Consider the following 55907-nt stretch of genomic DNA (forward strand, 5'->3'; position numbering starts at 1 on the left):
TTTATCAGCTGTTCCGTGTTCCCGCCAAACCCGGCGGTTCGTACGCAACACCCGAACGGGGGTGAAGCCCGATATGCTTCATGCTTTTCCGACTCGAAGTCGAATTCGTGTGAAGCGACTCCCCGACCCTACCGGACCCGAGCAGATGCTCAGACCATTACGGCCGGAAAAGGTATGTGATCGCCGCCCACCTTCCGAGCCGACTCTCTGGCTTCACACCTATGAGGAGGGCACGCCGGTGCCGCGGCGACTCAACGACTATAGGCGTTGGGCCCGGCGGCGTCAACTCGCCTGTTCGATGGGGGGTATCCCCCACCTCTTCAGACGATCCGCCTCGGCTGCCTCCAGCAGCTCTACCGCGGACGACGCCCCCGGGCGAGTCGATCTCCTCACGGAGACCGGCTGTCTGTGGTCCGACCCCAGGGCCGGGTAACCCTCATCGTCCCCCGGTTCCCCAGTGCTCAAACACCGGGGAACCGGATTCCTCGCAGAGGCCGGACAGGCCCCGAGCAGCCGTCCTCCCAGCCGCTCGGAAACCGGGTCACAGCATGTCGGCCAGCTCCCGGGCGAGAGCGCGGAACGCGATCCCCCGGTGGCTGATCGCGTTCTTCTCCTCCGAGGGCATCTCCGCCGTGGTCCGGGTTCCCCCCTCGGGAACGAACACCGGGTCGTAGCCGAACCCGTTCTCCCCGCGGCGCTCCCGCAGGATCCGTCCGCGCAGTACGCCCTCGGTCACCGCCTCGACGCCGTCGGGCAGCACCAGCGCCGCCGCGCACACGAACCTGGCGCCACGGCGCTCCGGCGGGGTGTCCGCGAGCTGGTCCAGGACCAGGTCCAGGTTGGCGCGGTCCCGGTCCGGCCCACCGAACCTGCCGGCCCACCGGGCCGACAGCACACCCGGCATCCCGTTGAGTTCGTCCACACTGAGGCCGGAGTCGTCCGCCACCGCGGGCAGACCGGTGTGCGACGCGATCGCCCGAGCCTTGAGCAGGGCGTTGCCCGTGAACGTGGGCTCGGTCTCGGGAACCTCCGGCGCGTCCGGAAAGGCGTCGAGCGCAAGTACACGTGCTTCGACGCCGGAGCCGGAGAGGATCTCCCGCAGTTCCGGGACCTTCTTCGCGTTCCGGGTGGCCAGGACGATCTGCACTGTTCCACCTCCTGTGGGCAGGCCGCCGATGCGCCTGCCGACACCGCTCTGCGTGGTCACTCCGCCAGGGCCTTCTTTTGCAGTGCGGTCAGCTCCTCGCATCCGCCGACCGCGAGATCGAGCAGCGAGTCGAGCAGTTTCCGGTCGAAGGGGGCACCCTCCGCGGTGCCCTGCACCTCCACGAACTCGCCGCCCCCGGTGACCACGACGTTCATGTCCGTCTGCGCGACCGAGTCCTCCAGGTAGTTCAGGTCCAGGCGGGGCTGGCCCTGGACCACGCCCACGCTGACCGCGGCCAGGGAGCCGGTCAGCGGGTTGTTCTTGAGCTTGCGGCGCTTGCGCAGCCACCTCATCGCGTCGGCCATCGCCACGTACGCCCCGGTGATCGCGGCGGTACGGGTACCGCCGTCGGCCTGGAGGACGTCGCAGTCGAGCGTGATGGTGTGCTCACCCATCGCCTTGAAGTCCACGACCGCGCGCAGGGAGCGGCCGATGAGGCGGGAGATCTCGTGCGTGCGCCCGCCGATCTTGCCGCGTACGGACTCCCGGGCGCCCCGAGTGTCGGTGGAGCGGGGAAGCATCGCGTACTCCGCGGTGACCCATCCCTCACCTGTGCCCCGGCGCCACCGGGGGACGCCGTCCTCCACTGTGGCCGCGCACAGCACACGGGTCTCCCCGAACTCGATGAGCACGGAGCCCTCCGCGTGGCGAAGCCAGTTTCGGTTGATGGTCACGGGTCGGAGTTGGGTCGGAACGCGTCCGTCAGGTCGAGCCATGCAAAGAGCGTATATCCGCGAGGTGCCCGTCGGCGCGGGAGTCGCCGAGTGTGCGTCCGCGGATCCGGGGGCCGGATGGGCTCCTCTGAGCGGCTTTCGCACGTGTCGTCCGGTTCCCCGGTCACTCCCCGAGCGTGTGGACCTGGCCGCTGCGAGCGAGGCCGATGGGGCCGCTGTAGGTGGAGCGCGCCTCCGCCAGGGTCACCTCGTCGTCGTTCCACGGCACCAGGTGGGTGAGGATCAGGCTCCGCGCCCCGGCCCGGCTGGCGTGCTCCCCGGCCTCGCTGCCGGTGAGGTGCATGTCCTTGGGGTGCTCGCGGTGGTCCTGGAAGGCGGCTTCGCACAGGAACAGGTCGGTGCCGGCTGCCAGCGCCACAAGGGAGTCGCAGGTGCCCGTGTCCCCGGAGTAGGCCAGGCTCCGTCCCTGGTGCTCCAGCCGGATACCGAACGCCGTCACCGGGTGGTTGACCCGGTCCACGCGAGCGGTGAACGGGCCGATCGCGAACTCACCGGGGGCGAGTTCGTGGAAGTCGAAGGCCCCCGTCATACCGGGGTCGGCGTCGAGCCCGTACGCCTCGGCCATTCGCAGGGCGACGCCTTCCGGACCGTAGACCGGGATGCGGTGTTTGGGACCCTCCGGGTGGTACGTCCTGGCGACCCAGTAGGAGCAGAGGTCGAAGCAGTGGTCGGCGTGCAGATGGCTCAGGTAGACGGCGTCCACGGAGTAGATGTCGATGTGGCGCTGCAGCGTACCGAGCGACCCGTTCCCCATGTCGAGGAGCAGGCGGAAGCCGTCCGCCTCGACCAGGTAGCAGGAGGCCGAACTGTCCGGTCCGGGGAAGCTCCCGGAGGACCCGATAATCGTGAGTCGCACGTCGTCGCCTTTTCGATGGGCCGCGCGGCGTCCTTGGCACCCCGTCGTCTGTCGACACTGAGCGCGGATGGCGGCTGGTTCTGCGGATGTACCCGTTGTTACGGGTCTACCCCAACGACCAGCCCGGTGGCACAAAATGTGGCGCGCATCTCAAGCGGGGCCCGTCACGTGTACCCTCTCGCCCTGTCCGCCCGGCTCCACCCGGTTCACTCAACGCATTCCGGACCACCCCGCGAACACGGCGAAGGCCGGTGCCCGTCGGCACCGGCCCCCGTGGAGGTCTCCCGCACGCGTGGAGGTCAGGCCCAGAGCTGCCCCTCCAGGCGCTCCTCGGCCTCTTCGAGCGTCCCCTCGTAGGCCCCCGTGGACAGGTACTTCCACCCGGCGTCGGCGATGACGAACACGATGTCGGCGCGCTCGCCCGCCTTCTCGGCCTTCTTCGCCATCCCCATGGCCGCGTGCAGGGCACCACCCGTGGAGATACCCGCGAAGATGCCCTCCTGGTCCAGGAGCTGGCGGGTCCGCTTGAGAGCGGCGTCCGAGGGCACGGAGAAGCGGGTGGTGAGCACGCTCTCGTCGTAGAGCTCGGGGACGAACCCCTCGTCCAGGTTGCGCAGGCCGTAGACGAGCTCGCCGTAGCGCGGCTCGGCGGCGACGATCCGGACGTCCGGCCGGTGCTCGCTCAGGTAGCGCCCCACACCCATGAGGGTCCCGGTGGTCCCGAGACCGGCCACGAAGTGGGTGATCTCCGGCAGGTCGGCGAGGATCTCCGGACCCGTCGTCTCATAGTGGGCGCGGGCGTTGGCCGGGTTGCCGTACTGGTACAGCATCACCCAGTCGGGGTGCTCCTTGGCCATCTCCTTCGCGACGCGCACGGCCTCGTTGGAACCGCCGGCCGCGTCGGAGAAGTGGACCTCGGCGCCCCACATCGAGAGCAGTTGCTTGCGCTCGGCGGAGGTGTTCTCCGGCATCACGCACACCATGCGGTAGCCGCGCAGCTTCGCGACCATGGCCAGGGAGATCCCGGTGTTCCCCGACGTCGGCTCCAGGATCGTGCAGCCCGGGGAGAGCAACCCGTCCTTCTCGGCCTGCTCGATCATGAAGAACGCCGCGCGGTCCTTGATCGAGCCGGTGGGGTTGCGGTCCTCCAGCTTCGCCCACAACCGGACCTCCGGGGAGGGCGAGAGCCGGGGGAGCCCGACCAGGGGCGTACCGCCGAGGGAGTCGAGCAGCGAGTCGTAGCGCATGTCCCCGAACCCGGCCCTAGCGGCTTCCGCCGGCTACCGCCGGCAGGATGGTCACGCTGTCGCCGTCGGAGAGCTTGGCCTCCAGTCCGCCGACGAAACGGACGTCCTCGTCGTTCAGGTACACGTTGATGAACCGGCGCAGCTTCCCTCCGTCCACCAGGCGCTCACCGATGCCGGGGTAGCGGCTGTCCAGGTCGGTGAAGAGCCCTCCGAGGGTGTCACCGGACCCCTCGACGACCTTGGCGTCCCCGGTCAGGTTGCGGAGGATGGTGGGAATGCGGACCTCGATGGCCATGAAGATGTCTCCGTTAGCGGTGATGGTTGTGCGTTCATTCCCAACGGGCGCCGCGCCGGTCCCATTCCGGGCGGCGGCCCGCCGGTGCGAACCGGGCGGTCCGCGAAAGGACGGGCTACTCTCCGTCCCCGGCGACCTCGACCGGTTCCTCGGTGACCCGGCCGTCGACGATCCGGTAGGAGCGGAACTCGACGGTCTCGGGGTCGCGTGTGGACACCAGGACGTAGTGGGCACCGGGTTCGGACGCATAGGAGATGTCGGTACGCGAAGGGTAGGCCTCGGTGGCGGTGTGCGAGTGGTAGATGACGACGGGTTCCTCGTCGTTGTCGTCCATCTCACGCCAGACCTTCAACTGTTCGAGAGAGTCGAACCGGTAGAAGGTGGGCGATCTCTCGGCGTTGATCATCTCGACGAACCGCTCGGGACGGTCGGAGCCCTCGGGCCCGGCCACGACGCCGCACGCCTCGTCCGGGTGGTCGCGGCGGGCGTGGGCGACGATCTTGTCGTAGATCGAGCGATCAATCCTCAGCATGGTTCCAGGGTACCCACATCCCGTTCCCTACCAACCAGGTGGGTATTGATACGGCCCCCGTCGGACGCGCCGCCGGTGGGGCGCCCCCGCTCCACCGTGCCACACCGGACTAGGCTTTCGGACATGAACCAGGACAGCAGCGGGCTGCTCACCGACCACTACGAGCTGACGATGCTCCAGGGGGCCCTGTCCAGCGGCGCCGCCGGACGGCGGTCGGTCTTCGAGATGTTCGGGCGCCGGCTGCCCGAGGGCCGCCGGTACGGCGTCGTCTCCGGGACCGGACGCTTCCTGGACCTGCTGGAGCGGTTCCGGTTCTCCTCGGCCGAACTCGACTTCCTCTCCGACCACGGCGTGGTGGACGAGGCGACCCTAGAGTGGCTGTCCGCCTACAGGTTCACCGGAGACATCTGGGGCTACGGCGAGGGCGAGGCCTACTTCCCCGGCTCGCCGATCATGGTCGTGGAGGCCTCCTTCGCCGAGGCCGTCATCCTGGAGACCCTCGCGCTCTCGGTGTTCAACCACGACAGCGCGATCGCCTCCGCCGCCTCTCGCATGGTGGTCGCGGCGGGCGAGAGGCCCATCATCGAGATGGGGTCGCGCCGCACCCACGAGCGGTCGGCGACGGCCGCCGCGCGCGCCGCCTACCTGGCCGGGTTCGCGAGCACCTCCAACCTGGAGGCGGGGCGCTCGTTCGGGGTGCCGACCGGGGGCACGGCCGCCCACGCCTTCACCCTGCTGCACGACAACGAGCGGCACGCCTTCGAGACGCAACTGGCGACGATGGGCCGGCAGACCACCCTTCTGGTCGACACCTTCGACGTCCACCGCGCCGTGGGGACCGCCGTGGAGCTGGCCGGGCCCGAGCTGGGTGCGGTGCGTATCGACTCCGGCGACCTGGGTACGACCGCCGCCAAGGTGCGTGAGCAGCTCGACGGCCTGGGCGCGCGCGAGACGCGCATCGTGGTCACCGGGGACCTGGACGAGTACGCGATCCAGGCGCTGGCGGTGGCGCCCGTGAACGGCTACGGCGTGGGCACGGCCCTGGTCACCGGTTCGGGCGCGCCGACGGTGTCGCTGGTCTACAAGTTGGTGGCACGGGCGCGCGGCACCGCGCCGGACGCGCCTCTGGAGCCCGTCGCCAAGCGTTCGATCGGCAAGCCGAGCCGGGGCGGGCGCAAGTGGGCCCTGCGGCGTCTGGACGGCCGGGGAACGGCAGTGAGCGAGGAGGTCTACCCGCACGAGCCGCCGGAGGCGAAGGGGACGCGGCCGCTGCTGCGTCCGCTGGTGGCCGGCGGCGAGGTGGTCGGGCGCGAGAGCGTGCACCAGGCGCGCCAGCGCCACCGGGAGACCCTGGCCGAACTGCCCGAGGAGGCGCTGCGGATGTCGCGCGGCGACGCCGCACTGCCCACCGTCTTCCATTGATTCGCGAAGAGACGAGGAGGACGCCATGAAGGCACTGATCGTGGTGGACGTGCAGAACGACTTCTGTGAAGGGGGCAGCCTAGCGGTGAAGGGCGGAGCCGAGACCGCCGCCGCCGTCACGGAGTACCTGCGCGCGAACGCCGACGACTACAACCACGTGGTGGCCACACGCGACCACCACATCGACCCGGGGGACCACTTCTCCGACGACCCCGACTTCGTCAGGAGCTGGCCCCGGCACTGCGTGGCCGGGACCGAGGGCGCGCGGTTCCACCCCGCCTTCGACGCCGCGGCCGCCGACGAGGTGTTCAGCAAGGGGCAGTACTCCGACGGGTACAGCGGGTTCGAGGGCACCGGTGACGACGGCTCCTCGCTGGCCGCATGGCTGCGCGCCCACGACGTGGACGAGGTGGACGTCGTGGGGATCGCCACCGACCACTGTGTGCGCGCCACGGCGCTGGACGCGGCGGGCGAGGGGCTGCGTACCCGTGTCCTGCTCGGGCTCACCGCCGGGGTGGCGCGCCCGACGGTGGACGCGGCGCTGGAGGAGTTGCGCGCGGCCGGGGTCGCGCTTGAGGGCGAGCCCCGGATCGGCTGAGGCGCGGGACCCGCCCGCGGACGCCGACCGGGGCCCGGTCGGCGTCCATGGGCGGGCTCAGGCGACGCCGATGGCGGCGCGCACCCTGTCGACGGTGGCCCGGGCGCGCTCGCGGGCGCACTCGGAGCCCTCCAGCAGGATCGCGTCGATGCGCTCGGGCTCGGCCATGAGCTCCTCGTAGCGCTCGCGCTTGGGGGCGATCTCGGCGTTGACCGCCTCGAACAGTTCGTTCTTGAGTTCGCCCCAGCCCATCCCGCCCTTCTCCAGGCGCACGCGCACCTCGGCGACCTGGTCGGCGTCGGCGAAGTGCCGCAGGAGCTGGAAGGGGACGGAGCTCTCGGGGTCCTTGGGGTCCTCGACCGGGGTGGAGTCGGTCGGGATCCTACGGATCGCCTTCTTGAGCTTGTTCTCCGGCAGGAACAGCGGGATGTGGTTGTCGTAGGACTTGCTCATCTTGCGGCCGTCCACGCCAGGGAGGATGCTCGCCTCCCCCTCGTCGATGACGCCCTTGGGGAGCGGGAAGGTGTAGCCCTCCCCGAAGCGGTGGTTGAAGTACCCGGCGATGTCGACGGTGTACTCCAGGTGCTGTGTCTGGTCGCGGCCGACGGGCACGTGTGTGCTCTCCATGACCAGGATGTCGGCGGCCATGAGGATGGGGTAGTTGAACAGCCCCATGTTGATCCCGGCGTCCAGGTCGGTGATCCCGGCCTCGACGTTGCGGTCGCGGGCGGCCTTGTAGGCGTGCGCCCGGTTCATGAGGCCCTTGGGGGTGAGGGTGCTCAGGATGGTGGTGAGCTCGAAGGTCTCGGGCACCCGCGACTGCTGGTAGACGACGGTCCGCCGCGGGTCGAGCCCGCACGCGATCCAGGTGGCAGCTCCGGACCGGATGCTGTGCCGGAGCTCCCCGGCGTCCTTGACGGTGTTGAGTGCGTGGTAGTCGGCGATGAAGTAGTACGTGTCGTACTGTTCGGCCGCCGCGAGGGCGGGCTTGATCGCACCGACGTAGTTGCCCAGGTGGAAGTCGCCGGTGGGCTTGATCCCGGTCAGGTAGGTGTTCGCTGCCATGGCAACAGACTATCGGCGCGCGGAGGCCTTCCCCGCGCGGAAGGCCGTCCAGTGCTGGACCATCCGGTCCGCCTGGCCCTGGGTGAAGTGGGTCATGCAGCCGTCGTGCGAGTAGTTCATGAAGTTGGTGACGGGGTCGGTCCCGCGCCGCTCGCGGCAACTGTCGCGCCCGCGCGGGCAGCCCGCGGCGGCCTCCCGCTCGTAGGGGGTGTCGTCGACGTAGTCCCCCGGCCGGGCGCAGCCGTTCTGGAAGGTGTGGAACAGGCCCAGCCAGTGCCCGATCTCGTGTGTGGCGGTGTGGCCCAGGTCGAAGCCCCGGCGGGACCCGCCCGGCAGCGACCTGTAGGAGATCACCACCCCGTCCTGCTCGGGCCGGTCCCTCTGGTCCTGGGGGAAGGTCGAGTATCCGAGGAGGTCGCCCGCCAGGTCGGTCGTGTAGAGGTTGAGCGTCTCGGCGCCGCCCCGGTGCAGGTCCGCGCGGATCTCGTCGCGGTGGGCGGTGAAGTCGTCGAACCAGGTGTCGTCCACCGTGCGGGTGATCTCGCGCAGTCTGAAGCGGAATCCGGTGTCGGCGCCCTGGCCGGCGAACCCGCCGCCATAGGCCTGGTTGAGCACGTGGATCTGCTCTCGGATCCGGTGGTCGCTCACCCGCCCGCGCCCGTCCGAGGCTGAGACGACGTGCACCACGACCGGGACCTCGCGCGAGTCCGCGACCGCGGACCTCTGCCCGTGCATCGACGACAGGGCGTCCTGGAGCCGGCGTTCGTACTCGGCGGCCTGGTGCGGGGTGAGTTCGGAGCCGACGGGGAGCCGGGAGGCCGCGGCGGGGTCGGCCACACGCGCCGCCGTGGCGGGGTCGCACTCCTCGTACCGCTCGCCCGGGTCGGCGGTGCCGCTCCCCTCCCCGGGGGCCATCGCCACCGTTCCCGCCAGGGCGACGCCGCACAGCACCAGTCCCGACCACAGCGCGGCTGATCCGCCGCCAGAGCATCGTGCCATCACGCCACGGAATGTATAGTAACAATTACTCTGGGTCGATACACCGTGCTCGGACTTGCGAACTGTTTGCTAACTACGGCCCACGGCCCAGTCGCGGATCTTCGCGATCCTCTCCCGGATCTGCGACGAGGAGGCCTGCGCCACCGGCGGGCCGCCACAGGCCCGGCGCAGCTCGTTGTGGATGACGCCGTGCGGCTTGCCGGTCCGGTGGTGCCAGGCGCCCACGAGCCCGCTGAGCTCCTTGCGCAGCCCCGCCAGGACCTCGTGCGCGGCCCCCTCCCGTTCGGGTTCGGGCTCACCGGTCTTCCTGGCCCGGATCTCCCCGGCCTTGAGGTCGGCCTTGCGCTTGCGCAGCAACTGGGAGACCTGTTCGGGTTCGAGCAGCCCCGGGAGGCCGAGAAAGTCCTCCTCCTCGGAGGAGCCGGGCATCCCGCCGTACTCGGCCCCGTCGTAGAGCGCACGGTCGAACTCCGCTGCGGACTCCATGGTCTCGAACGGCAGCTCCTCCCCGGCGTCGGGGGTGTCGCGCTTCTTGTTCGCCTCCTTGAGCAGGTCCTCCTCGGGGAAGCCGTCCTCCGCGGGTGTCCTGTCCAGGACGTGGTCGCGCTCGCGCTCCATCTCCCCCGCGTACTCCAGCAGGGTGGGCACCGAGGGCAGGAACACCGACGCGACCTCGCCGCGCTGGCGCACACGCACGAAGCGGCCGACCGCCTGGGCGAAGAACAGGGCGGTGCTGGTGGAGGTCGCGTACACGCCCACCATCAGGCGGGGCACGTCCACCCCCTCCGAGACCATGCGCACCGCCACCATCCACCGGTCGTCGCCGTCGGCGAACCGGGAGATCTTCTTGGAGGCCGCGGGGTCGTCGGACAGGACCACGGTCGCGCCCTTGCCGGTGATCTGGCGCAGGATGCGCGCGTAGGCGCGGGCGTTCTCGTGGTCGCTGGCGATGACCAGGCCGCCCGCATCCGGGTGGGTCTTGCGGACCTCGGTCAGGCGGCGGTCGGCGGCGTGGAGCACCTTCTTGATCCAGTCGCCCTTGGGGTCGAGCGCGGCGCGCCATGCCTGGGAGAGGGCGTCCTGGGTAAGTGGCTCGCCCAGGCGGGCGGCGAGCTCGTCGCCCGCACGGGTGCGCCAGCGCATCTCACCGGAGTAGGCCATGAAGATGACCGGGCGCACCACCCCGTCCTCCAGGGCGGGAGCGTACCCGTAGCTGTAGTCCCAGGAGCACCGGCGCACCCCGGCCACGTCCTGGACGTAGTCCACGAAGGGGATCGGGTTGACGTCGGAGCGGAAGGGGGTCCCGGTCAGGCTCAGCCGCCGCGCCGCCGGATCGAAGGCCTCCCGGACCGCCTCGCCCCAGGACAGGGCGTCGCCCGCGTGGTGGACCTCGTCGAAGATGACGAGGGTCTTGCGCGCCTCCGTGCGGTTGCGGTGCAGCATGGGGTGCGCCGCGACCTGGGCGTAGGTGACCGCCACCCCGACGTACTGGCGGCCCGGGGCGCCCTGGCCGTTCTTGAAGTCGGGGTCGATCGCCAGACCGAAGCGGGCCGCGGCCTGGGCCCACTGCTTCTTCAGGTGTTCGGTGGGGCACACGATCGTGATCGCGCGCACCGCGTACCGTTGGAGGAGTTCGCTCGCCAGGGTGAGGGCGAACGTGGTCTTGCCCGCGCCGGGTGTCGCCACCGCGAGGAAGTCGCGCGGCTCCCGGCGGAAGTACTCCTCGAACGCCTCCAGTTGCCATGCGCGGAGCCCGCGCAGGCGTTCCTCCATCGTGGCCTGCGTCACCGTCATTCGATCGATCCCCCATCGCTCACCCGCTAGAGGTTAGCGTCCCCGACGGACCGAACCGAGGGGCGTGTCCGTGGCGCCCGCCACGTCAGCCCTCGGCGGCCTCCCCCGCGCCGGAGCCCCCGGTTCCGGCGCCCTCGACCTCCACGGCGCCGTCGTTGAACGGCATGTGCGGCGAGATCTCGGGGAAGGCGAAGAACCACAGGAGGGCGAGCACCCCGAACAGCAGGCCGAGCGCCATGATCAGCTTGGACGGCCAGGGGCCGGGAAGCACACGCCAGATGAGACCGTACATCGCCCTACTCCTCCTCGGCTTCCGGTGCCATGTGCGCGATCTCCTCCGGCATGCCGTCGGACTTGGGGGTGGTCTCGGCGAGCTCGGCCCAGACGATCAGACGGTGCGTGTTGTTCAGCTTGGGGGCACAGGTGGTGAGCGTGATGAGGCTGCGCTCGGGGGCCTCGTCGGTGGCGTCGTCGAACGGGTCGGGCTCGATGACCCAGACGTCTCCGGGAAGGACCGTCTGCTCCTCGAACACCCTGTAGGTGTAGAAGTTCTCGGCGTCCTCCAGGACCATCACGTCGCCGTCCTCAAGCTGGTCGATGTCCCAGAACAGGCCGGGGGTGCGGTGCGCGGCGACGGCGTAGTTGCCGACCGCGCCGGGCTCGCTGCCGTAGTCGGTGTAGTGCCCCGGGCTGTTGAGGATGTCGCTGGGCGTGGTCCCGTTGACCACAACCCAGTCCAGGTCGAGGGAGGGCAGGTACAGGCGGCTGTCGGCGCTTCCGGGCAGGGGCTCGGACTCCGGCCCGGGCTCCGTGTCCTCCTCTGCCGCGGCCTCGGCGGCCCAGGCCTCCTCCAGCCCCTGCGCCAGTTCCTGCTGCTCGCGCTCGGTCTCCCACTGGCCGCCGTACACCTCGTAGGAGGCGTAGAACAGCATCAGCAGACCGACGGTCAGCAGGACCTCGCCGATGGTGCGGACGATACCGCGCACCACGTCACCGGTGGTGTGCCGGGACGCGGGCGGTCTGCGGCGCCTGCCCGCCGAGCCCCGGCGCCCCCGCCGGGATCCGGAAGCGCCGTGCCTGTGCCGTTCGGTTGTGGAGACCAATGAGGACCTACTCCTGTGGATACTCGCGCGGCCAGCCGTGGGCGTCCACCCGTGTGGGACCGCCCACAGAACGGTACCTGCACAGGGCGGACTTAGGTGGCCGCATGCCCCAAATCGCGCGCGACCACGATAACCGTCCAGAGGGCGGGAGGGGGACGGGAAACGCCAACGGGCAGGGCCCCGGCGCGGAGCCCGCCGCCGGGGCCCTGCCCGCATGGGCGGGCGCCCGCGTCACGTCACGCGTTCTTCATGAGGTCCTCGTAGGCCTTCTTGCAGTCCGGGCACACCGGGAACTTCTTCGGGTCCCGGTTGGGCACCCACACCTTGCCGCACAGGGCGATCACCGGGTTGCCGGTCACGGCGCTCTCGGTGATCTTGTCCTTCTGCACGTAGTGGGCGAAGCGCTCGCGGTCACCGTCATCGTGGGAGATGTCCGGTTTGGTCTCGCTGTCCGGCAGAACCTTGTTCAGGACGTCCATCGACATGGTTCCTCACACCTTTCGAAGTCTGTGTCCCACGGTATAGGGTGCCACCCGCCCAGCGGCGGCTCAGTTCAGTTCGGGGTCGTCTGGATAGGTCGACAGCAGCGCCAGGGTGCCGCCCTGGCGGCGCAGCACCCGGCCCCACAGCCCCTCCGGGGCGGCCGTGAACACGTCGTCGGCGGTGGCGGACACGACGAACCAGGCGCCCTCCTCGATCTCACCGGCCAACTGCCCGGAACTCCACCCCGCGTAGCCGTCGAAGACGCGCAGCGCCGTCAGCGAGGCGTCCGCCGTGTCCGGCGTGCGCCCCAGGTCCACCATCCCCACCGACTCCAGGCCCGAACGGGGACCGAGCCCCTCCAGCGGGGACCATCCCTCCGGCCTGCCGTCGAGGGCCGCGGCGCCCAGGGCGATCCCGGAACCGGTGCCGACGGGTCCTCCGGAGAACACGACCGCGGGCTCACTGGCGCGGCCGCCCCACTCGGCGACGACCGCACCGACGGCCGCGTCCGAGGGGCGATTGAGGATCACGCCCAGGGTTCCGTCGGCGGTGTCGTCCACGACGAACACCACCGACCTCCTGAAGGAGTCCTCCCTCAGCATCGGGGCGGCCACCAGCAGGCTCCCCGTCAGCGTCGTCCGGTCCATGCTCCACCTTCCGGGTTCGGGCGCGGGCGCGCGCCTCACACGTCCCGGCCGCGCTGGGCCGCTTCGCGCACGGCGGTGGCCACGTGGGCGGACAGGTCGGAGTGGAACACGCTCGGGATGATGTAGTTCGGTCCGAGTTCGTCCTCGGTCACCACGTCCGCCAGGGCCTCGGCCGCCGCCACCATCATGTCGGAGGTGACCTCGTGGCTCTGCGCGTCGAGCAGGCCACGGAAGACACCGGGGAAGACCAGCACGTTGTTGATCTGGTTGGGGTAGTCGCTGCGTCCGGTGGCCACCACGTCGGCGTGCAGGTGCGCGATCTCGGGGTCGACCTCGGGGTCGGGGTTGGCCAGGGCGAAGATGATCGAGCCCTCGTTCATCTCGGCGATGTCCTCACCGCCGAGCACGTTGGGTGCGGAGACCCCGATGAACACGTCCGCCCCGGCCACGGCCCCCCTGAGGTCGCCGGAGTAGCCCTCGGGGTTGGTGTGTTCAGCGATCCAGCCCAGGTTGTCGCCCAGCTCATCGCGGCCGGTGTGGACGGCGCCGTGCACGTCGCAGACGATGATGTCCTTGGCGCCGGCGTGCATGAGGAGTTTGAGGATGGCCGTGCCGGCCGCGCCCGCGCCGGACATGGCGATGCGGACCGCGCTGAGCTCCTTGCCGACCACGCGCAGGGCGTTGCGCAGGGCGGCGAGGACGACGATGGCGGTGCCGTGCTGGTCGTCGTGGAAGACCGGGACGTCGAGCAGCTTCCGCAGGCGGGCCTCGACCTCGAAGCAGCGTGGGGCGGAGATGTCCTCCAGGTTGATGCCGCCGAACCCCGGAGCGATCACCTGCACGGTGCGGACGATCTCGTCGACGTCCTGGGTGTCCAGGGCGATCGGCCAGGCGTCGATGTCGGCGAAGCGTTTGAACAGGGCGGCCTTGCCCTCCATGACCGGCATCGCGGCCTCGGGGCCGATGTTGCCCAGGCCGAGGACGGCGGAGCCGTCGGTGACCACGGCGACGCTGTTGCGCTTGATGGTGAGGCGGCGGGCGTCGTCCTTGTTCTTGGCGATGGCCTGGGAGACGCGGGCGACGCCGGGGGTGTAGGCCATGGACAGCTCGTCGCGGTTGCGCAGCGGCACCTTGGAGGACATCTCGATCTTGCCGCCCAGGTGCATGAGGAAGGTGCGGTCACTGACCTTGTGGACCGTGACACCCTCCACAGACCCCAGGGCGTCGATGATGGTCTGGGCGTGGTCGGTGTCACGCGCGGCGCAGGTGACGTCGATCCGGATGCGCTCGTGCCCGGCGGCCGCGACGTCCAGCGCGGTGACCAGTCCGCCCACCTGCTCGACTGCGCTGGTGAGGCTGCCGACGGCGCTGCCTCCCGCGTCCAGTTCGAGCCGGACGGTGATGGAGTAGGAAACGCTGGGAAGGCTGGCCACGTGTTGCTCCTCGGCTTCTCTCGGTGTCTCGCGCCGGTGGGGCGGCGCTTCCCGCCGCGGCTCGCGGCACACGTGTCCACGGGCGCGGAGGGTGGGACGGAGTCCGCTTCACGCGGTGGTGTTCGCGGGTGTGCCGCGGTCGGCTTCGCCGCGCGAGGGGCCGGGCGGGCACGGTGCGGGGCCGCGCGCCGCCGGTTGGCGCTCACGAACGGGTCGCCTCAGCCTACCCGAGCCGGGGTCGAACCCATAAGCACAAGGCGACATTTACCCGAAAAGTAAAAAACAGCATAATTTTCCGCGACGCCCATCTTGCCAGGGTGCGATCGGTTCGATTCAGACCTGCTCCAGGCTGCTGCGCCGCCGCCCAGCCGCCGCCACCCGGTCCCCGACAGCCCTGACCACGAGTTCGACGCAGGCGAACATCGACAGCACGGTTCCGTCCAGCACCATGTGGTACAGGCTCGGCGAGGCCGGATCGGTCCGGTAGAACCTGCGCACGTAGGCGGTGCGCGCACGGTCGTTGTCGTCGAGCGCCCTCGGTGTGGGCGGCTCGTCGCGCCACCCCTCGCCGTCCTCCCCGAAGCCGGAGTCCCACAGGAGGCGCGCGTGGCGCAGCCGGTCCCGCCGGTCCCCGTCGAGACGGACGTGCAGGGCGGCGGGGTGGTCGGCGAGCACCACCGCGGCGGCGCGGCCCAGGACCACGCCCCCGGTGCGAGCGAACCCGCCGATGACGCGCTCGGTCTCCTCGACGAACTCGTGATCGCAGAGGAGGCGGCCGTAGCGGTCGGCAGCGCCGCTCAGGTGTGCGTCCCAGCCGCCGAGGGTGGCCACGGGCACCCGGGCCGCCCCGACCAGGAGGCGTTCCAGCCGACCGGGACCACGGTCGTCGTGCCGGAGCGCCTCCTCCAGGGAGCAGCCGACACGGGACGCCACCGCGGTCGGGATGGCGCGGTCGAGGAAGGGGACGCCGAGCCGGTCGGCGACGGCCGGACCGACCACGGCGCCCCCTGCACCGAAGGCCGCCGAGACCGTGACCACGGGTACGTCGCCACGGGGTGCGTCGTCGCTGTCCATGGGTGCCTGCCGAATCGTTGGGGATATATACCGCCGATTCCATGTTCGCACCCGTTAATCCAATATTCACCTATGAGTTGCTTAAAAAGAAAGATGCGAAGAATGTCTACTTCGCATCCTCCTCACCGCGATCAGGTCAGAACAGCGCCGAGGTGAGCTTGCGACGCGCGGCCGCCACGCTCGGGTTCCCCGGCGGCAGCAGCTCGAACAGGGAGAGCAGGTGGCCGCGCGCGGCGTCGCGGTCCTCGTCGGCCGTCCGCTTCACCGTGGCGATGAGCCGGTCGAAGGCCTCCTCGAACCTGCCGACGGACATGTCGACGTCGGCCGCCGTGCACTGGGCGGCCACGTCCTCGGGCCGGTCGGCCGCCGCTTGGAGCGCCGCCTCCCCGTCCACGCCCTGGACCCGTCCGGCCAGGCGGACCCGCCCCAGGTTGAGCTTGGCCTCCACGTCCGAGGGGTCTGCCTCGACGGCCTTGGCGTAGGCCGCCTCGGCCGCGGACAGGTCACCGCGCTCCAGCGCCGCCTGCGCCTCGGCCTCCACCGGGTCCACGGCGGGGGCCTGCTCCTCCTCACCTTCGAGGGGCTCGCCCTCGACGGTGCCGGGGTGGCCCGGGGGCAGCATCCCCTGTTCGGCGAGGGCCGCGAACACCTGGCCCAGCCAGTCGCGCAACTGCTCCTCGGTAGCGGGCCCGGTCGGGCCGGGCATGATCTGGCCCTGGACGGCCACGATGATCATCGGTGCGGTGGGCACCCGCAGGGCCTGCACCAACTGCGGGCTCGCCTCGCTGTCGAGCTTGGCCAGGAACCAGTGGCCGCCCGAACGCGCGGACAGGCGGTCCAGGGCGCTTTCGACCTGCTTGGACTGCTCCGACCACCCGGCGAGCACGGCGAGCACGACCGGGGCGGACATCGACCGCTCCAGGACCTGCTCCTGGAAGGTGGCCTCGTCGACGTTGGCTGCGTACGGGTTGGATCGACCGGCCGACTCCTCGGCGCGCTGCTTGGCCTCACGCTCCAGGGCCGCCTTGCGCGCCCCGAGGTCCACGGCACTGTTCGGTGAAAAGTCCGAAGGCTGCATACCTCCATCCTGCCCCATGCGCGGGAGGACGGGTGACGCACTCCGGCAACCCGGTGGCGGGGGTCGAGGTTCGTCCCAAGACGAACCTCGGGCCTCAGGTTCTCCCTGGGGCGAACCTCGACGGCGGAACGGGCTCCTCGAAGAACTCCCGCACGGCTCAGAAGCGCGGGTCCTCCGTGTAGGTGCCGAACACCTCGCCCATCGCCGCGCAGATCTCCCCCAGGGTGGCCTCGGCGCGGGCGGCGTCCATGATGAGCGGCACCAGGTTGCCGCGCTCCGAACGGCTCGCCTCCGTCAGCCGGGCCAGGGCGCCCTCGACCGACGGCCCGTCGCGGCGCTCGCGCCGCAGCGCCAGCACACGCTTCTGCTCGTGCTCGACCTCGTGGCCGACCCGGAGTATGTCCAGGCTCCCTGAGACGGTGTCGGTGTTGGTGGTCACACCCACGATGTTCTTGTCGCCCTTCTCCAGTGCCTGCTGGTATTGGAAGGCCGACTCGGCGATCTCGGAGCCGAAGTAGCCGTTGCCGATACCGGCGAGGATGCCCGAGGTCATCGGCCCGATGGCGTGCTCGGCCCCCTCTCCCCCGCCCATGCGCAGGATGCGGGCGAAGATCCGCTCGGCCTCCTCCTCCAGTCGGTCGGTGAGCGCCTCCAGGTACCAGGAGCCGCCGAGCGGGTCGGCGACGTTGACCACGCCGGTCTCCTCCCGGAGGACCTGCTGTGTGCGCAGGGCGATCTCGGCGGACTGCTCTGTGGGCAGCGCGAGCGTCTCGTCCAGGGCGTTGGTGTGCAGGGAGTTGGTGCCGCCCAGGACGGCGGCGAGCGCCTCCACCGTGGTGCGCACCACGTTGTTGTGGGGCTGCTGCGCGGTGAGGGACACCCCCGCGGTCTGGGTGTGGAAGCGCAGCCACAGCGCCTTCTCCGTCTTCGCGCCGAAGGTGTCGCGCATCCAGCGGGCCCAGATGCGGCGGGCGGCGCGGAACTTGGCGATCTCCTCGAAGAAGTCGATGTGGGCGTCGAAGAAGAAGGACAGTCCCGGGGCGAACGTGTCCACGTCCAGCCCGCGCGACAGCCCCAGCTCCACGTAGCCGAACCCGTCGGCCAGCGTGTAGGCGAGTTCCTGCGCGGCCGTCGCCCCAGCCTCGCGGATGTGGTATCCGGACACCGACAGCGGTTTGAAGGCGGGCACGGACTCGGCGCAGTACTCCATGAGGTCGCCGATGAGGCGCAGGTGCGGCTCCGGGGGGTAGAGCCACTCCTTCTGCGCGATGTACTCCTTGAAGATGTCGGTCTGGAGCGTGCCGTTGAGGGTGCGGGTGTCGGCGCCCTGGCGCTCGGCGGCGACCAGGTACATGCAGAACACGGGCACGGCGGGCCCGCTGATCGTCATGGACGTGGTGGTCCCGTCCAGCGGGATGCCGTCGAAGAGCACCTCCATGTCGGCCACCGAGTCGACGGCCACGCCGCAGTGGCCGACCTCGCCGAGGGCCTGCGGCGCGTCGGAGTCGTAGCCCATGAGGGTGGGCATGTCGAAGGCGACGGAGAGTCCGCCCCCTCCCCCGGCGAGGATCATCTTGTAGCGCTCGTTGGTCTGGTGCGCGTTGCCGAACCCGGCGAACTGCCGGATGGTCCACGCACGGCCCCGGTACCCGGTCGGGTGGAGACCGCGCGTGTAGGGGTACTCGCCGGGCCAGCCGATCCGCTCGAACCCGGGGGCCTCCGCGCCCGGCGGCGGTCCGTAGACGGGTTCCAGGGTGCGACCCGACAGCGAGGTGAAGTCCGCGTCGCGCTTGCGGGCGGCGTCGTAGCGGCGCTGCCAGCGCTCGCGGCCCGCCGCGATCCCCTCAGGGGAGCTGTTCGTGGTGTTGGCCATACCGAGATAGTAGGACGTCCTACTAAACATGTACAGGACCGGCCCCCGCGGCGGTTCGGGGCCGGACGGGGGTCAGCGACGCTCGGCCACCTCCGCGACGGGCTCGGGGAAGTCCCCGAAGTCCACCCTGAGCCTGGTGAACATCTCGTGCATGCGCCAGAGCTCGTCCCCGGAGTAGCAGCCCAGCCCGAAGTCCATCTCCAGGAGGGCCCGGGTGGCCTCCTCGGTCACCTCCCGGCCGGCGTCGGTGATCTCTGCCAGGACCCCGCGGCCGTCGCTCGGGTTGGGGCGGCGCCGCACGAAGCCCTGGTTCTCCAGGCGGTCGATGGTGTTGGTGACGCTGGTCGGGTGCACCATCAGCCGCTCACCGATCTTGCCCAGCGGCAGTGCCCCGGTGGAGCTGAAGGTGAGCAGGACCAGTGCCTCGTAGCGGGCGAAGGTGAGACCGAACGGCTTGAGGGCGCCGTCCAGCTCCCCGATCAGGATCTGCTGGGCGCGCATGACGGAGGTGACGGCCGCCATGGCGGGGGCCGCACCCCATCTGCGCGTCCAGTTGTCGTGTGCGCGCTCGATCGGGTCGAACGGAAGATTCAACGGGTTTCCCACGCCGTCACTCTAGCCAGGTCCTGACCCTTAGCACGCAAACGGCGGCGGAACAAGAAGAACACGAGTCCGCCTTCGGCCACTCCGGGGATGCCGTACCGGTCTGGTCCCCCAGCTCGGAAAAACCGGTCGCACAGGGTCTTCCGGCCCCTCGTGGGGCACGGTCGGCCGCAGAACGCCCGCTCCTTCTCATTGACTCGCGAAGAAACTGTTAGTTAAGTTTCCTAAAAATTAGATCGCCCACGTCACCGGGAAACCGCATGGCCCGTGCACCGCCCTCCGCCCCGTTCCGGCTCAACTCGCACGACTCCGCAAGGACCCCCCTTGTCCGCCGACCGGAGCGACCCGCTCCCCTGCGGTCGGCGCCCGCATCGCAACGACCCTGGAGACCCCCACCGTGAGAGCACGCCACACCAGATCCCGACTCGCCGCCCTGGCCGCGGCGCTGTTGGCCGCCCCACTGGCCCTGAGTCCGGTCCCGGCCGCCGCCGCGCCCGGCGAGGTGACCGTCACCTACGTCGAGACCTCCCGCTGGAACACCGGTTACGGCGGACAGCTCACCATCGAGAACGAGACCGACACCGACCTCACCGGCTGGACCATCGAGTTCGACACCGCCGACGGTGTGGACATCACCAGCCTCTGGAACGCCGTCCACAGCTCGTCGGGGAACACCCACACGGTGACCCCGCCCTCCTGGAGCCCCACCGTTCCGGCCGGCGGCAGCTACCGGATCGGCTTCAACGGCGTCCACAACGGCTCCGACACCACCCCCGCCGACTGCACGATCGACGGCGCCCCCTGCTCCGGCGGCCCCGGCGAGGACGACACCGAACCGCCCTCCGTCCCCTCCGGCCTGACCGCCACCGGCACCACGTCGAGCACCGTGTCCCTGAGCTGGTCGCAGGCCACCGACGACACCGCCGTCGCCGGATACGAGGTCCTCTCCGACGGCGCCGTGGTGCGGTCGGTGGAGGGGACCGAGGCCACCGTCGGCGGCCTGACCGCCGAGACCGAGTACACCTTCACCGTCCGCGCGTTCGACACCTCCAACAACCGCGGCGACGAGAGCGCGCCCGTCACGGCCACCACCGACGCCGATGACGGCCCCAGTGACCCCGTGGACGAGCGCCGGGTCGCCTACTTCACCCAGTGGGGTATCTACTCCCGGGGCTACCTGGTCAACGACCTGGTCACCTCCGGCACCGCGGAGCACCTCACCCACATCAACTACGCCTTCGGCAACATCAACGCCAACGGCGAGTGCTTCATGGCCAACCAGCTCGGCCAGGGCGACGCCTGGGCCGACTACGGCCGCTCGTTCAACGACGCCGAGAGCGTGGACGGCGTGGGGGACGTCTGGTCCCAGGACCTGCGCGGCAACTTCAACCAGTTGCGCGAGCTCAAGGAGGTGTACCCCAACCTCAAGGTCAACCTCTCCCTGGGTGGCTGGACCTGGTCCGAGCACTTCTCCGACGCGGCCCTGACCCAGGAGTCCCGCGAGCGCATGGTCAGCTCCTGCATCGACCAGTTCCTGCTCGGCAACCTGCCGGTCATCGACGGCGCCGGCGGCCCGGGCGCCGCCTACGGGGTCTTCGACGGCATCGACCTCGACTGGGAGTGGCCCGGCAGCGCCGGACACGAGCACAACACGGTCCGCCCCGAGGACAAGGAGAACTTCACCGCCCTGGTCCAGGAGTTCCGCGACCAGCTCGACACCCTGGAAGCCGAGACCGGCCGAGCCTACGAGCTGACCGCGTTCCTGCCCGCCGACCCCGAGAAGGTCGAGCTCGGGTTCGAGATGGCCCAGCTCATGACCGACTTCGACTTCATCACCGTGCAGGGCTACGACTACCACGGCGGCTGGGAGTCGGTGACGGGCCACCAGTCCAACATCGTCTTGGACCCCGCCGACCCCGGCCCGGACCTGTTCTCCTCGGAGATCGCCGTCCAGGCCTACCTCGACCGGGGCGTGGACCCCGCCGACATCGTGCTCGGCGTGCCCTTCTACAGCCGCGGCTGGACCGGGGTCGCCCCCGGCCCGAACGGTGACGGCCTCTTCCAGAGCGCCACGGGACCCGCCCCCGGCACCTACGAGAACGGCATCGAGGACTGGAAGGTCATCCAGGGTCTCCAGGGCTTCGACCTGTACCGCGACGACGAACTGGGGACCGCCTGGCTCTACGACGGGAACACGTTCTGGACCTATGACGACGAGGTCTCCCTGACCCAGAAGACCGACTGGGCGCAGAGCAACGGCCTGGGCGGGATCATGATCTGGTCCGTCGACGGCGACGACGCCGACGGCACCCTGATCCACGCCATCGACGCGGCGCTGAACGACTAGGCCTGTCTGCTTTGCTCCTCCGCTCCGCTTCGGAGCGTGTTCGGGCGCCCTAGAGGCCCGATGTTCTACGGCGGAGACTCCGCCTGCAGAACACTGGCGGCGCCCGAACTCACAACCCCGCTCAGGGCCTCCGCCCGCCCGTCGCCCGCCACCGCCCCCAAACGACGCCTGCGGCGCGGTTCCTTCCCGGGCGCGCTTCGGCTCGGCCCTGAGCACCGGGGCGGGCGGGCACACGTGCCCGCCCGCCCCTCCTACGTTCCGGAAGGGCCGGCGCCCAGGTCCTTCAGCAGCAGATCCGCGGCGGTGTAGGGATCGCACCGGCCCTCGGAGACCTCCTGTGCCAGGGAGTCCAGGCCGCTGCTCTCACCCGCACCGCCCATACGGGCGCGCAGCAGGTCGAGAACGATCCCCTGCACCTCCTCACGGGCGCGGGCGCGGCGCCGCTCCTCCAGAGCGCCCGAGGACTCCAGATGGGCGGCGTGCCCGTCCAGCCGCTCCCACAGCTCCTCGATCCCCTCTCCCTCGGAGGCCACCGTCATGACGATCGGCGGCTTCCACTCGTGCTCGTCGCGGTCGACCATCGCCACCATCTGGCGCAGGTCGCGCAGGGCCGACCTGGCCCCCTCGTGGTCCGCCTTGTTCACCGCGAAGACGTCGGCGACCTCCAGCACACCCGCCTTGGCCGCCTGGACCGAGTCACCCATCCCCGGCGCGCACAGCACCACCGTGGTGTCCGCCAGCCCGGCGATCTCCACCTCGGCCTGGCCCACCCCGACCGTCTCGACCAGGACCAGGTCGAACCCGGCGGCGTCCAGGACGCGCAGGGCGTGCGGAGCGGCCCAGGACAGCCCGCCCAGGTGGCCCCGGTTGGCCATGGAGCGGATGAAGACACCGGAGTCGGTGGCGTGCTCGGCCATGCGCACCCGGTCACCCAGCAGGGCGCCCCCCGTGAACGGGGACGAGGGGTCCACCGCGAGCACCGCCACCGACAGGCCGCGCCCGCGGGCCGCGCGCACGACCGCGTTCGTGACGGTGGACTTGCCGACGCCGGGAGCACCGGTGAACCCGACCACGCGGGCCCGGCCGGTGCGGGGGGACAGGCCCGCCATGATGTCGCGCAGCACGGGCACGCCATTCTCCACCAGGGTCAGCGCACGCGCCAGAGACCTGCGGTCACCGCCCAGAACCCCCTCGACCAGCGGGGCGGCCTCCATCACGCGGAGGGGACCGAGAACAGCAGGGCGTCGCCCTGGCCACCGCCCCCGCAGAGCGCCGCGGCTCCGAACCCGCCGCCCCGGCGCCGCAGCTCGTGCACCAGGTGCAGGGCGATACGCGCCCCGGAGGCGCCGATCGGGTGGCCGAGCGCGATGGCGCCGCCGTTCACGTTGACCCGGTCCTCGGAGATACCGAGGTCCTTCACCGACTGGATGCCCACGGCGGCGAACGCCTCGTTGATCTCCACGAGGTCGAGGTCCCCGACGCTCCGGCCGGCCTTGCCCAGCGCGTGGACGATCGCGTTGGAGGGCTGGGAGTGGAGGGAGTTGTCGGGTCCGGCGACGTTGCCGTGCGCACCGATCTCGGCGAGGACGGGGGCACCCAGTTCCTCCGCCTTGGCGCGGCTCATCACGACGACGGCGGCGGCGCCGTCGGAGATCTGCGAGGAGGACCCGGCGGTGATGGTGCCCTCGGCGCCGAAGGCCGGGCGCAGCCGGGCCAGGCTCTCCACGGTGGTGTCGGGGCGGACTCCCTCGTCGGTGTCGAAGACGACCGGCTCGCCCTTGCGCTGTGGGATCTCCACCGGCACGATCTCGTCGGCGAAGCGGCCCTCCGCGGCGGCCGCGGCGGCGCGCTGGTGGGACCGGGCCGCGAAGGCGTCCTGCTCCCGGCGGCCGATGCCGAGCTTGGCGTTGAACCGCTCGGTCGAGGCGCCCATGGACTCGTTGTCGAAGGCGTCCGTGAGACCGTCGTGCGCGGTGGCGTCGATGACCTCGACGGAGCCGTACCTGTACCCCTTGCGGGCCCCGGGCAGCAGGTGCGGGGCGTTGGTCATCGACTCCATCCCGCCCGCGACCACGATGTCGAACTCCCCGGCCGTGATGAGCTGGTCGGCCAGGGCGATCGCGTCCAGGCCCGACAGGCACACCTTGTTGATGGTGACGGAGGGGACCCCCAGGGGGATGCCCGCCTTCACCGCGGCCTGGCGGGACGGGATCTGCCCGGCCCCCGCCTGGAGCACCTGTCCCATGACCACGTATCCGACCTGCGCGCCGTCGATACCGGCGCGCTCCAGCGCCGCCCTGATCGCCAGCCCCCCGAGGTCGGCGGCGGAGAATCCGGCGAGGGAGCCGAGGAGTCTGCCGGTGGGTGTCCTGGCCCCACCCGCGATGACGGAACCGGGCATCGTGTATGGCCTCCATGCGACGGGTAACGCTACTGATCTGTCACGATACCCGTACAGCGTTCACCGACGCCTCGAAGGGAAGCGCATGAGCGACGTACCCGGCCCGGCCGCGGGCCTCACCAGGCTGGACCACGTGGGGATCGCGTGCCGCGACCTCGACGCCTCGATCGCGTTCTACCGCCGCACCTACGGGTTCGAGGTCGAGCACGAGGAGGTGAACGAGGAGCAGGGCGTCCGCGAGGCCATGCTGCGGGTCAACGGCACCGACGACGGAGGGGCCACGTACCTGCAACTGCTCGAACCCACCCGCCCGGACTCCCCCGTGGCGAAGTTCCTCGACCGCAACGGCGAGGGCGTGCACCACATCGCGTTCGGCACCCACGGCGTGGCGGACAGCGCCGGAGCCGTCGGCGCGGCCGGTGTACGCGTCCTGGACGCCGAGCCCCGCCGGGGCACCCACGGTTCGCGCATCGTGTTCCTGCACCCGAAGGACTGTGGGGGCGTACTCACCGAACTGGTGGAGAGCTGCGGCCAAGCCGACTAAACTGTCCAGACCACGGCCTGGCCGGAGACGGACATCACAGGGGCGTTCCGGACACATCACGGATTGGGCCCCAAGGCGGGGACAGGACCCACCAGCCCGCCGGAAGTTACCCGAAACCCTCTTCCCACGGCTGGTCCGCTTGATAAAGTCACTTAGCCGCCGGAGCGCATTCCGGCGAGGTCCGTGTCTTGCGGTCCGACGGCCGCGCGCACCCCGAACCGCCCGCCCGCCGGGGGCGTCGCACCTCTCTCCTTACGCCCCGGACACTCGCAAGCCAACCGTCTCGCACCCGTTCAGGATCCCGCCACATGTCGTCAAACAACATTGACACCCAGCTCAACAACATCTTCAACGAGGACAACACCCCGCCCGAGTTCGACGTGGTGCTGCGTGGATACGACCGCGCCCAGGTGGACGACTACGCCGCCGGCCTGCGCAACGAGCTGGAGCAGTCCGCGAAACAGGCCGAGAAGTACAAGGCCGAGCTGAACGCGAAGAACCGCCAGCTCCAGGAGCGCGAGCGTCCCTCCTACTCCGGCCTGGGCTCGCGGATCGAGGAGCTGCTCCGCCTCGCCGAGGAGCAGGCCAACGAGCTCGTCCAGAGCGCGCAGATCGACGCCAACGACATCCGCTCCGCCGCCAAGATCGAGGCCGCGGAGATGCGGGCCGCCGCGGAGTCGGAGGCCACCGAGGTGCGGGCCCTCGCCCAGCGAGAGGCCGACGAGCAGCGCCAGTCCGCCGAGTCCGAGGCCGAGGAGATCTCCACCACGGCCCGCCGCGAGGCCGACGAGCTGACCTCCACCACCGAACGCGAGGTGCAGAAGAAGCGCTCCGCGGTTGACCACGAGATCGCGGAGAAGCGCGCCACCTTCGAGGGTGAGATCGCCAAGCTGCGCACCACCACCGAACGCGAGTGCGCCCAGGCCCGCGCCGCGGCCAAGCGCGAGCGGGACGAGACGCTCCAGTCGGCCAAGAGCCAGGCCGAGGAGACGATCAAGAACGCCGAGCGCGCCGCCGCCGAGTCCGAGGCCCGCCGGACCGAGGCCGAGGACCAGTTCGAGCTCCAGCTCGCCGACCGCCGTGCCGAGGCCGAGCGCCAGGACGCCGAGCGCCTGGCCGCCGCGCAGGCCGCCACCCAGAAGATGGTCAGCGAGGCCGAGGAGCGGGCCAACAGCGCCGAGCAGCGGGCCACCAAGGCCAGCCAGCAGGCCGAGCAGACCCGCCGCGACGCCGAGAACCACGCCAAGCAGTTGGTCGGCAACGCCAAGAAGAACGCGGCCCAGATCGACGCGGAGGCCAAGTCCAAGGCCGAGCACCGGGTCTCCGACGCCAAGGCGGAGGCCAACCGCATCATGACCGCCGCCAAGAAGGAGGTCGACGAGCTCAACGCGCAGCGCGACAGCATCCAGTCGCACCTCCAGCAACTGCGCCAGCTCCTCGGTGGCGGCGGTGCCCCGGTCCCGGCCGCCCCGCCGGCGCCCGCACCCGCGGCGATCCAGCAGGAGGCGCCCGCCGCCAAGCAGCCGGCCGCGGCCGGCAAGGGCGCCGAGGACGACGAGAACTGGTGGGAGGAGTAGGGAGCCGGCCGCGCAGCGGCCGACCCTCCCCGGTCACCTGACAAAGGGCCCGCACCGAGCGTTTGAACTGCTCCCCGGAAGTTGGACTGAGAAATCGGTTCCGCTTCCGGGGAGTATGTGCATGAACCCGCATAGTTCGCTCACCAGCGAGCAGCGCGCTGCCGCTGTAGACCTGTTCGAGGCCGGTCACGGCTTCAAGGCCACGGCCTCGCCGCTCGGTGTGGGCCCTCGCCGGTTCCGGGCCTTTGGTCAGGCCAGGGGCATGACGTCCCGCTCGTGGGGGCCGTCCCACTCGGTGGGCAACGGGTGGGCCGCGGGGTTGACGCACCGGACGATCTCGTCGAGCACACGCCGGACGTAGGGCTCGCCCACCCACAGGTGCTTGGCACCGTCGACCCCGACGACCTCCGCCTGGCCGAGCGGCGCGAACCGCTTTCGGGCCTCGTCGGGCCTGAGGTAGTCGTCGTGCTCGGGGACGAGCGCCACGACCGGCTTGCCGGACCCGTCCCACACCGCCATGTCCGACTCGTCGGCGCGGTGCAGCGGAGGCGACAGCAGGATCGCGCCCCGCACCTGGGGGTCGCACCCCCACTTGAGGGCCAGTTCGGTGCCGAAGGACCAGCCGAGGAGCCAGGGGTTCGGCAGTTCCTCGAACTCGGTGAACTCGATGGCCGCCAGCACGTCGTGCCGCTCGGTCTCCCCCTCGCCGAACTCGCCCTCGCTGGTGCCGTGGCGCGAGGACGTCCCGCGGGTGTTGAACCGCAGCACGGCGACGTTCGCCAGGGCCGGCAGGCGGAACGACGCCTTGCGCAGCACATGGCTGTCCATCATGCCCTCGGCGGTGGGCAGCGGGTGCAGGCACACCAGCGTGGCGACGGGCTCCCCGCCCTCGGGCAGGGCGAGTTCGCCGACCAGCTCCAGCCCGTCGGCGGTGTGCAGCGTGATGGGCCGGCGTACGGCGGGCAACACCGTGGTGGCTCGGATCTCCATGGTTCCTCGAATTTCCGGTGGTGGGCCGCGGTCAGTAGGGGGATCTGGGGGACCGGCTGGCGCGCCGGTCCCAGCATGAGGAGTGCCAGTGGCGCCGGTCCCCGCCGTCGCCGTAGGGACGCCAGGCGACGACGTGGGGCATACCGAGGGGGATCTCCTGGGCGCACCCGGGGCACCGGTAGACCTTGGTGGCCGACGCCCCGGGGATACGGCGCGTCACCCACTCGCCGTCGGGGCCGGTCTCCCGGCGCTGGCCCCCGGTGATACGCAGCATGAGGGCGTCCTCGTCGGGCGGGCCTCCGGAGGCGCGGCGACCACGGGAGGACTTGCGGCGGGAAGAGTTTCGGCGCGGGCTCACACGTTCCAGGGTAGGAGCTCGGCTGTGCCTACGGTCCCTCGCGGGCTCGGGACGCCGCTCGCGCTGCTCCCGCTCGTTGCCTGTCGACCGGACGAGGGATCGGGCGGTGCTCGGGCGCCCCGGGACCCGGCGGCCTCAGTGGTGGTCGTGCTCGGCGTCGGGCAGCCGGTCCATGAGCAGCGGCGCTGGGGCCGCGATCGTGGTCAGGCCGTACTCGCCCATGGCGACCAGGGTCGTGACGACGGACTCGGCGCCGCGCTCCTCCAGGAGTTCGGTCGGGCCCTTGGGGTAGCCGCAGCCGAACCGCATGGCGGTGTCGACGTCGGCGGCCGTGGCGTAGCCGTCGCCGATCATGCGCAGGGCGTCGTCGATCTGCGGGGCGAGGAGCATCTCGCCCAGGTCCAGGAGCTCCTCCTCGCGGACCATCTCCGCGAGACGGCTGGTGCGGTCCGGCTCTGCGGGATCGTCCTTGCCCTCGTAGAAGCCACGGCCGGTCTTGCGGCCGAGGCGGCCCGCGGCCACCATCCGGCGCAGCAGCGGGGCGGCGGCGTACCGGGGGTCGCGGAACTCCTCCCACAGCACGTCCATGACGGCCAGGCACACGTCCAGGCCGACCATGTCTGCGAGTGTGAGCGGCCCCATGGGCAGGTTCGCGGCCTTGCGGACGGAGGCGTCGATCTCCTCACGGGTGGCCACGCCCCGCTCATAGAGGCGGACGGCGTCGTTGATGTAGGGCACCAGGAGCGCGTTGGCGACGAACCCGGCGCGGTCCCCGACCGTGACGGGCGTCTTGCCGATGCGCTTGGCCACCTCGGTGGCGACGGCGGTCATCTCCGGCCCGGTGGCGACGGTGGTGACGACCTCGACCAGCTTCATGACCGGTGCCGGGTTGAAGAAGTGCAGGCCGACGACCTTGTCGGGGCGGCTGGTGAGCGCGGCGATCTCGGTGACCGACAGCGAGGAGGTGTTGGTGGCCAGGACCGTTCCCGGTGGGCAGATTCGGTCCAGGTCGCCGAAGACGTCGCGCTTGAGGTCCATGCGCTCGGGCACGGCCTCGACGACGAAGTCCGCGTCCGAGAGGTCCTCTCGGGAGGTGGTGAACGTGAGTCGGGCGTCGATCGCGGCGCGCTCGTCCCCGGTGATCCGTTCCTTGGCGACCGCTCGGGACAGGGAGGTGTCGACGTGGCCGCGGCCGCGTTCGAGGGCCGCCTGGTCGATCTCGACTCCAGTGACGTCGAACCCGGCGCGGGCGAACACCTCGGCGATGCCCGCTCCCATCGTGCCGAGCCCGACCACTCCGACCTTCGTGAATTCCTGCAACATGAGCCCCACCCTAGACCGAAGGCCCCACCCGGAGGGTGGTGCCGCCTCTTGGACGCCACCAAGGCTACTGGCCAGTAACACAGGGCGGACCCCGCACACGCCGTTCCGGGCCCACGAATCCGGGCCCGTCCGCTTCCGGGAGGCGGTAACGTGACCGCCGTGCGTCTCGTCATCGCCCGGTGCAGCGTCGACTACGTCGGCCGGCTCACCGCACACCTGCCCATGGCCCCCCGCCTGATCCTCGTCAAGGCGGACGGAAGCGTGTCCATCCACGCCGACGATCGGGCCTTCAAACCGCTGAACTGGATGAACCCGCCGTGCAAGCTCCGTGAGGAGACCGTGGCCGACGGACCCGACGTCTGGACGGTCACCCACGGCAAGTCGGGCGAGAAACTCGTGCTGACCGTCGAAGAGGTCATGCACGACAGTTCACACGAACTGGGCCGGGACCCCGGCCTCCAGAAGGACGGCGTCGAGGCGCACCTCCAGGAGCTGCTCGCCGAGCACATCACCACGCTCGGGGAGGGCTACACCCTGATCCGCCGCGAGTACCCGACCGCCATCGGGCCGGTCGACATCCTGTGCCGCGACGCGGAGGGGGCCACGGTCGCCGTGGAGCTGAAGCGGCGCGGCGAGATCGACGGCGTGGAGCAACTGACCCGCTACCTGGAACTGCTCAACCGGGACCCCACCCTGGCCCCGGTGCACGGGGTCTTCGCGGCCCAGGAGATCAAGCCGCAGGCCCGGGTTCTGGCCGAGGACCGGGGGATTTCCTGCGTGGTGCTGGACTACGACGAGCTGCGCGGGATCGAGCCGGACGTCCTCCGCCTGTTCTGACCTCGGGGCCGCCTCAGGGCCCGTCCCCGATGCGCGCGGGGCGCCGTGGGCGGGAGGATCGAACTATGGTTGGGAGCATGAGCGAGATCCCCCCTTCGGACCGCGGCCGGATGCGCGCCTCGGACGCCGACCGCGACTCGGTCGCCCACAGACTGCGGGAGGCCCTCGCCGAGGGCAGGCTCGACCCGGACGAACACAGCGAGCGCCTGGACGCCGTCTACCGGGCCAAGACCCTCGGTGAACTGGTCCCCCTGACCGAGGACCTGCCCGCACCGGACGAGGGGACCGGGTCCGTCGCGGTCCCGGCCGACTTCCACTCGCCCCGCCCCGCCGGGGGACGGATCACCTCCGCCGGTCCCACCAGCCGCCTGGCGATCGCGATCATGGGCGGGGCCGACCGGGCCGGAAGCTGGGTGGTGCCCAAGCAGTTCTTCGCCACCGCGCTCATGGGCGGGGTGGAGCTGGACCTGCGCGAGGCGTACTTCACCTCGCGCGAGACGAGCATCTGGGTGGGCGCCGTCATGGGCGGGGTCGAGATCCGGGTGCCCGACGACGTCCAGGTGCGCGTCCACGGGCTACCGATCATGGGCGGGTTCAGCGGGGGCCTGCGCCAGCCGAGCACGGTGCCCTCCGACGCCCCGATCGTGCACATCCGAGGTCTGGCCGTGATGGGCGGTGTGGAGGTCAGGTACAAGCGGCGCGCCTACCAGCGCGAGGAGGACGGGGACTGATCCTCTCTCGCATCCGCCCGGTGCTCCGCGGGTGTAAGGGCGAATCAGATCACAGCGGCGGCTGTTCTGTCAGCTTTGTGGCCGATTGCGGCAATCTCACGTAGAGGTACTTGTCGAACGCGCTCCGCCGGTGTCGGATGGCAACGGTCCCATCACCCACCGAGGTGTCCGTCCCCCCGCAAGGGCGTGACGGCCCCCGTACCGGAGGAGCACCGTTGCATCCGACCCACCCCCGCGCCCGACGACGCCGGAAGGACCTTCCCGCCGGACGGCGGACGGCGGCCGGGCTCACCGCCGTTCTGACAGCCGCCGCCTCCCTGGCCCTGGCGGCGCCGGCCCACGCGGACCCGCAGGACAACGCCCCCGAGCACACACACGACCGCGCCGGATGGCCTGACAGACACGACAGACACGACAGGTCGCTCCCGGACCGGGTGACCGCCTGGCGGATCGAGCGCCACATGGCCAACCTCGCCACCATCGCCCGCTACAACGGCGGCAACCGCGCCTCGGGCACCCCCGGCTACGACGTCGCCGCCCTGTACGTGGAGAACCAGTTGGAGCGGGCCGGGTACGAGCCCTACCGCGACACCTACGAGTACACGGCCTGGGAGGAGCTCTCCGACGCGGTCCTGAGCCGGACCGGCTCCGACCCGGTCGGCTACGAGGTCGGTACCGATTACATCAGCATGGCCTACTCGGCCGCCGGCGACGTGACCGCCCCGGCCGTGGCGGTGGACGCCGACAGCGGTGACAGCGGCTGTACGCCCGAGGACTTCGCGGGCTTCCCCGAGGGAGCCATCGCGATCACCGTGCGCGGTGCCTGCTCCTTCGCGTTGAAGACCCAGAACGCGGCCGACGCCGGGGCCGCCGCCGTCCTGGTCGTCAACAGCGCCGACGAGGTGTTCTCGGGAACCGTGTCCACCCCCTCCGAGATCCCGGTGCTCGGCGTCTCCGGCGCCGCGGGCGCACCGCTGCTCGCCGCGGGCGAGGGGCTGGAGCTGCGGGTGGCGGTGGACTCCCTCACCGAGACCCGCGAGTCCTTCAACGTCATCGCCGAGACCGAGGGCGGGAGCGGCGACAACGTCGTGGTGGCCGGCGGCCACCTCGACAGCGTCGAGGAGGGGGCGGGCGTCAACGACAACGGCAGCGGTGTCGCCTTCCTCCTGGAGAGCGCCATCCAGTTGGCCCGGCAGGACGATCCGAACAACAAGGTCCGCTTCGCCTTCTGGGGCACCGAGGAGAGCGGCCTGGTCGGCTCCACCGAGTACGTCGAGGGGCTGAGCGCCGAACAGGTCGACGACATCGCCCTGTACCTCAACTTCGACATGATCGGCTCCCACAACTACGCCCGGTTCGTCCTGGACGGCGGCATGGAGCTGCCCGGATCGGGACAGGCGCCCTCCGGTTCCGGGGCGATCGCCCAGGTCTTCGCGGAGTACTTCGAGGACCGGGGGCAGGTCAGCGAACCGGGCGTGCTGAGCGGCCGCAGCGACTACGCGCCCTTCGCCCAAGCGGGGATTCCGGTCGGCGGCCTGTTCAGCGGCGCCGACGGGGTCAAGACCGAGGAACAGGTGGAGTGGTACGGCGGGGTCGCGGGCGAGACCTTCGACCCGTATTACCACACCGCGGAGGACACCCTGGCCAACGTCAACCGCGACTCCCTGGACGAGCTGTCCGACGCCGGCGCCCACGGGATCGAGTTCTTCGCCGAGAGCACCCTCCCGGTGAACGGTGTGCTGCGCAGGGCCGCGGGGCCCGAGTTCGCGAGGCTGGGCCAGGAGTGGCTCCGCTAGGAACGGCGCGCAACGCCCCTTCGGACAGACGGGGCGGACGGCGTGAACCCCCCGGTTCCACGCCGTCCGCCCCGCGCGGCGCCTCCCCCTCCGCTGCACCCGGGCGACCCCCTCACCAACCGCCTCGGATGCGCGACCGACACCGCACGGAAACCACGTTGAGTAGCTCCCCGTGTGCAACACGCTATCAGTGACTCAGAGCACATGAACCCCATGAGATCAAACGGTTATCCTCGGTCACAACACGATCGGCCAAGCCCGGATACGGCCGCTGGACACCGTCCCGCGCGAAACGCGTTCTAGGCTGGTGGCATGAGCAAACGGGACACGGACGAACCGGTCGTACTGTCGAGGATCTACACCCGCACGGGGGACGACGGGACCACCGCTCTCGGCGACATGAGCCGGACCGGGAAGAACGACACACGGCTCGTGGCCTACGCCGACACCGAGGAGGCCAACGCCGCCATCGGACTCATGCTGGCCACGGGCGAGGTCCCCGACGACGTGCGCACACTCCTGCGGCGCGTGCAGAACGAACTGTTCGACCTCGGCGCGGACCTGTCCACACCGGTCGTGCCGGACCCGGAGTTCCCGCCCCTGCGCGTCCTGCCGGAGTACGTCACCCGGCTGGAGGAGGCCTGCGACACCTACAACGCCGGCCTGCCCACCCTGCGCAGCTTCATCCTGCCCGGCGGCTCCCCCACGGTCGCGCTGGCACACACCGCGCGCATCGTGGTGCGCAGGGCCGAGCGCAGCGTGTGGGCGGCGATCGGTGAACACGGCGAAACGGTCAACCCGCTCACCGCGCGCTACCTCAACCGCCTCTCCGACCTGCTGTTCATCCTCGGCCGCTACGTCGCCGGGGACGGGGACGAGGTGCTGTGGAAGCCGGGCGGAGAGCGTTAGCGCGGGCTATTCGGAGAGTTCGCGCTCCAGGTGCTCCACCTTCGAGGTGAGGCCGTCGGTCATCCCTTCGCGGATGTCCGCCTTCAGGGTGAGGCTGACCCGGTGGGCGCCCTCACCCGCGGCCTGCACGGCGCGCTTGACCACGTCCATCACCTCGTCCCACTCACCCTCGACGCTGGTGAACATGGCGGTGGTCTCGTTGGGCAGGCCGCTCTCGCGCACCACCCTCACCGCGCGGGCGACTGCGGGCGCGACGGACTCACTGGTACCGAGCGGGGACACAGAGAAAGCGACGATCATGGGTCCCACCCTAGGGACCGATGACCGCCGCTGTGAAGAGCGACACTCAGGCCTCCCAATGTGTCCCGGGCGGCATCGACTCCATCCAGGACAGGAAGCCGGTGAGGGCGCCGTCCCCCATCGCGATCTCGTACACGGTGCCCTCGGAGGACTCGCCGCCGTCCCCGTCGCTCCAGGCGAGGCGGACGACACTCACGTCACCCGGCAGGTGGGCGCGGTCGGACGCGTCGGGCGAACGCCTGCCGACAACGGCAAGGCCGCGGCGCGACAGCTTTGCCGTCGGCCGCGGCCTGAGGGAGAAGACCGGGAACCACGCGAGGCTCTGCGTGCCGTACCTGGCGAAACCGATCCGCCAGGCCCCCCGGGGCCCCCGCCTGCCCGGAGCCCGGAGGTAGCACTCCACCGCGCCGCCCCGCCGGATGAGCACCCAGCGGCGCAGCGCGATCCACGACAGCGCCGCCCCGAGGATCAGGAGCAGGCCGAGGGCCACCCACTGGGCGGTCCCCGTCCACGGGACCATCCCCGCCTGCGCGGAGTACAGCCGCTCCATATCCACCTCTCGGTCGGCCGCAGGATGTGTTAGGCGACGTCCTCGCCCACCGCGCGCAGACGGCTGCGTGCACGGCCCAGGGCGTCACTGTCGCCCTCCTCGACCGCCTCCGACAGCGCCCTGCGCGCACGGTCCACGTCGACGTCCTCGGCCAGCTCGGCGGTCTCGGCGAGGATCGACACGCGTCCCTCACCGCTGACCGAGACGAACCCGCTGTGCGCGGCCGCCTTCACCTCGCCAGTCTCCCGGGCCCCCAGGACACGGACGACGGCGTCCTCCGCGAGCAGGGCCAGCACCGGGACGTGACCGGGCTGGATACCGATCTCGCCCTCAACGGTCTTGGCGATGACCATGTCGCCCTCGCCGGCCCAAACCTCACGCTCGGGCGAGACGATCTCGACGAACAGCTTCTTCGACACTGCCACAAACTCCTCGGCTCGTGGGCGGAATCAGGCAGGTCGGCCCCGCCGGGGCGGGGCCGACCGTCCGTCTTACTCGCCCTGCAGCTTCTCGGCCTTCTCGACGGCCATCTGGATGTTGCCGACGTCGAGGAAGGCCTGCTCGGGCAGGTGGTCGTACTCACCGTCGCACAGCGCCTTGAAGGAGGCGATGGTCTCCTCCAGCGGCACGAAGACGCCCGGGTTGCCAGTGAACTTCTCCGCCACGAACATGTTCTGCGACAGGAAGCGCTCGATGCGGCGGGCGCGGTTGACGGTGATCTTGTCCTCTTCGGACAGCTCGTCCATACCGAGGATGGCGATCTGGTCCTGGAGGTCCTTGTTGCGCTGGAGGATCTCCTTGACCCGCTGGGCCACCTGGTAGTGCTCCTCGCCCACGTACTGCGGGTCGAGGATGCGGGAGGTGGAGGTCAGCGGGTCCACCGCCGGGTAGATGCCCTTCTGCGAGATCGGGCGGGAGAGCTCGGTCGTCGCGTCCAGGTGGGCGAACGTGGTCGCCGGCGCCGGGTCGGTGTAGTCGTCCGCGGGGACGTAGATCGCCTGCATCGAGGTGATCGAGTGGCCGCGGGTCGAGGTGATCCGCTCCTGGAGCTGACCCATCTCGTCGGCCAGGTTGGGCTGGTAGCCCACGGCGGAGGGCATGCGGCCCAACAGCGTGGAGACCTCCGAACCCGCCTGGGTGAAACGGAAGATGTTGTCGATGAACAGGAGCACGTCCTGCTTCTGGACGTCGCGGAAGTACTCCGCCATCGTCAGAGCGGACAGCGCCACGCGCAGACGGGTGCCCGGGGGCTCGTCCATCTGGCCGAAGACGAGCGCGGTGTCCTGGAGGACCTCCATCTCGTCCATCTCCAGGAAGAGGTCCGTCCCCTCACGGGTGCGCTCGCCGACACCGGCGAAGACGGACACACCACCGAAGTTGCGGGCGATACGGGTGATCATCTCCTGGATCAGCACGGTCTTGCCGACACCGGCGCCACCGAACAGACCGATCTTCCCACCGCGCACGTACGGGGTGAGCAGGTCGATGACCTTGATGCCCGTGACCATCATCTCGGTCTTGGACTCAAGCTGGTCGAAGGCCGGAGCCTCGCGGTGGATCGGCCAGCGCTCGGTGACGCCCAGCTCCGAGGTCGGCACGTCCATGGACTCGCCGAGGGTGTTGAACACGTGGCCCTTGACGACGTCGCCGACGGGCACGCTGATGGCCTCACCGGTGTCACGCACCTCGGCACCGCGGACGAGGCCGTCCTGCGGGGCCAGGGAGATGGCGCGGACCAGGTTGTCCCCCAGGTGCTGGGCGACCTCCATGGTGATGGTCTTGGTGGTGCCGCCGACGGTGACGTCGGTGTGCAGGGCGTTGTAGATGGCGGGCATCGAGCCGACGGGGAACTCCACGTCGACGACCGGGCCGGTGACCCGGGCGATACGGCCGGTGGCGGTGCCAGCCCCAGCCGTCTCTTCAACAGTCGCAGTCACTTTTGTTACTCACTTCCCGCGCTGGCAGCAGCGAGCGCGTCGGCACCGCCGACAATCTCACTGATCTCGTTGGTGATCTCGGCCTGACGCGCCTGGTTGGCCAGGCGGGTCAGGGTCTTGACGAGGTCCTCGGCGTTGTCGGTGGCGGCCTTCATGGCCGCGCGACGGGACGCCCACTGGGACGCGGCGGACTCCAGGAGAGCGAAGTAGATGCGGTTGGTCACGTACTGCGGCAGCAGCCGGTCCAACGCCTCCTCCGCCGAGGGTTCGAACTCGTACAGCGGCAGCGGCTCGTCGCCGTACTCGGCCGCGAGCTCCTCCGGCGGAACCGGCCACACCGACAGCGGGAGCGTCCGCGTGGCGGTCGCCCTCTGGGTCAGCATGGACACGAACTCGGTGGAGACCACGTGGATCTCGTCGACCCCGCCCTCGGAGGTGTCCTGGGCGAACCTCTCCATGAGGACCTCGGCGATGGCCTGGGCGTCGGCGTAGGTGGGACGCTCGGTGATGCCCTCCCACTGGTCCTCGATCGCGCGATCGCGGAACCGGTAGAAGGCCACGCCCTTGCGGCCCACGACGTAGGTGACGATCTCCTCGCGCCCGTCCTCGCGCAGGCGGGCCGCGAGGGACTCCGCCTCCTTGAGGACGTTGGGCGAGAAGGCCCCCGCCAGGCCCTTGTCACTGGTGATCACCAGGATGGCCGCACGCTTGGGCTGGTCGGCGTCGACCAGCAGGGGGTGGCTGTCCACCCGTCCCGCCAGCGCCGCGACGGCCCTCGTGATCTCCCGCGCGTAGGGCCCAGCAGCCTCAGACGCCCGCTGCGCCTTGGTGATGCGCGTCGTGGCGATGAGCTCCATCGCCCGGGTGATCTTCGCCATCGACTTCGTCGAGCGGATCCTCCGGCGATAGACGCGAAGCTGTGCACCCATGGGCTACTTCCCGCCTTCGGCGACCTTGATGGTCTCCTGGCCGACCTTGTCCTTGGCCAGCGCCTCGGCCTCGGCCTCGGTGCCGAGCAGGGTGCCGGCGGAGGTCTGGAAGCCCGACTTGAACTTGTCCAGAGCCGCGGAGAGGGACTCCTCGGTCTCCTTCTCGAACTTGCCGGTCTCGCGGATCGTCTTCAGCAGGCCCTCGTGCTCGCGGTCGAGGTGCTCCAGGAAGTCGCCCTCGAAGCGGCGTACGTCCTCGGTGGGCACGTCGTCGACACGGCCGGTCGTGCCCATCCAGATGGAGACGACCTGCCTCTCCATGGAGAAGGGCGAGTACTGGCCCTGCTTGAGCAGCTCCATGAGACGGGCACCGCGCTCCAGTTGCTGCTTGGAGACGGCGTCCAGGTCGGAGCCGAACGCGGAGAACGCCTCCAGCTCGCGGTACTGGGCCAGGCCGAGCCGGAGCGTACCGGAGACCTTCTTCATCGCCTTGGTCTGGGCCGCGCCACCGACACGGGAGACCGAGACACCGACGTCGATGGCCGGACGCTGTCCCTGGTTGAACAGGTCGGACTCCAGGAACACCTGGCCGTCGGTGATGGAGATGACGTTGGTGGGGATGTAGGCCGAGACGTCGCCCGCCTTGGTCTCGATGATCGGCAGAGCGGTCATCGAACCGGCGCCCAGCTCGTCGGAGAGCTTGGCGCAGCGCTCCAGGAGGCGGGAGTGCAGGTAGAAGACGTCACCCGGGTAGGCCTCGCGGCCCGGCGGGCGGCGCAGCAGCAGGGAGACGGCGCGGTAGGCCTCGGCCTGCTTGGTCAGGTCGTCGAAGACGACGAGCACGTGCTTGCCCTGGTACATCCAGTGCTGGCCCAGGGCCGAACCGGTGTAGGGGGCGAGGTACTTGAAGCCCGCCGAGTCGGAGGCGGGGGCGGCGACGATGGTGGTGTACTCCATCGCGCCGGCCTCTTCGAGGGCGCCCCGCACACTGGCGATGGTCGAACCCTTCTGGCCGATGGCGACGTAGATGCAGCGCACCTGCTTCTCGGGGTCGCCCGACTCCCAGTTCTCCTTCTGGTTGATGATCGCGTCGACGCAGACCGCGGTCTTGCCGGTCTGCCGGTCGCCGATGACCAACTGGCGCTGGCCGCGGCCGACCGGGGTCATCGAGTCGATCGCCTTGATACCGGTCTGCAGCGGCTCGTGGACGGGCTTGCGCTCCATCACGGTCGCGGCCTGCAGCTCCAGCTCGCGGCGCTCGGTCGACTCGATCTCGCCCTTGCCGTCGATGGGGGCGCCCAGGGGGTCCACCACACGGCCGAGGAAGTCGTCGCCCACCGGCACCGAGAGGAGCTGGCCGGTGCGGCGCACCTTCTGCCCCTCCTCGATGCCGGAGAAGTCGCCCAGCACCACGACACCGATCTCACCGATCTCGAGGTTCTGGGCCATGCCCAGCGTGCCGTCCTCGAACTTCAGCAGCTCGTTCGCCATCGCCGAGGGAAGGCCACCGACGCGGGCGATGCCGTCACCGGAGTAGGTGACGGTACCGACCTCTTCAGCGCGGGTGGCGTCAGGCTCGTACGACTGGACGAAGCGCTGCAGCGCGTCCCGGATCTCATCCGGCCGGATCGTCAGCTCCGCCATCTCTACGTATGTCCTTGCTCTCAAATGGCGCCGGGCCGGCGCCGTGCGTGCTTGCCTTGCGTTGTCGGCGTGTCTCAGCCGGCCAGGCGGCGCTTGACCTCAGCGATGCGCCCGGCGATCGTGTCGTCGATGACCTCGTCGCCCACCTGGACGGAGAGTCCGCCGATGAGCTCGGGGACCACTTCGATGTTCAGGTGGATGTCGCGGCCGTACTTGCGGCTGAGCGCCGCCCGCAGGCGGTCCTGTTGGGCCTCGCTCGGGAGGTGGGCGGCCCGGACCACGGCGACGAAGTGCTGGGCGCGCTCGGCGACCAATTGGCCGAAGTGGTCGAGCGCCTGTTCCAGAGTACGTCCCCGGGGACGGGTGACCGCCTCTCCGACCAGTACCGACGTGGCGGGGTCGACCTTGCCCGACAGCAGGTCGTCGACCAGCGAGCGCAGCGTGGCGGCCGGCACGCCCTCACGGGTGAGCGCGGCGCGAAGCTGCGGCTGGGCGGCGACGATCCGCTGGAAGCGGAACAGCTCGTCCTCGACCCCGTCCAGGCGGCCGCCCGCGACGGAGGCCAGGGTCGCGTAGACCCCCATGCGCTCCAGGGCGTCCACCATGTCGCGGGCGGAGGACCAGTCCTGCTGGAGGACGTCGCCCACCACGATCAGCGCGGACGGCGACACCCTCTGCTCCAGGAGCTGACCGGCCAGCGCGGTCTTGCTCTCGGCGGGGGTGGACTGGTCCGCCAGCCAGCGGCGGAGCGAGTGCTCGCCGCTGAGCAGGGCGACGACCTCGAAGAGCTCGCCGCCCAGCGCGAGGGCGCCGCGGGCGTCCACCGACGCCAGGACGTTGGAGTCCAGGCGCCGGGTGACCTCTGCCAGGGAGGTGCGGCTGATACCACGCATCAGCGCACCTCGGCCTGCGTCGAACCCTCGGACCGCTCCAGCTCCTCCAGGAACCGGTCGACCACACGGGTCTGCGCGGCGCCGTCGGTGAGGGTCTCACCGACGATGCGGGAGGCGAGCTCGGTGGACAGGGCACCGATCTCCGCCCGGAGCTGGACGACGGCCTGCTGCCGGTCGGCCTCGATCTGGGCGTGCGCGGAGTCGATGATCCGGCGCGCTTCGACCTGGGCCTCCTCGCGAGCTTCGGCGATGATGGCCGCCTTCTGCTCCTTGGCCTTCTCCAGCTCCTGGGCGTACTCGCGGTGCGCCTCCTCGAGCTTCTCCTTGTACTGCTGGCGGATCTCCGCCGCCTCCGCCTCGGCCTTCTCGGCGCGAGCGATGCCGCCCTCGATCTTGTCGGCACGCTCGTCGAGCGCCTTCGTCAGCCTCGGCCACATCTTGTAGACGACACCGAGGATGAGCAGGAAGGCGATGGAACCGAAAACGAACTCGTCCCAGTGGATGCTGAGGACGTTGTACTCTTCAGCTGCCAAAATCACGGTTGGCATCCCCTTCGCGTTGAGTTGCCGAGTCGCTTAAACCGCGAAGGCGAGGACGAAGCCCAGGATGGCGAGGGCCTCGATGACGGCGAAGCCGAAGATCATCTGGCCCTGGAGGACGCCGCGGGCCTCGGGCTGGCGGGCGATCGCCTGGACGCCCATACCGAAGACGAGACCGACGCCGATGCCGGGGCCGATCGCGGCGAGGCCGTAACCGATGGCGTTGAGGTTACCGGTGATGTCCATGCTGATTTTCCCTTTACTACACGCCGGCGATCATGGCTGACGCCGGACTGACGTATGCGAACCGGACGGGGTACGGGGTGCGCTATGGAGCGGGCACGGGGGCCGCGCTCCTAGTGCGCGCCCTCCAGGGCCTCACCGATGTAGATGGAGGACAGGAGGACGAAGACGTAGGCCTGCACCGCCATGATGAACAGCTCGAAGAGCGTGAACACCAGGAAGCCGAGCAGGGCGAGGCCGGAGTAGCCCACCGAGATGGCACCGAAGAGCGGACCCATCGGGGAGGTGGGGTTGAACATGTAGAACCCGGCGGCCGCGAACAGTGCGAGCAGCAGGTGCCCGGCGAACATGGTCGCGAACAGACGGATCATGTGCGTGGCCGGGCGGATGACGAAGTTCGACAGAGCCTCGATCGGTACGACGATCGGGAGGATCCACCCGGGGACGCCGCTGGGGACCAGGCGGGCCTTGAAGTGGCCGCCCACACCGTGGCGGCGGATACCGATGACGTTCCACAGCACGAAGACGAAGATCGCCAGCACCGCGGGGAAGGCCAGGTGGGAGGTGACCGGCAGTTGGAGACCCGGGATGAGTCCCATGACGTTCATGCAGAAGATGAACAGGAACAGGGCGACCATCAGGGGAAGGTACTTGTCCCCCTCCTTGCCGATGGCGTTCCGGGTAACCTGGCCGCGCAGGAACTCGACCAGCATCTCGGCCATGCTCTGGCCCCGGCTCGGGACGACCTTGGCCCCGCGCGTGGTGAAGAACCAGAAGCCCGCCGCGATGAGCAGGGCGACGGCCAGCAGCAGGATGTACTTGCTCAGGCCGTAGGTCCCGGCGAGTCCGAAATCGACCCACGGCTCGGGGAAGAACAGGCTCGGCCCCGGGGCCTCGAAACCGCACCCGAAGTCGTTGAAAATGTGGCAGCCTGGCTCGGACGCCGCGACGACGTTCACGTCAGCACTCACGGCGTTCCCTTTCGTCGTGACGCAACTCAATCCTCAGGGTTGTGATCGGTACGCTCCCGCGTTCAGCGCAGGCAGGCGCACCTCGATGTTCGGTCAGGACCGGACGTGCTGGGCGTAGATGAGGTACACGGCGCCGGCGAAACCGACGATCAGACCCACGGGCAGGAACAGGGCGGAGAACCCCAGTGCCCGGTCGGCGACCCAGCCGATGCCGCCCCAGAAGGCCATGCCTCCCAGCAGATACGAGACGAGCGTGGTCCCGTTGGCGTTCGACACTTGTGTGTCGCCGCCGCTGCGGTTCTCTCTCATCTCGCTCCGGAAGATAGCAGTAGGTCGACAGGGTCCGCACGCCGCCCCGTATCCGTGGGCTCACCGGTGTTCACCGGTGGCCGCGACGGCGGTCTCGCCGGCCTCGTCCTCGGGGACGATGGTCGGCTGCTTGCTCCGCTTGACGGCCACGGCCTGGGCCCCGAGCCACACGATGACGCAGGCGAGCGCCGTCCATCCGAAGACGTCCGTGTCCAGGGCCGTGGTGCCCTTGAACAGGAGGAGGATGGCCAGCAGAATGCCGAGCTTGGTCGTGTAGACCAGGAACGCCACGGGCAGCAGCAGCTCCGGGCGCCGACCGCCGGTCCAGGAGATGACGAACGCCGAGGCGGCGAACGCACCGATGACCAGTGTCAGCCCGAAGAGTGCGCCGAAGAGTCCCTGGGTTCCGGCCAGAGCGAAGCCGACGATCAACGCGACCACGCCGACGACGGCCGTCGGAAGCGCGGCGCCTCGGAGAATCCGGGCGTCGTGTTCCTGCATGACGAAGCTCCGTGGGGTTCGGTGGGATCCTGCTCGTGAAAGCTATCACAAGGTTTTCGGTGCTGGATGCCGGGGTTCCTTAACGGACCCTTAACGCGCCGCGAAGTGCCCCGTGGGGTCGGCTTCGCGGCGCTTTGTCGTCTCGACCACACCACCGCATGTCCGACCGGTACCGGCCTGCGGCCGGCTTTTCGGAACGCGGGCACCGTCGCGTGATGCCCGGTTCACTCATCGGATACCGAATGGTGATGTCCGGACCGCTTCGCGGCCCTTCCGTACCCCCAGGGGAGCAGCCCGCGGCGGCGCAGGCGGGGCAGGGCGATGAGACCCACCGCACACACCGCGACCAGGGCCGTGATGGACAACACCATCGCCGCCGAGCCGAAGATCGACAGCGACACCGAGGCGAACGCCACGATCCCGGCCCACAGGTACATGAGCAGGACCGCGCGGACGTGGCTGTGCCCCATGTCCAGCAGCCGGTGGTGCAGGTGACCGCGGTCAGGGGAGAAGGGCGAGCGGCCCGCCAGGGTGCGCCGCAGCACCGCCAGGACCAGGTCGGCCAGGGGCAGGGCGATCACCAGCAGCGGCAGCAGGATCGGCAGGAACACCACCAGGCCGGAGGAGTTGAACTCCTCGCGTGCGGTGTTGGCGTCGAACTGGCCGGTCACCGTGATGGTGATCGAGGTGAGCAGCAGGCCCAGCAGCATCGACCCGGTATCGCCCATGAACACCCGGGCCGGGTGGAAGTTGTGACAGAGGAAGCCCACGCACGTGCCCGCCAGGATGATCGCGATCATCGCCGGATAGGACTGGCGCACGAACCCCTCCTCCACCGCCACCACGTAGTAGTAGGCGAAGAAGGCCAGGGACGAGATGGCCACGATCCCCGCCGCCAGGCCGTCCAGCCCGTCGGCGAAGTTCACCGCGTTGATCGTGACGACGATGAGCAGGATGGAGATCATCGCCCCCAACCACGGCCCCAGCGAGAGCTGGGTGCCCGGCAGCGGCAGCCACAGGAGCTGCACGCCGTTGGAGACGAGGATGCCCGCGGCGGCCACCTGGCCCGCGAGCTTGCTGAGGGCGTCCATCCCCCAGCGGTCGTCGATCACGCCGATGAGCGTGATGAGCCCGCCCGCCAGGAGCAGCCCCTGCCAGGTGTCGGCGACGAACACGTTCTGCAGGTGGGGAAGCTGCGCGGAGATCAGCAGCGCCGCCGCGAACCCGCCGTAGATGGCCAGCCCGCCCAGGCGCGGGATGGGCTCGGTGTGCACGTCGCGGTCGCGGACGGGGGGCGTGGCCCCGAACCGGATCGCCGCGCGCCGCACCAGCGGCACGAGCAGATAGGTCACCGCCGCGGCGATGACGAAGGTGAGCGCGTACTCCCGCACGGCCGGACCCCTCTACTTGTCGGAGCGGTCGCCGTCCCGGGCCGGCTCCGCCTCCTCGGAGGGCCCCGCTTCCCACCGTTCCGCCTCCGGCGGCGCCGACCCCTCCCGCTCCTGTGCGGGCTCCGGAGCCGCGCCACCGGCCTGCGACACGGGACGACCCTTGCGCATCTCGCCGATGACCGTGCCGCACACACCGCGCAGTCGGTCCATCGAGACCGCGCCCAGCCGCAGGACGCGCGGCACCGTGTAGGTCAGGTCCACGATGGTGGAGGGGACCGGGTCCTCGCACTCACCGCCGTCGAGGTAGACGGCCACGGCCTCCTCGCCGAGCTGCTCGACCGCCTCGTCCACACGCGTGGCTGCGGGATGGTCGGTCCTGTTGGCACTGCTCACCGCCATCGGACCGACCTCCTTGAGCAGCTCCAGGGCGACCGGGTCCATCGGCATGCGCACCGCGACGGTGCCCTTGGTGTCGCCCAGGTCCCAGGAGAGGCTGGGGGCGGCGGTGCACACCAGGGTGAGCGGCCCCGGCCAGAACTCGTCCATGAGGTCCCGGCCGAAGTTGCCCATGTCCTCGATGAGCGCCATGGCGGCCCGCACCGATCCGACCAGGACCGGAGGGGGCTTCTCCCGGCCGCGGCCCTTGGCAGCGAGCAGGTCCGCGACAGCGGTGGGGCTGAAGGCGTCGGTACCGATCCCGTAGACGGTGTCCGTCGGGAGCACCACGAGATCGCCCCGGCGCACCGCCGACGCGGCGTCGGCGATCCCGTCCCTGCGGGCGGTCTCGTCCGCGCAGTCGTAGATGCGGCTCACCAGCGTTCACCTCTCATCGAACGTTCGGCAGTGGGAGCGGTTCAGTCGTCCGGTTCGGCGCGGCGCATGACGACGAAGCGGTCGCGCCGGGCCATGTCCTTGCGGTTGAGGACGTCGCGCCATCCGAGGTCCTCGGGGAACAGCCACGGGATGTCGATCCCCTGGCCGTCGTGGTGCTCGACCGCCATCGCGCCGCCCGGGCGCAGCAGGCGGCGGCCGACCGCCTCCAGCGAGCGGATCATGTCGAGGCCGTCGTCGCCGGACCACAGCGCGGGTGCCGGGTCGTAGTCGCGCACCTCGGGAGGGATCACCGCCGCCTCGCGGATGGGCACGTAGGGCGGGTTGCTGATCAGCAGGTCGACGCGGCCGTCGAGTTCGGGGAGCGCGGTGCGCATGTCGCCGGCGTGGGGGGTGACCCGGCCGGAGTGGCCGCTGGCCTCGATGTTGCGCCGGGCCCAGTCCAGGGCGACGGGGTCGAGTTCGACGGTGTGCACCCGGGAGCGCGGCACCTCCTGGGCGATGGAGATGGCGATCGCCCCCGATCCGGTGCCCAGGTCGACGACGAGCGGGTCGGCGACGTCCATCGCCCGCAGGGTCTGGATCGCCCAGTCGACCATGATCTCGGTCTCCGGGCGGGGGATGAACACCCCCGGGCCGACCTGGAGTTCCAGGTAGCGGAAGTAGGCGCGGCCTGTGATGTGCTGGAGCGGTTCGCGTGCCTCGCGCCGGGCGACGCACTCCCAGTAGCGGGCGTCGAAGTCGCCGTCGCGCACGGTGTGCAGCTCCCCCCGACGGACGCCGTGCACGGACGCGGCGAGCTCCTCCGCGTCCGCGCGGGGCGACGCCACACCCGCCTCAGCGAGCCTCAGCGTCGCGCGGGCCACCTCGTCGAGTAGGAAGTTCATCGTTTGTCGGGCGTCCTTTACGACGACTGCGCGGCTTCGAGCCTCTCCTCGGTGTCGGCGTCCACCAAGGCCTTGACGACCCCGTCCAGTTCGCCGTCCAGGACCTGGTCCAGGTTGTAGGCCTTGTAGCCGACCCGGTGGTCGGAGATGCGGTTCTCCGGGAAGTTGTAGGTGCGCACGCGCTCGGAGCGGTCCACGGTGCGGACTTGGCTCTTGCGCTCGGCTGCGGCCTCGGCGTCTGCGCTGGCCTGGGCCTCGGCGTAGATGCGGGCCCGCAGGATGCGCATGGCCTGCTCCTTGTTCTGGAGCTGGCTCTTCTCGTTCTGGCAGGAGGCCACGATGCCGGTCGGCAGGTGGGTGATGCGGACCGCTGAGTCGGTGGTGTTGACGCTCTGGCCGCCGGGCCCCGAGGAGCGGTAGACGTCGACCCGCAGGTCCTTTTCCTGGATGTCGACCTCGATCTCCTCGGCCTCGGGGACCACCAGGACGCCCGCGGCGGAGGTGTGGATCCGGCCCTGGGACTCGGTGACGGGCACCCGCTGGACCCGGTGCACACCGCCCTCGAACTTGAGCAGCGGCCACACGCCCGCACCGGGCTCGGGGGTGCCCTTGTTCTTGAAGGCGATGGTGATGTCCTTGTACCCGCCCAGGTCCGAGTGCGTGGAGCTGATGACCTCGGTCTTCCACCCCTGCCGCTCGGCGTAGCGCAGGTACATCCGGACGAGGTCGCCGGCGAACAGGGCCGACTCCTCGCCGCCCTCCCCCGCCTTGACCTCCATGATGAGGTTCTTGTCGTCGGCGGCGTCGCGGGGGATGAGCAGGACGCGCAGCCGCTCGGTGAGGGCCTCGGCGTCCAGTGCCAGGCGGTCGGCCTCCTCGGCGAAGGCGGGGTCCTCGGCGGCCAGCTCTCGGGCGGCGCCGATGTCGCTCTCGACCTCCTTGAGGGAGCGGTAGGCCTCGATGATCGGGGTGAGCTGCGAGTAGCGCTTGCCGAGCGTCCGCGCCCTGTTCTGGTCAGCGTGCACCTCGGGGTCGGCGAGCTGCTGTTCCAGCTCGTAGTACTCCCCCAGAAGGTCGTCCAGCTTCACTTGCGCCACGTCCCCGTCTCGATCGGTTGCCTCGCTCCTGCGGCCCTGGTCCGCGATGCGCCCCTGTGGTGCCGGCCCGCGCGGGCCGGCACCACAGGGCGACGGACGGCGCTACTTGCGCTTGCCGAAGCGCTTCTCGAAGCGGGCGACCCGGCCACCGGTGTCGAGGATCTTCTGCTTGCCGGTGTAGAACGGGTGGCACGCGGAGCACACGTCGGCGCGCAGCTTGCCCGAGGTGATGGTGCTCCGCGTCACGAACTGGGCGCCGCAGGTGCAGGTCACCTCGGTCGGCACGTACTCAGGGTGGATGTCGGCCTTCATGTGCTTCTCCTCGCGAAGGCGGCCGCCGGACGCAGACCCGCCCGCGGATGCGGAAGTGGGCCGTGCGCGAACCGGTGCCGCGTGGATCCAGGTGGTGGGGCGGCGGGCTCCGTCGCCTGACGGGCGGGCCGCTCCCCTACCAGTTTGCCAGACTCACAACGCTGCCGGGACCAGTCCTGTTCCGGGCCCCCACTCGGAGAGCACGCGTCCCCCCGCCCGGGCGGGCGGGGGGACGCGCTCACACGACAGGCTCCCGGTGTCAGGTGGTCTTCTGCACCTGGAGCAGGAACTCGGCGTTGCTCTTGGACTCCTTCATCTTGTCCAGGAGCAGTTCGATGGCCTGCTGGGTGTCGAGGGCGTGCAGCACCCGGCGGAGCTTCCAGACGATGTTCAGCTCCTCGGCCGACATCAGGATCTCCTCCTTACGGGTGCTGGAGGCGTCCACGTCGACCGCCGGGAAGATCCGCTTGTCCGCCAGGCCCCGGCTGAGCTTGAGCTCCATGTTGCCGGTGCCCTTGAACTCCTCGAAGATCACCTCGTCGGCGCGCGAACCGGTCTCCACGAGCGCGGTCGCCAGGATGGTGAGCGATCCGCCGCCCTCGATGTTGCGCGCGGCGCCGAAGAAGCGCTTGGGCGGGTACAGCGCGGTGGAGTCCACACCACCGGACATGATGCGCCCGCTGGCCGGGGCGGCCAGGTTGTAGGCGCGGCCCAGACGGGTGATCGAGTCGAGGAGGACGACGACGTCCATGCCCATCTCCACCAGGCGCTTGGCCCGTTCGATCGCCAGGTCGGCGACGACCGTGTGGTCCTCGGCCGGGCGGTCGAAGGTGGAGTGGATGACCTCGCCCTTGACCGTGCGCTGCATGTCGGTGACTTCCTCGGGCCGCTCGTCGACCAGGATCACCATCAGGTAGCACTCGGGGTTGTTCTCGGTGATCGCGTTGGCGATCGCCTGCATCACCATCGTCTTGCCCGCCTTGGGCGGGGAGACGATGAGCCCGCGCTGGCCCTTGCCGATGGGGGCGACGAGGTCGATGATGCGCGTGGTGAGCACGTTCGGCTCGGTCTCCAGGCGCAGCCGCTCCTGGGGGTAGAGCGGAACCAGCTTGGAGAACTCCTGACGGCCCTTGGCCTGGTCGGGGGACATCCCGTTGACCGAGTCCAGGCGCACCAGGGCGTTGAACTTCTCCCTGCGCTCGCCGTCCTTGGGCTGGCGGACCGCGCCGACGATGTGGTCGCCCTTGCGCAGCCCGTGCTTGCGCACCTGGGCGAGGGAGACGTACACGTCGCTCGAACCGGGCAGGTAGCCGGTGGTCCGCACGAAGGCGTAGTTGTCCAGGATGTCGAGGATGCCCGCGACCGGCAGCAGGACGTCGTCGTCGCCGATCACCGGCTCCTGCTCCTGGCCGCCGCCGCGGCCCCGGCGGTCCCTGCGGTCCCGGCGGCGGCCTCTGCGGCGGCCGCCGCCGAAGTCGTCGTCACCGCCACCGCCGCCACGGCCCTGGTTCTGGTTCTGGCCGCCACCGCCCTGCTGGGCGCTGCCACCCGTGTTCTGGTCGTCGCCGCCACCACCGCGGCTGCGGTTGCGACGGTTGCGCTGGCGCTCTCGACCCTGCCCGGACCTGTGATCACGGTCCTCAGAGTTATCGGAGCCGTTCTTCTGGGAGGTACTCGATGTCTTGGTCACGCTGCTCGCGGAGGTAGAAGGGTCGGCGCCGTCCACCGATCGGGGCTGGTCGCCGGAGTCGTCACCGCGCTTGCGGGACGAACGGCGGTTCTGGGCCGGCTGCTTGTCGCCCCGGCCACCCCGGGATTCGGCCACGGCCTGGTTCGACGGTCGCTCACCCGCGCCCGTCCGTGCGGAGTCACCGGCGTCCGAGCCCGCGGGGGTCGTGGTCTGGTCCGGACCGCCGGTGGACCCGACCTTACCTGTTGTCGGCTCCGCTTCGGCTTTCTTCGCCGTTTTGGCCCGCACCGGCCCCTCGACGGGGCCGCCCTGCTTCGCTTCGATCGCGGCGATCACGTCGCTCTTGCGCATGCGCCCCGTGCCGGTGATGCCCATGCTCGACGCGAGCTTTTGCAGCTCGGGCAGCTTCTGGGCGGCGAGCCCGGTCCCGCGCGCGGCCGCTCGGGACCGCGACGGCGCCGGTGCCTCCGAAGGCGGCGAGCCGTCGGCCTCCGTTCCGGAGGCGCCGGTGGTGGTTGCGCTTTCGACCGCCGCGTCCGTGTGGAGATCGGTGGTGTCGCTCACTAAGGGTCCTTCCCAAGGAGCGGGCTTCGGCCGTCAGCGGGTGCTGTGACGGCCGGCCCGGTGTTGCGAACCGGCAGGGCCGGGTAGGGCGTGCCCCACGTGGATGTTGGAAACCGACGGCTCGACGGTCCCCCACCCGATCGCGGCGGGCTGAGTACAGCCAGACGTCAGGACGGATGGCTTGGTGGTGATGCCCGTCAACCGCGGTACCCGCTCATCCGGGGAGGGGTTGGCTTCGGTGACGTAGGCACAGTCGCGGGATATCCGCGGAATCGACACACCGACCACCGCTTCCGGACGGTCGTGAGACCGACGGCCGGAACGAAAGTTCGCGGAGGCCGCTGTGGCGGATGAACACTCGCCCCGCGGGCGGGGCGCCTGGTGCTTCACCTAGCCTAACATCACCGGAGGCCACGGCTATTCCTCAACACAGGTGCTACGAATGGGGAGATGGGGTCCGCACCCCCGCCGGCTCGATCTGCAAGGGGCGTACGTCCCAATCATTACCCGCGCTACGGCGGATCAAATCAATGTGCCACATGATTTCCGGTGAATCGGTGTCCGCACGCCCCTCCTTCACCGTGCAGAACACGAGCACCGTGGGTCCGGCACCGGAGACGACGGCGGGCAGGCCCGCGTCACGCAGCCGTCCGACCAGGTCCAGGGTTCGGGGCATCGCGGGCTCCCGGTAGGGCTGGTGCAGCCGGTCCTCCGTCGCCGGGTACAGGGCCTCCGGACGTCCGCACACCGCCGCCGTCATGAGAGCGGCGCGTCCGGCGCCGAAGGCCGCGTCGGCATGGGGGACCGTGTCCGGGATCAGCCCCCGCGCGCGTTCGGTGGACAGGCGCCAGCCGGGAACGCACAGCACCGGGAGGATCCTCGGATCCGGTGCGAGGGAGAGGGCCCCCCACCCTTCGGAGTCCCGGTAGGCGACGGTGTAGCCGCCGTACACGCAGGGCGCCACGTTGTCCGGGTGGCCCTCGACGTCCGCGGCGATCCGGTAGATCCAGTCCCGGTCCGGCCCGCCGTCGGGCCCCGTCCGCCCCAGCAGGGCGGCCGCCGCGGCCACACCACCGACGATCGCCGAGGAGGACGATCCGAGGCCGCGGGCGTGCGGCACGCCGTTCTCACACGACAGGTCGAGGCCGGGCGGCCGCTCCCCGGCGCGCTCGAACGCCTCGCGCAGGGCGCGCACGACGAGGTGGCGCCCGTCGAGGGGCACCTCCCCCGCGCCCTGCCCGGTGACCTCGACACGGACCCGGTCGTCGTCGCGCACGGCGACGTCGAACCGGTTGTACAGCCCTACCGCGAGCCCGAGGGCGTCATAGCCCGGGCCGAGGTTGGCGCTGGTCGCGGGTGCCCGGACGGACACCCGCGAGGGGCGCTGTGGGGTCATGGCGGTCTTCCTAGTCCAGGGGGTCCCGTGCCCGGGGGTCAGGCCAGATCCAGGGCCTGGGCCGCGGCGCGGGCGTCGACCGGGACCGTGGTGGCCGCGGCGGCCCCGGCCAGGGCCCAGTCCGGGTCCTTGAGCCCGTTGCCGGTGACGGTGCAGACCACGCGGCTGCCGCGCTCCACGAGTCCGGCCTCGGCGGCCTGGAGGAGGCCGGCGACGCTGGCGGCGGAGGCGAGTTCGACGAACACGCCCTCCTCCGCGGCCAGGAGCCGGTAGGCGGCCATGATCTGGCGGTCGGTCACCTTGTCGATGAGGCCGCCGGAGTCGTCCCTGGCCTGCTCGGCGAACTTCCAGGAGGCCGGGTTCCCGATGCGGATGGCCGTGGCGATCGTGCTCGGCCCGGTGACGGGGGCACCGTCGACGATCGGCGCCGCGCCGCTGGCCTGGAAGCCGAACATGCGCGGGGAGCGGGTGGAGACCCCGTCCTTGGCGTACTCGGTGTAGCCCATCCAGTAGGCGGTGATGTTGCCCGCGTTGCCCACCGGGACGCAGTGGATGTCGGGGGCGTCGCCGAGGGCGTCCACGATCTCGAAGGCCGCGGTCTTCTGCCCCTGGAGGCGGTACGGGTTGACCGAGTTCACCAGGGCGACGGGGTAGTCGACGCTGAGCTTGCGGGCGAGTTCGAGGCAGTCGTCGAAGTTGCCGTCCACCTGGAGCAGCCGGGCGCCGTGCACCAGCGCCTGGGCGAGCTTGCCCATGGCGATCTTGCCCTGGGGCACCAGAACCGCGCAGGCCATACCCGCGCGGATGGCGTAGGCGGCGGCGCTGGCGCTGGTGTTTCCGGTGGAGGCGCAGATGACGGCCTTTGCGCCGTCCTCGGCCGCCTTGGTGATGGCCATGGTCATCCCCCGGTCCTTGAAGGATCCCGTGGGGTTGAGCCCCTCGACCTTGAGGAAGACCTCGCAGCCCGTCAACTCGGACACGCGCGTGGCCGGGAGCAGGGGGGTTCCCCCCTCCTGGAGGGTGACGACCGGGGTGTTCTCGTTGACGGGGAGGCGGTCGCGGTACTCCTCGACGACCCCTCGCCACGCCCGTGCCATGCTCACGAGTGTGTCCTTTTCGGGTGAATGCGATTTCGCTTGACGCGCGGATGGGCGGGCGGTCGACCGCCCCACCTGGTACGAGTCTATGGCCCCGGCCGGGGTCGGCCGTATCACGGGCCCGCACTCGGGGTGCGGCGGCCGTCCGCGGCGGGTCAGTCGGCGAAGGTCTCCACACGCATGACGCTGGCGACCTCGCGGACCAGCTCGTGCTCGCGCAGCCGTTCGACCGTGCTGCTCAGCGCGGCGTCCGGCGCCGGATGGCTGACCAGCACGAGCTGGGCGTCCTCGCCGCTGCCCTCCTGGCGCACGTTCTTGATGGATACCCCGTGGTCGGCGAAGACCTCGGCCACCTTCGAGAGCACGCCGGGCCGGTCGGCCACGTCCAGGGCGACGTGGTAGCTGGTGATGGTGTGACCCATGTCATGCACGGGCAGGCCGGTGTCGTGCGCCCCCTCGGCCACGAAGGTGCCCGCGAGGCGGTTGCGCGCCACGGCCACCACGTCGCCCAGGACCGCGCTCGCGGTGGGGGTGCCCCCCGCGCCGGCGCCGTAGAACATCAGCCGCCCGGCCGACTCGGCCTCCACGAAGACCGCGTTGTAGGCCTCCTTGACCCCGGCCAGCGGGTGCTCGACCGGCAGCATCACCGGGTGGACGCGCACCCCCACCGAGGCCCCGTCCTCCGAGCGCTGGCAGATCGCCAGGAGCTTGACCACACAGCCCATGTCGCGCGCGCTGGCGATGTCGGCCGCCGACACCGAGGTGATCCCCTCGCGGTGCACGTCGGCCGCGGTGACGCGCTGCGTGTGGAACGCCAGTCGGGCCAGGATCGCCGCCTTCGCGGCGGCGTCGAAGCCCTCCACGTCGGCGGTGGGGTCGGCCTCCGCGTACCCCAGCGCCTGGGCCTCCTCCAGGGACTCGGTGAACCCCGAGCCCAGGGAGTCCATGCGGTCCAGGACGTAGTTGGTCGTGCCGTTGACGATGCCCAGCACCCGGTTGACGCGGTCGCCCGCCAGCGAGTCGCGTAGCGGCCGCAGCAGCGGGATCGCCCCCGCCACGGAGGCCTCGTAGTACAGGTCCACCCCGGCCTCGCGGGCCGCGGCGTGCAGCGTCTGGCCGTCCTCCGCCAGCAGCGCCTTGTTCGCGGTCACCACGGACTTGCCGGCCTTGATCGCGGCGAGGATGAGCGAGCGGGCCGGTTCGATCCCGCCGATCACCTCCACCACGATGTCGATGTCGGGCCGGGTCACCAGGGACATGGCGTCGGTGGTCAGCAGCGCCGGATCGACACCGCGGTCCCGGTCCATCCGCCGCACGGCGATCCCGCCGACCTCGATCGGCGTGCCCAGCCGCGCGGCCAGCTCATCGGACTGCTCATCGATCAGGCGGACGGCCTCCGCACCCACCACGCCGCATCCGAGCAGCGCCACCTTCATCGCCATTGGGGCCCGACTCCAGTTCTCTCGTCTCCTACCACCACACGGTGCGCCTGTGCCCAGCGCCGGTTCAGCCTACGTCCAGACGCAGGAGGTCCTCCTCCGTCTCCCTGCGGACGATGGTCCTCGCCCGCCCCTCCCGGACCGCCACCATGGCGGGGCGGGGCAGGTGGTTGTAGTTGCTCGCCATGGAGTAGCAGTAGGCGCCGGTGGCGGCGACCGCCACCAGGTCGCCCGGCCTCAGGTCGGCCGGCAGGTAGAGGTCGTGCACGATGATGTCACCGCTCTCGCAGTGCTTGCCGACCAGGCGGGAGAGCATCGGCCCGGCGCTGCTCTCCCGGGAGACCATCTGGCTGGTGTACTCGGACCCGTAGAGCGCGGTGCGGATGTTGTCGCTCATGCCGCCGTCGACGCTCACGTAGGTGCGGATGCCCTCGACGTCCTTGACCGTGCCCACCTCGTAGAGGGTGATCCCAGCCGGCCCGGCGATGGCGCGCCCGGGTTCGACGGCGATGCGGGGCATGGGCAGGCCGCCCTCCTCGCACTCGCGGCGCACGATGGCGGTAAGGCTCTCGGCGATACTCTTGGTGTCCAGGGGGTCGTCCCCGGAGGTGTAGGCGATGCCCAGGCCTCCGCCGAGGTCGAGTTCGTCGAGGGTGACCCCCAGCTCCTGGTGGATCCCGGTGAGGAAGCGGGCCACCCGGCGGGCGGCGACCTCGAAGCCGGAGGTGTCGAAGATCTGCGAGCCGATGTGCGAGTGCAGGCCGACCAGCTCCAGATGGGGCGCGTCGAGCACCGCTCGGACGGCTCCGCCGGCGGCGCCCGTGCTCAGCGCGAAGCCGAACTTCTGGTCGTCGTGCGCGGTGGCGACGAACTCGTGGGTGTGGGCCTCCACCCCGGTGGTGACCCGGATGAGCACCTTGGGACGGCGGTCGAGCCCGGCCGCCACGGCCTCCAGCCGCTCGATCTCGTCGAAGGAGTCGATGATGATCCGCCCGACACCGGCCTCGACCGCGCGGTGCAGCTCCCGCTCGGACTTGTTGTTGCCGTGCATGCCGATGCGCTCCACCGGGACGCCCGCCGCCAGGGCGACCGCAAGCTCGCCACCGGAGCACACGTCGAGCTTGAGCCCCTCCTCGACCACCCAGCGGGCGACGGCCTTGTTCAGCAGTGCCTTGCCCGCGTAGTAGACGTCGGCGTCGGCGAAGGCCTGGCTGAAGTCGCGGGCGCGCCTGCGGAAGTCCTCCTCGTCCATGACGAAGAGCGGCGTCCCGTGGGCGGCGGCGAGCTCGCGCACACCGATACCGCCGACGCTGACCTCACCGCCGTCGCGGCGCGCGGTGGCGGGCCACACCCGCGGGTCGAGGGCGTTGAGGTCCTCGGGGGGCATCGGCGGGTTGTCCTCGGGCAGGATCTCCGCGTGGCGGGATCCGGCGGGGTGGGCGTAGCGGCTCATGGCGGACTTTCGACTGGGATACGGCTTGTACTGGGGCTGGCCTGCCCGTCACCGCTGTGGCGCGGGGGCCGGTGCCACCCGTGCGCGGGCGGTCCGGAGGTCTACAGCCTCGTGGGCGCCGACACGCCGAGCAGGAAGAGCCCGGTGCGGAGGACCCCGGCGACGGCGGCTGGCAGCGCCGGATCCGAGGCGGCCTCCGCCGCGTCGGTTCCGGCGGCGGGACAGGACCACCACTCATCGTAGGCACGGGCCAGCGCTTCCAGGTATCTGACCAGGATATGGGGTTCCTCTCGGCGCGCGGCGGCGTCCACCGCGCTGGTCCCGTCGAACAGCAGCCCCCGCACCGCGGCGGCGTGCCCGGCGCAGGCGCTGCGGGCGGGCGCCCCCTCCGCCCTCCAGCGGACCCGGCTCACCGCGTGCGCGTGGACCCTGCGCAGCAGGAAGGCGGGGTTGTCGTCGGTCAGCCGCACCCACGCGCCGGGGTGCTCGGCGGAGGGCAGCACGGGTAGGCCGCTGCCGGTGGTCTCGGCCTCCCGGGGGCGTTCGGGGACCGAGCGGCAGAACGCGATCCGGGCGGCGGCCTCCCCGATCGCCCCGAGCACGCGCGCGGCGGGGGTCGGCGGCTCCACGGCCGCGCCGTCGAGGTAGGGGTCGCTCCAGAGGACCTCGGCGTCCCCGGGGCCGGGCGGAGGGGCCGGTCCGCCCACGGCCGCGGCGAGCCGCAGCCGGGCGTCCGCCCTGGCCAGGCGGCGCGCCTGGGCCACCGGCCCGGCCTCGTGCAGGGGGGAGAGCGGCCACCGGCCCGCCCCGTCCCAGGGGCGGCCGGTGAGGAAGCGGGGACCGTCTGCGGCGGCGGCGAGCAGTGCGGCGCGCTGCTCGGCGGTGAAGACGGCGCTGACGAACCCGCGCGCGTCAGCCGCGGCCGACACCGAATCGGCCAGGCCCTCCTCGCGCATCGCGCCCAGACGGGCCGCGACCCGCTCCGCCACCCTCACATCGGGTTCGGGCCCGCGGCTGCGCTCCCCCGCCAGGCGGACCAGCCTCGGCGGCAGCGCGCTGGCCGCGTCGGCGCCGTCGGCGGCACCGGTGCCGCGCGGCCACACCAGGGGGATGTCGCCGGGGTCCAGGGAGAGCGCTTCTGCGGCGGCCCGGCGCACCACGGATTCGAGTACCCAGGGGGTCACGGCCCTTCCCCGGCGCCGTCGACGAAGCTGCGGATGAGGTCGACCAGGGCGTCGGGGTCGAAGGGCTTGGTGACGTAGGCGTCGACGCCGAGGTGCTCGCCCCGCAGCCGGTCGTCCTCCTGCGCCCGGGCCGTCACCAGGACGATCCGGCAGTCGCGCCGGGCCCGGTCCGCGCGCAGGCGCTCGGCCACGGTCCAGCCGTCGACGCGCGGCATCATGACGTCGAGGGTGACGATGTGGGGGTCGATGTACCCGACCCGGTCGAGGCAGTCCTGGCCGTCGACCGCGGTGAAGACCTCGAACCCCTCCAGTTCGAGGTTGAGGCGGATGAGTTCCCGGATCACCTCGTCGTCCTCGACGACGAGAACCCGTGCGGGTAGGGCGTTCACGGACGCGACACTATCCCCGCGGGGTGACGGTGCACCAGCGGGCGGGGGCGATCCGCGGCCCGGAGCGCCGTTTTCCCGTTGGACGAAGCGCGCGGGGCCCCTGCTAGAGTTGTTCTCGCGAACGGGCCCCCTTAGCTCAGGGGATAGAGCAACGGCCTCCGGAGCCGTGTGCGCAGGTTCGAATCCTGCAGGGGGCACTCCAACGCGGACCAGTACCACAGCAGTGCTGACCAGGCGATACGGCGTCCTTCGGGGCGCCTTTCGTGTGTCGGTTCGCGTTACCTTCCCCCGTGTTCCCCGAGCTTGCGTGGTCAGGCCGTGGTCAGGGCGCAGAAGACACAAAGGGTGGAAACCATATGGAACTGGTGCACTCCGGCAAGGTCCGGGACGTCTACGCCGACGACGACGACCTCATCCTGGTCGCCTCGGACCGGGTCAGCGTCTACGACGTCGTCCTGCCCACCCCCGTCCCGGACAAGGGCAAGGTCCTCACGCAGCTCTCCCT

The 55907-nt window shown here is 70.6% G+C and carries 57 protein-coding genes and 1 tRNA gene (1 of these 58 running past the window's edge); 11 read left to right on the forward strand and 47 right to left on the reverse strand.

The window, feature by feature from the left end:
- Nucleotides 1-541 precede the first annotated feature (541 nt).
- From rdgB to ACFHWE_RS06255, 6 genes are all read right to left on the reverse strand, one after another.
- Complete coding sequence (gene rdgB / locus ACFHWE_RS06230) at nt 542-1147, reverse strand: RdgB/HAM1 family non-canonical purine NTP pyrophosphatase (protein WP_416599791.1); 606 nt, start codon at nt 1145-1147, stop codon at nt 542-544.
- 56 nt (nt 1148-1203) lie between these two features.
- Nucleotides 1204-1923 (reverse strand): ribonuclease PH, encoded by a 720-nt coding sequence (rph, locus tag ACFHWE_RS06235; protein WP_416599648.1) that lies wholly within the window; start codon nt 1921-1923, stop codon nt 1204-1206.
- A 121-nt stretch (nt 1924-2044) separates the two neighbouring features.
- Nucleotides 2045-2797 (reverse strand): MBL fold metallo-hydrolase, encoded by a 753-nt coding sequence (locus tag ACFHWE_RS06240; protein WP_416599649.1) that lies wholly within the window; start codon nt 2795-2797, stop codon nt 2045-2047.
- Nucleotides 2798-3096: 299 nt separating this feature from the next.
- Complete coding sequence (locus tag ACFHWE_RS06245; protein WP_416599650.1) at nt 3097-4044, reverse strand: PLP-dependent cysteine synthase family protein; 948 nt, start codon at nt 4042-4044, stop codon at nt 3097-3099.
- A gap of 16 nt (nt 4045-4060) precedes the next feature.
- Nucleotides 4061-4339: a MoaD/ThiS family protein gene (locus ACFHWE_RS06250; protein ID WP_416599651.1), complete on the reverse strand. Its 279-nt coding sequence runs from the start codon at nt 4337-4339 to the stop codon at nt 4061-4063.
- Between the two features lie 115 nt (nt 4340-4454).
- On the reverse strand, nt 4455-4871 hold the full coding sequence (locus ACFHWE_RS06255; protein ID WP_416599652.1) for a Mov34/MPN/PAD-1 family protein: 417 nt from the start codon (nt 4869-4871) through the stop codon (nt 4455-4457).
- Nucleotides 4872-4994: 123 nt separating this feature from the next.
- Between ACFHWE_RS06255 and ACFHWE_RS06260 the strand changes: the two genes are divergently transcribed.
- Together ACFHWE_RS06260 and ACFHWE_RS06265 are read left to right on the forward strand one after the other, a co-directional pair.
- Nucleotides 4995-6293 carry a nicotinate phosphoribosyltransferase gene (locus ACFHWE_RS06260; protein WP_416599653.1) on the forward strand — a complete coding sequence of 433 codons (1299 nt, stop codon included), beginning with the start codon at nt 4995-4997 and terminating at the stop codon, nt 6291-6293.
- 25 nt (nt 6294-6318) lie between these two features.
- Nucleotides 6319-6891, forward strand: coding sequence for an isochorismatase family protein (locus ACFHWE_RS06265; RefSeq protein WP_416599654.1), 573 nt, complete (start codon nt 6319-6321; stop codon nt 6889-6891).
- A 57-nt stretch (nt 6892-6948) separates the two neighbouring features.
- On the opposite strand, the gene ACFHWE_RS06270 is transcribed toward ACFHWE_RS06265, so the two are convergent.
- From ACFHWE_RS06270 to ACFHWE_RS06325, 12 genes are all read right to left on the reverse strand, one after another.
- On the reverse strand, nt 6949-7956 hold the full coding sequence (locus ACFHWE_RS06270) for a tryptophan--tRNA ligase (RefSeq protein ID WP_416599655.1): 1008 nt from the start codon (nt 7954-7956) through the stop codon (nt 6949-6951).
- Between the two features lie 9 nt (nt 7957-7965).
- A complete protein-coding gene (locus ACFHWE_RS06275) occupies nt 7966-8955 on the reverse strand; it encodes a zinc metalloprotease (RefSeq protein WP_416599656.1) in 990 nt (329 codons plus the stop codon).
- A 69-nt stretch (nt 8956-9024) separates the two neighbouring features.
- Entirely contained in the window at nt 9025-10749 is a 1725-nt protein-coding gene (locus tag ACFHWE_RS06280; RefSeq protein WP_416599657.1) for a DEAD/DEAH box helicase, read from the reverse strand.
- A gap of 85 nt (nt 10750-10834) precedes the next feature.
- Nucleotides 10835-11041 (reverse strand): hypothetical protein, encoded by a 207-nt coding sequence (locus tag ACFHWE_RS06285; protein WP_416599658.1) that lies wholly within the window; start codon nt 11039-11041, stop codon nt 10835-10837.
- 4 nt (nt 11042-11045) lie between these two features.
- A complete protein-coding gene (locus ACFHWE_RS06290; protein WP_416599659.1) occupies nt 11046-11852 on the reverse strand; it encodes a class E sortase in 807 nt (268 codons plus the stop codon).
- A gap of 236 nt (nt 11853-12088) precedes the next feature.
- Complete coding sequence (locus tag ACFHWE_RS06295; protein ID WP_028646788.1) at nt 12089-12337, reverse strand: DUF3039 domain-containing protein; 249 nt, start codon at nt 12335-12337, stop codon at nt 12089-12091.
- Nucleotides 12338-12400: 63 nt separating this feature from the next.
- Nucleotides 12401-12982: a YqgE/AlgH family protein gene (locus ACFHWE_RS06300; RefSeq protein ID WP_416599660.1), complete on the reverse strand. Its 582-nt coding sequence runs from the start codon at nt 12980-12982 to the stop codon at nt 12401-12403.
- A gap of 35 nt (nt 12983-13017) precedes the next feature.
- The gene (locus tag ACFHWE_RS06305) at nt 13018-14415 is read right to left on the reverse strand and encodes an NAD-dependent malic enzyme (protein WP_416599661.1); all 1398 of its coding nucleotides are present in this window, start codon (nt 14413-14415) and stop codon (nt 13018-13020) included.
- Nucleotides 14416-14748: 333 nt separating this feature from the next.
- Nucleotides 14749-15489, reverse strand: coding sequence for an AAA family ATPase (locus ACFHWE_RS06310; protein WP_416599662.1), 741 nt, complete (start codon nt 15487-15489; stop codon nt 14749-14751).
- Nucleotides 15490-15625: 136 nt separating this feature from the next.
- The gene (locus tag ACFHWE_RS06315; protein ID WP_416599663.1) at nt 15626-16567 is read right to left on the reverse strand and encodes a co-chaperone YbbN; all 942 of its coding nucleotides are present in this window, start codon (nt 16565-16567) and stop codon (nt 15626-15628) included.
- Between the two features lie 157 nt (nt 16568-16724).
- Complete coding sequence (locus ACFHWE_RS06320; RefSeq protein ID WP_416599664.1) at nt 16725-18440, reverse strand: acyl-CoA mutase large subunit family protein; 1716 nt, start codon at nt 18438-18440, stop codon at nt 16725-16727.
- Between the two features lie 72 nt (nt 18441-18512).
- Nucleotides 18513-19034: a MarR family winged helix-turn-helix transcriptional regulator gene (locus ACFHWE_RS06325; protein ID WP_416599792.1), complete on the reverse strand. Its 522-nt coding sequence runs from the start codon at nt 19032-19034 to the stop codon at nt 18513-18515.
- A gap of 406 nt (nt 19035-19440) precedes the next feature.
- On the opposite strand from ACFHWE_RS06325, the gene ACFHWE_RS06330 reads away from it, so the two are divergent.
- Entirely contained in the window at nt 19441-21390 is a 1950-nt protein-coding gene (locus ACFHWE_RS06330) for a glycosyl hydrolase family 18 protein (protein WP_416599665.1), read from the forward strand.
- Nucleotides 21391-21641: 251 nt separating this feature from the next.
- Here the strand turns inward: ACFHWE_RS06330 and meaB are convergent, their stop codons facing one another.
- Together meaB and ACFHWE_RS06340 are read right to left on the reverse strand one after the other, a co-directional pair.
- Entirely contained in the window at nt 21642-22604 is a 963-nt protein-coding gene (meaB, locus tag ACFHWE_RS06335; RefSeq protein WP_416599666.1) for a methylmalonyl Co-A mutase-associated GTPase MeaB, read from the reverse strand.
- The gene (locus ACFHWE_RS06340; RefSeq protein ID WP_416599667.1) at nt 22604-23791 is read right to left on the reverse strand and encodes an acetyl-CoA C-acetyltransferase; all 1188 of its coding nucleotides are present in this window, start codon (nt 23789-23791) and stop codon (nt 22604-22606) included. The genes meaB and ACFHWE_RS06340 overlap by 1 nt, the downstream gene beginning before the upstream one ends.
- 85 nt (nt 23792-23876) lie before the next feature.
- Here ACFHWE_RS06340 and mce point away from each other — a divergent pair, with 85 nt between their 5' ends.
- Both mce and ACFHWE_RS06350 read left to right on the forward strand, forming a co-directional pair.
- Nucleotides 23877-24335 (forward strand): methylmalonyl-CoA epimerase, encoded by a 459-nt coding sequence (mce, locus tag ACFHWE_RS06345; RefSeq protein ID WP_416599668.1) that lies wholly within the window; start codon nt 23877-23879, stop codon nt 24333-24335.
- Between the two features lie 308 nt (nt 24336-24643).
- On the forward strand, nt 24644-25912 hold the full coding sequence (locus tag ACFHWE_RS06350) for a DivIVA domain-containing protein (RefSeq protein WP_416599669.1): 1269 nt from the start codon (nt 24644-24646) through the stop codon (nt 25910-25912).
- 249 nt (nt 25913-26161) lie between these two features.
- Here the strand turns inward: ACFHWE_RS06350 and ACFHWE_RS06355 are convergent, their stop codons facing one another.
- From ACFHWE_RS06355 to ACFHWE_RS06365, 3 genes are all read right to left on the reverse strand, one after another.
- A complete protein-coding gene (locus tag ACFHWE_RS06355; RefSeq protein ID WP_416599670.1) occupies nt 26162-26902 on the reverse strand; it encodes an alpha/beta hydrolase in 741 nt (246 codons plus the stop codon).
- Nucleotides 26903-26933: 31 nt separating this feature from the next.
- On the reverse strand, nt 26934-27260 hold the full coding sequence (locus ACFHWE_RS06360; protein WP_416599671.1) for an ATP/GTP-binding protein: 327 nt from the start codon (nt 27258-27260) through the stop codon (nt 26934-26936).
- A gap of 135 nt (nt 27261-27395) precedes the next feature.
- Nucleotides 27396-28583, reverse strand: coding sequence for a 3-hydroxybutyryl-CoA dehydrogenase (locus tag ACFHWE_RS06365; RefSeq protein WP_416599672.1), 1188 nt, complete (start codon nt 28581-28583; stop codon nt 27396-27398).
- 159 nt (nt 28584-28742) lie between these two features.
- Between ACFHWE_RS06365 and nucS the strand changes: the two genes are divergently transcribed.
- The 4 genes from nucS to ACFHWE_RS06385 all read left to right on the forward strand — a co-directional run bounded on the left by nucS (nt 28743) and on the right by ACFHWE_RS06385 (nt 32856).
- Nucleotides 28743-29420, forward strand: coding sequence for an endonuclease NucS (nucS, locus tag ACFHWE_RS06370; RefSeq protein WP_416599793.1), 678 nt, complete (start codon nt 28743-28745; stop codon nt 29418-29420).
- 65 nt (nt 29421-29485) lie between these two features.
- Nucleotides 29486-30151, forward strand: coding sequence for a DUF1707 SHOCT-like domain-containing protein (locus ACFHWE_RS06375; RefSeq protein WP_416599673.1), 666 nt, complete (start codon nt 29486-29488; stop codon nt 30149-30151).
- A gap of 215 nt (nt 30152-30366) precedes the next feature.
- Nucleotides 30367-31947, forward strand: coding sequence for a M20/M25/M40 family metallo-hydrolase (locus ACFHWE_RS06380; protein WP_416599674.1), 1581 nt, complete (start codon nt 30367-30369; stop codon nt 31945-31947).
- A 312-nt stretch (nt 31948-32259) separates the two neighbouring features.
- Nucleotides 32260-32856 carry a cob(I)yrinic acid a,c-diamide adenosyltransferase gene (locus tag ACFHWE_RS06385; protein ID WP_416599675.1) on the forward strand — a complete coding sequence of 199 codons (597 nt, stop codon included), beginning with the start codon at nt 32260-32262 and terminating at the stop codon, nt 32854-32856.
- Between the two features lie 6 nt (nt 32857-32862).
- On the opposite strand, the gene ACFHWE_RS06390 is transcribed toward ACFHWE_RS06385, so the two are convergent.
- From ACFHWE_RS06390 to ACFHWE_RS06505, 24 genes are all read right to left on the reverse strand, one after another.
- Nucleotides 32863-33156, reverse strand: a complete 294-nt coding sequence (locus ACFHWE_RS06390) for an MTH1187 family thiamine-binding protein (protein WP_416599676.1) — start codon at nt 33154-33156, stop codon at nt 32863-32865.
- 46 nt (nt 33157-33202) lie between these two features.
- Nucleotides 33203-33706 carry a DUF2550 domain-containing protein gene (locus tag ACFHWE_RS06395; RefSeq protein ID WP_416599677.1) on the reverse strand — a complete coding sequence of 168 codons (504 nt, stop codon included), beginning with the start codon at nt 33704-33706 and terminating at the stop codon, nt 33203-33205.
- A 29-nt stretch (nt 33707-33735) separates the two neighbouring features.
- The gene (locus tag ACFHWE_RS06400) at nt 33736-34125 is read right to left on the reverse strand and encodes a F0F1 ATP synthase subunit epsilon (protein WP_416599678.1); all 390 of its coding nucleotides are present in this window, start codon (nt 34123-34125) and stop codon (nt 33736-33738) included.
- Between the two features lie 72 nt (nt 34126-34197).
- A complete protein-coding gene (gene atpD / locus ACFHWE_RS06405; RefSeq protein ID WP_416599679.1) occupies nt 34198-35643 on the reverse strand; it encodes a F0F1 ATP synthase subunit beta in 1446 nt (481 codons plus the stop codon).
- 5 nt (nt 35644-35648) lie between these two features.
- Nucleotides 35649-36572, reverse strand: coding sequence for a F0F1 ATP synthase subunit gamma (locus ACFHWE_RS06410; RefSeq protein ID WP_416599680.1), 924 nt, complete (start codon nt 36570-36572; stop codon nt 35649-35651).
- A gap of 3 nt (nt 36573-36575) precedes the next feature.
- Complete coding sequence (gene atpA / locus ACFHWE_RS06415) at nt 36576-38216, reverse strand: F0F1 ATP synthase subunit alpha (RefSeq protein ID WP_416599681.1); 1641 nt, start codon at nt 38214-38216, stop codon at nt 36576-36578.
- Nucleotides 38217-38290: 74 nt separating this feature from the next.
- Complete coding sequence (locus ACFHWE_RS06420) at nt 38291-39109, reverse strand: F0F1 ATP synthase subunit delta (RefSeq protein ID WP_416599682.1); 819 nt, start codon at nt 39107-39109, stop codon at nt 38291-38293.
- On the reverse strand, nt 39109-39657 hold the full coding sequence (locus ACFHWE_RS06425) for a F0F1 ATP synthase subunit B (protein ID WP_036553669.1): 549 nt from the start codon (nt 39655-39657) through the stop codon (nt 39109-39111). Before ACFHWE_RS06425 ends, ACFHWE_RS06420 begins: the two co-directional genes overlap by 1 nt.
- A 27-nt stretch (nt 39658-39684) precedes the next feature.
- Nucleotides 39685-39894, reverse strand: a complete 210-nt coding sequence (gene atpE, locus ACFHWE_RS06430; protein WP_416599683.1) for an ATP synthase F0 subunit C — start codon at nt 39892-39894, stop codon at nt 39685-39687.
- 110 nt (nt 39895-40004) lie between these two features.
- Nucleotides 40005-40862 (reverse strand): F0F1 ATP synthase subunit A, encoded by an 858-nt coding sequence (gene atpB, locus ACFHWE_RS06435; protein WP_416599684.1) that lies wholly within the window; start codon nt 40860-40862, stop codon nt 40005-40007.
- A 93-nt stretch (nt 40863-40955) separates the two neighbouring features.
- Complete coding sequence (locus ACFHWE_RS06440; RefSeq protein WP_416599685.1) at nt 40956-41171, reverse strand: AtpZ/AtpI family protein; 216 nt, start codon at nt 41169-41171, stop codon at nt 40956-40958.
- Nucleotides 41172-41231: 60 nt separating this feature from the next.
- Nucleotides 41232-41672 (reverse strand): hypothetical protein, encoded by a 441-nt coding sequence (locus ACFHWE_RS06445; protein WP_416599686.1) that lies wholly within the window; start codon nt 41670-41672, stop codon nt 41232-41234.
- A gap of 224 nt (nt 41673-41896) precedes the next feature.
- Nucleotides 41897-43063, reverse strand: coding sequence for a glycosyltransferase family 4 protein (locus tag ACFHWE_RS06450; RefSeq protein ID WP_416599687.1), 1167 nt, complete (start codon nt 43061-43063; stop codon nt 41897-41899).
- 12 nt (nt 43064-43075) lie between these two features.
- Nucleotides 43076-43876 carry an L-threonylcarbamoyladenylate synthase gene (locus ACFHWE_RS06455; RefSeq protein WP_416599688.1) on the reverse strand — a complete coding sequence of 267 codons (801 nt, stop codon included), beginning with the start codon at nt 43874-43876 and terminating at the stop codon, nt 43076-43078.
- Between the two features lie 41 nt (nt 43877-43917).
- Nucleotides 43918-44781 carry a peptide chain release factor N(5)-glutamine methyltransferase gene (gene prmC, locus ACFHWE_RS06460; RefSeq protein ID WP_416599689.1) on the reverse strand — a complete coding sequence of 288 codons (864 nt, stop codon included), beginning with the start codon at nt 44779-44781 and terminating at the stop codon, nt 43918-43920.
- Between the two features lie 17 nt (nt 44782-44798).
- Nucleotides 44799-45869 (reverse strand): peptide chain release factor 1, encoded by a 1071-nt coding sequence (gene prfA, locus ACFHWE_RS06465; RefSeq protein WP_416599794.1) that lies wholly within the window; start codon nt 45867-45869, stop codon nt 44799-44801.
- Nucleotides 45870-45980: 111 nt separating this feature from the next.
- Nucleotides 45981-46190 carry a 50S ribosomal protein L31 gene (rpmE, locus tag ACFHWE_RS06470; protein ID WP_416599690.1) on the reverse strand — a complete coding sequence of 70 codons (210 nt, stop codon included), beginning with the start codon at nt 46188-46190 and terminating at the stop codon, nt 45981-45983.
- 259 nt (nt 46191-46449) lie between these two features.
- Nucleotides 46450-48444 carry a transcription termination factor Rho gene (rho, locus tag ACFHWE_RS06475; RefSeq protein WP_416599691.1) on the reverse strand — a complete coding sequence of 665 codons (1995 nt, stop codon included), beginning with the start codon at nt 48442-48444 and terminating at the stop codon, nt 46450-46452.
- Between the two features lie 436 nt (nt 48445-48880).
- The gene (thrB, locus tag ACFHWE_RS06480; RefSeq protein WP_416599692.1) at nt 48881-49840 is read right to left on the reverse strand and encodes a homoserine kinase; all 960 of its coding nucleotides are present in this window, start codon (nt 49838-49840) and stop codon (nt 48881-48883) included.
- 38 nt (nt 49841-49878) lie between these two features.
- Nucleotides 49879-50937 (reverse strand): threonine synthase, encoded by a 1059-nt coding sequence (gene thrC, locus ACFHWE_RS06485; protein ID WP_416599693.1) that lies wholly within the window; start codon nt 50935-50937, stop codon nt 49879-49881.
- A 155-nt stretch (nt 50938-51092) separates the two neighbouring features.
- Complete coding sequence (locus ACFHWE_RS06490) at nt 51093-52379, reverse strand: homoserine dehydrogenase (protein ID WP_416599694.1); 1287 nt, start codon at nt 52377-52379, stop codon at nt 51093-51095.
- 64 nt (nt 52380-52443) lie between these two features.
- Entirely contained in the window at nt 52444-53829 is a 1386-nt protein-coding gene (lysA, locus tag ACFHWE_RS06495) for a diaminopimelate decarboxylase (RefSeq protein ID WP_416599695.1), read from the reverse strand.
- A gap of 101 nt (nt 53830-53930) precedes the next feature.
- The gene (locus tag ACFHWE_RS06500) at nt 53931-55013 is read right to left on the reverse strand and encodes a DALR anticodon-binding domain-containing protein (protein WP_416599696.1); all 1083 of its coding nucleotides are present in this window, start codon (nt 55011-55013) and stop codon (nt 53931-53933) included.
- Nucleotides 55010-55402, reverse strand: coding sequence for a response regulator transcription factor (locus tag ACFHWE_RS06505; protein ID WP_416599697.1), 393 nt, complete (start codon nt 55400-55402; stop codon nt 55010-55012). Before ACFHWE_RS06505 ends, ACFHWE_RS06500 begins: the two co-directional genes overlap by 4 nt.
- 125 nt (nt 55403-55527) lie before the next feature.
- Here ACFHWE_RS06505 and ACFHWE_RS06510 point away from each other — a divergent pair.
- Both ACFHWE_RS06510 and ACFHWE_RS06515 read left to right on the forward strand, forming a co-directional pair.
- Nucleotides 55528-55599, forward strand: a tRNA-Arg gene (locus tag ACFHWE_RS06510).
- Between the two features lie 159 nt (nt 55600-55758).
- Nucleotides 55759-55907, forward strand: partial view of a phosphoribosylaminoimidazolesuccinocarboxamide synthase gene (locus ACFHWE_RS06515; RefSeq protein WP_416599698.1) — the start only. 688 nt of this gene lie beyond the right edge of the window; 149 of the gene's 837 nt are visible here — the first part of the coding sequence; it begins with the start codon at nt 55759-55761; its stop codon lies beyond the right edge, outside the window.

Origin of the sequence: Nocardiopsis sp. LOL_012, from assembly GCF_048060475.1 — a bacterium.
GTDB lineage: Bacteria > Actinomycetota > Actinomycetes > Streptosporangiales > Streptosporangiaceae > Nocardiopsis.

Bases quoted from the DNA above. Each gene is read 5' to 3' on its own strand.
- rph (WP_416599648.1), bottom strand. From the start codon at position 1,923: ATGGCTCGACCTGACGGACGCGTTCCGACCCAACTCCGACCCGTGACC.
- ACFHWE_RS06245 (WP_416599650.1), bottom strand. From the start codon at position 4,044: ATGCGCTACGACTCGCTGCTCGACTCCCTCGGCGGTACGCCCCTGGTC.
- ACFHWE_RS06250 (WP_416599651.1), bottom strand. From the start codon at position 4,339: ATGGCCATCGAGGTCCGCATTCCCACCATCCTCCGCAACCTGACCGGG.
- ACFHWE_RS06255 (WP_416599652.1), bottom strand. From the start codon at position 4,871: ATGCTGAGGATTGATCGCTCGATCTACGACAAGATCGTCGCCCACGCC.
- ACFHWE_RS06260 (WP_416599653.1), top strand. From the start codon at position 4,995: ATGAACCAGGACAGCAGCGGGCTGCTCACCGACCACTACGAGCTGACG.
- ACFHWE_RS06265 (WP_416599654.1), top strand. From the start codon at position 6,319: ATGAAGGCACTGATCGTGGTGGACGTGCAGAACGACTTCTGTGAAGGG.
- ACFHWE_RS06270 (WP_416599655.1), bottom strand. From the start codon at position 7,956: ATGGCAGCGAACACCTACCTGACCGGGATCAAGCCCACCGGCGACTTC.
- ACFHWE_RS06275 (WP_416599656.1), bottom strand. From the start codon at position 8,955: ATGGCACGATGCTCTGGCGGCGGATCAGCCGCGCTGTGGTCGGGACTG.
- ACFHWE_RS06280 (WP_416599657.1), bottom strand. From the start codon at position 10,749: ATGACGGTGACGCAGGCCACGATGGAGGAACGCCTGCGCGGGCTCCGC.
- ACFHWE_RS06285 (WP_416599658.1), bottom strand. From the start codon at position 11,041: ATGTACGGTCTCATCTGGCGTGTGCTTCCCGGCCCCTGGCCGTCCAAG.
- ACFHWE_RS06295 (WP_028646788.1), bottom strand. From the start codon at position 12,337: ATGTCGATGGACGTCCTGAACAAGGTTCTGCCGGACAGCGAGACCAAA.
- ACFHWE_RS06300 (WP_416599660.1), bottom strand. From the start codon at position 12,982: ATGGACCGGACGACGCTGACGGGGAGCCTGCTGGTGGCCGCCCCGATG.
- ACFHWE_RS06310 (WP_416599662.1), bottom strand. From the start codon at position 15,489: ATGGACAGCGACGACGCACCCCGTGGCGACGTACCCGTGGTCACGGTC.
- ACFHWE_RS06315 (WP_416599663.1), bottom strand. From the start codon at position 16,567: ATGCAGCCTTCGGACTTTTCACCGAACAGTGCCGTGGACCTCGGGGCG.
- ACFHWE_RS06320 (WP_416599664.1), bottom strand. From the start codon at position 18,440: ATGGCCAACACCACGAACAGCTCCCCTGAGGGGATCGCGGCGGGCCGC.
- meaB (WP_416599666.1), bottom strand. From the start codon at position 22,604: ATGGAGGCCGCCCCGCTGGTCGAGGGGGTTCTGGGCGGTGACCGCAGG.
- ACFHWE_RS06340 (WP_416599667.1), bottom strand. From the start codon at position 23,791: ATGCCCGGTTCCGTCATCGCGGGTGGGGCCAGGACACCCACCGGCAGA.
- mce (WP_416599668.1), top strand. From the start codon at position 23,877: ATGAGCGACGTACCCGGCCCGGCCGCGGGCCTCACCAGGCTGGACCAC.
- ACFHWE_RS06350 (WP_416599669.1), top strand. From the start codon at position 24,644: ATGTCGTCAAACAACATTGACACCCAGCTCAACAACATCTTCAACGAG.
- ACFHWE_RS06355 (WP_416599670.1), bottom strand. From the start codon at position 26,902: ATGGAGATCCGAGCCACCACGGTGTTGCCCGCCGTACGCCGGCCCATC.
- ACFHWE_RS06365 (WP_416599672.1), bottom strand. From the start codon at position 28,583: ATGTTGCAGGAATTCACGAAGGTCGGAGTGGTCGGGCTCGGCACGATG.
- ACFHWE_RS06375 (WP_416599673.1), top strand. From the start codon at position 29,486: ATGGTTGGGAGCATGAGCGAGATCCCCCCTTCGGACCGCGGCCGGATG.
- ACFHWE_RS06385 (WP_416599675.1), top strand. From the start codon at position 32,260: ATGAGCAAACGGGACACGGACGAACCGGTCGTACTGTCGAGGATCTAC.
- ACFHWE_RS06390 (WP_416599676.1), bottom strand. From the start codon at position 33,156: ATGATCGTCGCTTTCTCTGTGTCCCCGCTCGGTACCAGTGAGTCCGTC.
- ACFHWE_RS06395 (WP_416599677.1), bottom strand. From the start codon at position 33,706: ATGGAGCGGCTGTACTCCGCGCAGGCGGGGATGGTCCCGTGGACGGGG.
- ACFHWE_RS06410 (WP_416599680.1), bottom strand. From the start codon at position 36,572: ATGGGTGCACAGCTTCGCGTCTATCGCCGGAGGATCCGCTCGACGAAG.
- atpA (WP_416599681.1), bottom strand. From the start codon at position 38,216: ATGGCGGAGCTGACGATCCGGCCGGATGAGATCCGGGACGCGCTGCAG.
- ACFHWE_RS06420 (WP_416599682.1), bottom strand. From the start codon at position 39,109: ATGCGTGGTATCAGCCGCACCTCCCTGGCAGAGGTCACCCGGCGCCTG.
- ACFHWE_RS06425 (WP_036553669.1), bottom strand. From the start codon at position 39,657: ATGCCAACCGTGATTTTGGCAGCTGAAGAGTACAACGTCCTCAGCATC.
- atpE (WP_416599683.1), bottom strand. From the start codon at position 39,894: ATGGACATCACCGGTAACCTCAACGCCATCGGTTACGGCCTCGCCGCG.
- ACFHWE_RS06440 (WP_416599685.1), bottom strand. From the start codon at position 41,171: ATGAGAGAGAACCGCAGCGGCGGCGACACACAAGTGTCGAACGCCAAC.
- ACFHWE_RS06445 (WP_416599686.1), bottom strand. From the start codon at position 41,672: ATGCAGGAACACGACGCCCGGATTCTCCGAGGCGCCGCGCTTCCGACG.
- prmC (WP_416599689.1), bottom strand. From the start codon at position 44,781: ATGAACTTCCTACTCGACGAGGTGGCCCGCGCGACGCTGAGGCTCGCT.
- rpmE (WP_416599690.1), bottom strand. From the start codon at position 46,190: ATGAAGGCCGACATCCACCCTGAGTACGTGCCGACCGAGGTGACCTGC.
- thrB (WP_416599692.1), bottom strand. From the start codon at position 49,840: ATGACCCCACAGCGCCCCTCGCGGGTGTCCGTCCGGGCACCCGCGACC.
- thrC (WP_416599693.1), bottom strand. From the start codon at position 50,937: ATGGCACGGGCGTGGCGAGGGGTCGTCGAGGAGTACCGCGACCGCCTC.
- ACFHWE_RS06490 (WP_416599694.1), bottom strand. From the start codon at position 52,379: ATGGCGATGAAGGTGGCGCTGCTCGGATGCGGCGTGGTGGGTGCGGAG.
- lysA (WP_416599695.1), bottom strand. From the start codon at position 53,829: ATGAGCCGCTACGCCCACCCCGCCGGATCCCGCCACGCGGAGATCCTG.